Source organism: Pseudomonas sp. FP198 (genome assembly GCF_030687895.1).
GTDB lineage: Bacteria > Pseudomonadota > Gammaproteobacteria > Pseudomonadales > Pseudomonadaceae > Aquipseudomonas.
The window spans coordinates 2,065,239-2,122,909 of the sequence record NZ_CP117452.1 but is presented as its reverse complement, the minus strand read 5'-3'; the positions used below and the strand labels follow the sequence as shown (position 1 = coordinate 2,122,909).

The window sequence follows — 57,671 nt, the reverse complement described above, 5'->3', positions numbered from 1 at the left end:
GCGCACGCCGAACCAGCTCTATGGCTTCGAAGCGCACAAGGCCAGCGCCCTGCACCAGACCGTGGATGAATTGCGCGAGCAGATCGACTATCGCCCCGACACGCTGGTTTGGAACGCCGAGGGCGGGCTGCTGGATACCTTGCATGACGGCCGCGCCGCGCGCCTGGCGTATGCCAGCGTGATCGTCGCGACGGGCGCCACCGACCGGATCCTGCCGGTCCCCGGCTGGACGCTGCCCGGGGTGTACAGCCTGGGCGCGGCGCAGATCGCCTTGAAGTTCCAGGGCTGCGCCATCGGCGAGCGAGTGGTGTTCGCCGGCAGCGGGCCGCTGTTGTATCTGGTGGCGTATCAATACGCCAAGGCCGGCGCCTATGTCGTCGCGGTGCTCGACAGCTCCCCCTTGAGCGCCCAGGCCCGCGCCCTGCCCGGCCTGCTCGCACAACCGGCCACCCTCGCCAAAGGCCTATATTACCGCGCCTGGCTCACAGCCCACGGCATCGCCGTGCAGCAAGGCGCCAGCCTTTCGCGCATCGACGGCGAACGCCGGGTGCAGTCGTTGTCATGGCAAAACGGAAAAGGCCAGCACCGGCTCGATTGCGATGCGGTGGCCTTCGCCCACGGCTTGCGCAGCGAAACCCAACTGGCCGATCTGCTCGGTTGTGAATTTGCCTGGAACCCGCTCAACCGAGCCTGGTTGCCGCAGCGCGACCGCGCCGGGCGCAGCAGCTCGCCAGGGGTCTACCTGGCCGGCGATGGCGCCGGGATCATGGGCGCCGATGCCGCCGAAATGGCCGGCGAACGGGCAGCCCTGGCATTGCTCGAAGATCTCGGCTACCAGGTCGACCCGCAACGCTGCGCCCAGCTGGAACAATCCCTCGAGCGCATCGGCCGTTTCCGGCAAGGCCTGGAGCGCGCCTTTGCGTTTCCCGAGGACTGGGCCGGCCGCGCCCCTGATGAGCTGATGATTTGCCGCTGCGAAGAAGTCAGCGTCGGTGACATCCGCCAGGTGGTCGGTGAAGGTCATTGGGAGATCAACCGGGTCAAGGCCCATTGCCGGGTCGGCATGGGCCGCTGCCAGGGGCGGATGTGCGGCGCCGCGGCGGCGGAAATCATCGCTCGGGAAAGTGGACGCAACATTCAGGAAATCGGCCGTCTGCGGGCACAGGCGCCGCTCAAGCCGGTCCCGTTTGGCCTGGAGGTCGAGCCATGATCGAAGTGGATGCGCTGATCATTGGCGGCGGTATCGTCGGCGCCTCGGCGGCGTTGTTCCTGAGCCAGGCCGGGCGGCGCGTGGCACTGCTGGAACGGGACTTCTGCGGTTCGCATTCCAGTGGCGTGAATTACGGCGGCGTACGGCGCCAGGGGCGACCATTGTCACAGCTGCCGTTGTCGCAACGTGCCCATGAGATCTGGGCGCGATTGCCGCAACTGATCGGCATCGACGGTGAGTATCAGCGCAGCGGTCATCTGAAGCTGGCCCGCAGCCTCGATGACCTGCGTGCGTTGCATGATTATGCCGCGAGCAGTCATGGCTTCGGCCTGGATCTGCAATTGCTGGATCGCGATGAACTGCGCAGGCGGTTTCCCTGGGTCGGCGACGTCGCGGTCGGCGCCTCGCTGTGTCCGGACGACGGTCACGCCAATCCACGCCTGGTCTCGCCGGCATTTGCCCAGGCGGCCCGCAGGCATGGCGCAAAGGTTTACGAACAATGCCCGGTCAGCCAGGTGACACACGACGGCCAGCGCTTTGTCGTACGCACCGAGACAGGCCTTGAGCTGCGCGCGCCGTGGCTGCTGAACTGCGCCGGGGCCTGGGCGAGTCGGTTCGCCGCGCAGTTTGGCGAGGCGGTACCGATGCACGCCGGGCACCCGGCCATGCTGGTCACCGAGCCGCTGCCGGTCGTAATGGACGCCAGCACCGGCGTGGAAGGCGGCGGCATTTATGCGCGCCAGGTCGCCCGGGGCAATTGCGTGTTGGGTGGCGGCCAGGGTTTCGCCCTCGATGACGCACGTGCCCGCCCCGGCCAGAGCGCCGTCATCGAGATCCTGCGCCAGGCCGTCGAACTCTACCCGTTCCTGGAGGGCGCCCAGGCGATTCGCACCTGGAGCGGCACCGAAGGCTACCTGCCCGATCGCCAACCGGTGATCGGTCCGAGCAGTACCCAATCCGGTCTGTTGCATGCGTTCGGCTTTGCCGGCGCCGGTTTCCAGATCGGCCCGGCGGTGGGCCAGGCGCTCACTGAGATCATCTGCTGCGGCGCCTCAACCACGCCGCTGGATGCGTTTTCCATCACCCGGTTTCACTCCATCTCCGTTGCTTGATAGAGGAAGGTCGCGCCAATGAATAACGTCAAACGCAGTGCACTGTTCGGTTTCTGCTCGCTGGGCTCCGCTTGCCTGGGCGCCCTGCTCCCGGTCACCCAGGCGTTGGCCGAACCGACGCTTTACCTGGGCATGAACGGCGGCACCATGGAGCGGCTGTATGCCGACAAGGTCCTGCCGGCCTTCGAGAAAGCCAACAACGTCAAGGTAGTGATCGTGCCGGGCACCTCGGCCGACATCCTCGCCAAGGTCCAGGCCAGCAAGGGCAACCCGCAGATGCACGTGATGTTCCTCGACGACGGCATCATGTACCGCGCCATCGCCATGGGGCTCTGCGACAAGCTTGAAGACAGCCCACCCCTGGCGCAGATTCCGGCCAAGGGCCGGATCAAGGACCAGGCCGTAGCTGTCAGCCTCGGGGTCACCGGGCTCGCGTACAACACGCGGCTGTTCAAGGAAAAAGGCTGGAACACGCCCACCTCGTGGATGGACCTGGCCGACCCGCGGTTCAAGGACAAGGTGGTGTTCCAGTCCATGGCGTCGTCGACCTTCGGCCTGCATGGTTTCCTGATGTTCAACCGGATCCAGGGCGGCAGCGAAACCGACGTCGAACCGGGTTTCAAGGCCTGGCCGAACACGATCGGGCGCAACGTGCTGGAGTACATTCCCAGCTCGGCGAAAATCTCCGAAATGCTGCAAACCGACGAAGCCGCGCTGTTCCCGCTGACGCCGACCCAGGTGACTGCCTTGAAACTCAAGGGCATGCCGGTCGAGTACGCACAACCGAAGGAAGGCGCGGTGGTGCTCAACGTCGCGGAATGCGCAGTGGCCCACAACAGCGAGCCCGAACTCGCGCAGAAACTTGCCGCCTTCCTGCTGACGCCTGAAGCCCAGGCCATTGCCCTGGAGGAAGGCGACCAGATCCCGTCCAACCCCAACACCCCGACCACCGACAAGACTCGTGGCCAGGTGGAAGCGATGAAGCAATACCTGGATACCGCGATCGCGGTGGATTGGGACCAGGTCAACGAACAGCGTCCGGCCTGGAACGCGCGGTGGAATCGCAGCATTGAGCGCTAGGTTACGAAAACAGCCGAAACCAATTTGAATGAACCCCGCCGTAACGAGCCCCCAGTAACAGAGGACCGCTTGATGCTAAATGGCGTCCTGTGAGTGCTCTGTTCTGGCGCTCCCTGGCGCCACATGCCTCAGCGCCTGGGTTCAAGGCAAAGATTTCTCAACGTTTTCGTGACTTGCACAATCACGAATTTAAATCAACAGCGTAACATCATTGAACGGATGCTCGGCTGATTGGAGCGAAAACCGCCGCATGGTTACAGTTTCCGACAAGCTTGCGATAAGTATACGGCGATGGTCTCGCTGGGCTGCGCCATGCGGTGTTTACGACATTACCTTCTGTACAGCGCCTAAGCATCGTAGAGTCCAGAATTCTCTGGCTGAGACAGGAACGACTCGGCTAGAATTCCGCAGCTATAGGAAAGGACCTCGGAGCCTCAATGCAAAATATAAAAGGCGGCTATCGCTCGGATATCGATGGGCTACGAGCAGTAGCTGTAATCGCCGTGATACTGTATCACTTCAAGATCGGCTCAATCAGCGGAGGGTTCGTTGGTGTAGACATCTTCTTTGTAATCAGTGGCTACTTGATAACTCGAATCATAACCGAGCAATGGAAAGAACATCAGCGGGTTAATCTCGGAGACTTTTATCTACGTCGCGTCAGAAGACTATTACCAGCCCTTATCGTTACGATTGGCGCATCCTATATTACGGCTCTATTTTTATTCTCGCCATCAGACTTCAAGTCAATGTCGGGATCAGCCGTTTACGCACTTGCAGGCATACCTAACATATTTTTCTGGCTTGAAAGCGGATACTTTGATTCAAGCGCTTCTATAAAACCACTCCTCCACACATGGTCATTGGGCGTAGAAATACAGTTTTACCTAATATGGCCTATCGTATTATTAGGAATACTGAGGAAAACCACACACATCACGGTCACCCTGCTTGCACTCATAGCCCTAGGCGCGACTTCCGCCGTACTTTTTTTGAAATCAGATGCGTCCGGGGCTTTTTTCTTAACACCCTTCAGGGTTCACGAATTCCTGCTCGGTGGACTGGTGACTTTTATAGAACGACATAAGTTTAACAAGCTTGTCTCGAACGCAGTTTATGCGACAGGAATGATTTTAGTCGCCTATGCCATCTTTGTCTTTAGCAGCGAAACAACTCTATTTCCTGGTTTAGCTGCTCTCGTGCCCGCTGCTGGCGCTGCTTTGATGATCCTTGGAGGCCGAAACTCGACGTTGGCGTATCCGCTTTCATCCTGGCCGGCGGTGAAGATTGGAGAAATCAGCTATTCACTTTATCTGGTCCACTGGCCGGTCTTTGTCTTTACCAGTTACACACTCATGGGAAACGTCACCCCCCTTCATAAACTCTGGCTTATCTGCTGCACTCTCGTTTTAGCCACCGCGCTTTACTATCTGGTCGAGAAGTTTTTCCGACATCAACAAGCTGCTCTCTTGAGCGGCCCAGCGTTTTCGTTAGCGACAGCCTTGGCCTCCATAGTACTTATTATTCCCGCTGCTAGTAGCTGGACTCAAAATGGATGGACATGGCGTATACCGGCCGAGCTTCGAGAAATCGGCAATATTGACGAGCGCTCAGCCTCGATCTACGTTTTCGAACTGATCAAAAGTCTCAATAAAGCAGAGGGCTTCGATACTTCCTCAGAAAAAGAAAAGATCCTTGTCATTGGAGACTCTCAGGCAGGAGATCTAATGAACATCCTCAACGAAGATAACTACCTTTCGAAATTCAACGTTATCTCACGCCTCGTGGATAGCGCTTGCGGCACTCCATTACTAGAAAAAGACAAACAAGATAGCTTCTTTAAGAAAATCAACCCCATAACCATGAAACAACCCGAATATATAAAACGATGCGAAACGGGTATCGCTAGAGCAGACGACCAGAAACTTCTCCTCGAGGCCGACAAGATATTTATAGCTTTTTATTGGCGCGACTTCGCGGAGCCATACTATCTGGATGCAATCAATAAACTGGCATCTCGGACCAAGGCAGAAATTTATATCTTTGGCAGGAAGGACCTACTGAAAGACAGCGCTTTCATCGCGACTACCTTGGGAAGGAGCGCGGGGCTCAGCCATTATGCGGCGACATACAAAAGCCCAGAAACAGAAAAGATCAATGCGCCGCTGAGGCTGATAAGGAACGTCAAGTACATCGACATGATGCAAGCGACCTGCCCAAGTGCCGACCAATGCCTTGTCATCGATGGCAATAATAAACCCGTATTTTTCAACGCGACGCACCTTTCAAAAGAAGGGGCAAAAATGTACGGCCCCGTTACACGACGCTTGTTGGACGAGGCCATGGTGAGTCCATCAGCACGAATGGCCGGCGGCTGAGTTTGCCAGGTAACCGTACTGGCGGTCTCCCCTGGAAACGGAACCTCTGGATGTTTCAGTTCTCGGCCGCGGTGAGTACCCCCATGTTTGCATGAGGCGAAAACCCATACGTGGCGAGGCTTCGACCCATAGGTTATTGATGCCATTATACTGGCCTACAACACTTTGGTTTCTTATCACATGAGCTACAATTTCCATACAAAAACCATTGACGCGCTGCGAGGAATCGCCGCCGCCGCCGTTTTTTTTGATCACTCAGACACGTCCGGGCTTGCAACTAATGCATGGCTTTCTGCCCACAAGGGCCTCCTCGGTGACTTTGGAGTGTATGTTTTCTTTTGCTTAAGTGGATATCTGATTTGGCAATCGGGTACGCGAATTATCGGAACACCCGGCGGGATTAAGCTCTACGCAATCCATCGCTTTACTCGCTTAGTTCCGCTATACCTCATAAACTTACTTGTCGTTACGGTCGCAATCAGCTATATCGGCAGTCGCTGGACTCCTACTTACGATGCATGGAGTCTATTCAGACACCTCACTTTCTCTCAAGACTTATACCCTTCGGTTGCAAGAGACATCAACCCTGTTCTGTGGACACTCACCCACGAAGTAATGTTCTACATCCTGGTTCCCATAATATTAATGGCAGGTATCCGCAACAAACATATCATCCTCCTTTCATCATTCGCACTGTTCGGGGTTTTCTGGGCTTGCGGCTGGCTGGGATACTTCAAATTTGCACAAATTTTTTACGCCTTTGCCCTGGGAATCTTCATTGCTGAGGCCAGCAACAGAGCAAGACTGGTTATCTGCCTTTTGGTTAGTGCATTGGCGGTATACGCATGTCTGGGCGATATGCTGCATGCCCAAGCTGGGCGCATCATAGCTATCGCTTTTGCGTTGTCCTGCATTTCCCTTACCAAGGGCAAGGAGTGCAATCAGATATTCGCATGGTTAATCTCACCATTTGCATTCCTTGGCACAATTTCTTACAGCATATATATCTGGCATTATCAAATCATTTATGTCGTTGAATATTACTACCCATTCTTTAATCGACACATACCCGGATGGTCGCAATATGGCTTGGTCAGCGGAATAATCCTGTGCTCCATCTGTATAATCTTCTCTTACATTTCTTATAGGCTGATTGAAAAGCCTTCAATGAAAGAACTTCGAATCGCCATGGAGAAAATGATCGGCGGACGAACTGCTCTTGCTTAATGCACCCTCGTCATAGCCTTCGGTATCGAGCAGCCAATTGACCGTTTCCGGAGGCATCGCCAAGCGCAGGGCGATACGCCCGGATGTTTGCATAGGTACCTGTGCTGGATCTGAACGGTATCAGGGAAGGCTGATAAACTGATTAACTGTCGGACCCCAGCGCAGCGCCCCTTCTTGGTAACAGCGAACCCACCCATGCACACCCTCACCCAACTGCGCGCCGGCCAGCTTTCGGGCATTACCCGACTGAAGCTCTCGTGCGGCCTGACGGAGTTTCCCCGGGAAATTTTCAACCTGGCGGACTCCCTCGAAATTCTCGACCTGAGCGGCAACCAGCTCGATACGCTGCCCGACGATCTATACCGGCTGCCGCACCTGCGCGTGCTGTTCTGCTCCGACAACCGCTTCACTGAATTGCCCGAATGCCTGGGACACTGCAGCGCGTTGACGATGATCGGCTTCAAGGCCAACCGCATCGAGTACGTGGCCGCTCAGGCTTTGCCGCCACTGCTGCGCTGGCTGATCCTGACCGATAACCGCGTCAGCCAGTTGCCGGATGAACTGGGCCATCGCCCGCACCTGCAAAAGCTGATGCTGGCGGGCAATCGTCTTCAGCAACTGCCCGAGAGCCTCGCCCAATGTCATCGCCTCGAATTGCTGCGCATCGCCGCCAATCAACTGACCGAATTGCCGTCCTGGTTGTTGGAGCTGCCGAGCCTCAGTTGGCTGGCCTACGCCGGGAATCCCTTGGAAGCCCAGGCCGAGGCTGCCGCGCTGCATGCCGCCACGCCTGTCGACTGGCTGCAACTGAGCTTGCAACACACCCTCGGCGAAGGTGCTTCGGGGGTGATCCATCAAGCGCTGTGGCAAGCACCGGGCCGCCCCGCGCGAAACGTCGCGGTCAAGCTGTACAAAGGCCAGATGACCAGCGATGGCTCGCCACTGCATGAAATGCATGCCTGCATCACAGCCGGCAAGCATCCGAACCTGATTGAAGTATTGGGCCAAGTCAGCGGTCATCCCGAGCAACAGGTCGGGCTGGTGATGGCCCTGATCGGACCCGATTACCGCAACCTGGCCGGGCTGCCGAGCCTGGCGTCCTGCACCCGCGACGTCTACGACGACGAACTGCGGCTGAGCGCAGCGGCGGCCTTGCGCATCGCCCGAGGCGTTGCATCAGTGGCGGCGCACCTGCATCGCCAAGGCATCACCCATGGGGATCTGTACGGCCACAATATCCTCTGCAACGACCAGGGCGATTGCCTGCTCGGCGACTTCGGCGCGGCGTCTTTCCATGCCACGGCTGACACGCCGCAAACGCGCGCCCTGCAACGCATCGAGGTGCGGGCGTTCGGGATTCTGCTGGGGGAGTTGCTGGCGCGGATCGAGCCGGCGCTCGCGGATGAGACGCTTGAGCGGTTGCGGCAGCTGGAGGCGCGCTGCTGTCAGCCGGACGTACTGGCGCGGCCGGGGTTTGACGAGATAGCTGCCTTGTTCGGCGACCGTGGCGAGGGAGCTGCCTCCCTCACCACAAGCTAAAAGTCGCTTAACCGGCCAGGCCGACAAACATGTCCTGCACATCGTCATGGTTGTCGAGGCCTTCCAGGAACGCCTCGACTTCGGCCATCTGCTCGTCGCTCAGGCCGCTGACCGGGTTTTTCGGCTGATAGCCCAATTTGGCCGACAGCACGGTGAACCCCTGCTCCGGCAACGCTTTCTGGACGGCGTCAAGGTCGGCAGGTTCGGTGATGAACAGCGTCGCCCCGTCTTCGCCCGGCTCGAAATCCTGGGCACCGGCCTCGATGGCGGCCATTTCCGGATCGGCGTCAGGGCTGTCCGGCGCAGCTTCGATCATGCCGACATGATTGAAATCCCAGGCGACCGAACCGGAAGCACCCAGCTGGCCCTTGCGGAACGCGACGCGGATTTCGGCAACGGTACGGTTGATGTTGTCGGTCACACACTCAACAATCAGCGGCACCTGATGGGGCGCGAACCCTTCGTAGGTCACGCGATGATACTGGACGGTTTCACCGAGCTGGCCGGAGCCTTTCTTGATCGCGCGCTCCAGGGTCTCGCGGGGCATCGAGGCCTTTTTCGCCTGTTCAACCACCAGGCGCAGGTGCGCATTGGTAGCGACATCGGCGCCGTTACGCGCCGCGATGGTGATCTCCTTCACCAGCTTGCCGAAAATCTTGCCTTTGGCGTTGGCAGCCGCTTCTTTGTGTTTAACCTTCCACTGTGCGCCCATTACTCACTCTCTTGTCTGACGCGCCGAGACATCTGCCGGCCGGCGCTGTGGCGCCAAGTTTATACGGCCTAAACCGGCTGATCGACCAAAAAATCGCGCTGGCCGGATCGACATTTTCACAATCTGATGTAGGGGATTTCTGAAAGTGCCGTTCGGGTACACCTTAGTGCACAGCGGTTTCGTACCCTCAGCGCCCTCTCCCAGTAAATAAGAGCTGCGATGCGCAACGACACGGATTATTCCTTCAGCCTCACACTCACCGAAAGCAACCTGCAGCTTCACGTCCAGAGATTCGACGGCCGAGAAGCCCTCAACCAACCTTTTCGGTTCGACCTCGACTTGATTGGCCTGGCGCCCCCGATAAACCTCGACACCATTCTCGGCCAACAGGCGTTTCTGCACCTGGGTACCGAGTCGGGTGTGCATGGGATCGTGGACAGCGTCAGCCTGACCTCCCATGCCCGGCAATGCATAGGCTATCGCCTGACGCTGGTGCCTTACCTGCAGAGGCTGGAGCAGAGTCCGCGACGCCGGGTCTTTGGCCGACTCAGCGCAGTCCAGGTGCTGCAACACTTGCTGAAAGAACACGAACTGCCCGCCCACAGTTACCGGTTTGAATTGCCACACGGGCACTACCCATGCCGGCCGTTCTGTGTCCAATACGACGAAAGCGATCTGGAACTGTTGCAACGGCTGTGTGAGGAAGAAGGCATCCACTATCACTTCGAGCACGCCCCTACCGGCCATGTGCTGGTATTTGCCGAAGATGCGACAAGTTTCCCTGATCAGCCGGTCGGGTTGAACCTGCATCAGGAGGAAGGCCGGCGGCCAGCAATAGCGCGACTGTACCAGCGCCATCACCTCACGCCACCGATGTTGCCGGCCAACGCCAGGGATCGGGCGTCGGCGGCGATTTTTGCAACCTCGGCAGCCAACCACCCTTTCATCGGCCCCGCGCTGGAAGCCGCCTGGCACAACGTCGCACATACCCAGCAAGCGGGTCGCCGTACCCTTGAGCGGCTGCGCTGCACATACAGCGACATCCACGGCCAGAGCAGCCAGCCAACCCTGCGCAGCGCCGTCATCGTGCAGATCGAAGGCCATCCGATATCAACGTTCAACGATCAATGGCTGGTTACCGAGATCACGCATCGCGGGCGGCAGCCTTCGATCCTCGACGCCCCGTCTTCCTTGCTTCCTGCGTCCCGACACTATCGCAATCGGTTCCTGGCGATCCCATGGTCGACGGTGTTCAGGCCAGCCCTCAAGCACCCGAAGCCGCGCATCGCCGGCAGTCATCTTGCCTATGTGCACGGTCAGCATGGGCATGGCCAGGTTAACGTCAGCCTTTGGACCCGGGAGGGCGAAGTCGTCACATTGCCTCTGTCGCGGTTGACCCTGCATGACACCCAGGCGCCGCCGGCTGGCAGCCAGGTGCTGGTGACTTTTCTCGACGGCGATCCCGACAGGCCAGTGTTATGCCCTGGAATATTCGGCCCCCCGGGACTCGGCGCTAGCGACGTCGGCGGGCCAATCGTCGGCCCTTCAACGCCGCCCCGTCGTAATACGGGATTATTGCTGGACTGGCTGCTGAACCGTCCTGACCCCACCGCTTGAACGCGCGGATTGTCTAGCGGCCGCTCCCCTTCGAAGATGCCCACTTGAAATGTCGGTACCGTCCGGCACGGTTGCGAAAAGATATAAAGGCATCAATTGATTTTATGACCGTCTTTATCCAGCCAATCTCCATCGGGATACAACACGCTGCCATCCGGATACTCAGTCTGGCCGTTGGCAAAAACAATACGCCCGTCAGGATGTTTCACTGTTCCGTCATCGTACTGAATAATTCCATCCGGTCGCGTCACGGAATTTTTTTCTGCATCAACCACACTTTTATCGGCTAAAGAAGTTGTTCCATCTTTGTTCTGGACACTTCCGGGCGCGTTGATAAGGTTATAAATGGCGAGAGGATCAACAGCGACGTTTAAAACAGGCCAAGAGATTGGCAAAGGCGCTGGCCGGGACGTGGGATTAGGCCTGGGCTGGGAAGGCGCTGGCGGGGCGTCGTTTGGTTTTGGCTTGGGTATTGGCCGCGAGGCCGGATTGGGCTTGGGTTTTGGCACTGGCTTCGGGGTCGGCTTGGGCGTAGGTTGTGGTACTGGCTTCGGGGTCGGCTTGGGCCTGGGTTTAGGTACTGGCTTCGGGGTCGGTTTTGGCCCTGGTTTAGGCGTCGACGGAACGACAGGCTTCTGCGCTGGTCTCGGTTTTGGTTTCGATTTCGAGGGCGGCCCTATTGCCATCAACCTTGTAGCGAGGTCTTTATAGCCGTGGCTACCACATAATTTATTCATCTTTAAATTCCCTTTTAAAAACAAGTACGACGCGGCCAAGCCGAATCGTTAGTTCGCCAATCCAGCGAACTTGCGGACAACAATAAATAGATACCGCGCATTCTTCAAATTATAAAAAGCGTACAAATATTATTCAGCCAAAACCAGCACTACTCAGCCGCATTGCTCCAGATGATGCCCAATGGGGGTGACGCTCGATCACTCGAACCCGCGGCGGCCTTGCAAACCACCGGTATGAACGAAAATCAAGCGAGTGCCTGCGCCAAACACCCCGGCCTCGACCCGGGCCTTAAGCAGCATCAGCGCCTTGCCGGTGTACAGCGGTTCCAGCTCGATAGCGACAGCGGTCTCGATGAACTCGCTGAGCTCGGCATCCACCCGGGCAAAACCGCCACGGCTGCCGTCAAGCAACTCATAACCTGGATTGCCCAGCCCCGCCTCCACCAGAATGCTTTCAACATGTTGCAGCACCCCATGGTCTTCAGGCACCGCCAGGACACCATGAACCGGATGCTCGCCCGCTTCAGCCAGAACCAGCCCCGCCAGCGACGTCCCGGTGCCGCACGCCAGCCACCAACCGTCATAATCCTCCCAACCCAACGTGGCCAATTGGCTGCGGGCGGCCGTTACCCAGGACATGCAGCCTTGCGCGCCGGGCAACCCCGAGCCCCCTTCAGCTATCGGCCATAAATGCGGGTACTTTGCCTGCCAGGGAGCCCAGAACCCCGGCTCATGCCGCTCTCGATACCCGCCGTAACCCAACCAGTGCAAGGTCATGCCGAACGTCTGTAGATCAAGCGTCGTAGGCGTCTCCCGGGGATGGCCGCGCAATAACCCCACCGTCTGGAAACCGAATCGCTGCCCCGCCGCCGCCAACGCATGCAGATGATTGGAATAAGCGCCGCCGAGGCTGATCACGCCCTCTGCACCGTTGGCTTGGGCAGCACGCAGATGATGAAGCAGCTTGAACCATTTATTGCCGCTGATGAGCGGATCGATCCGGTCCAGGCGCAAGACCGCCACCTCGATACCGGCCCGCGCCAGCCAGTCGAGGTGAAGGGGTTCGAGGCGCGGTTGAGGATGCCAGTCGAGGGCAGACAAAAGCATTGCAGCAGACCGGATGGGAAGGTGCCGGGATCTTATCAGCTTGGTGGCGGCCGGTATGAAGGATCCGGATACACCCCATTCCTTGTGGGAGCAAGCTCGCTCCCACAAGGGCAAACCTTTCCCGGAAGGTTGAGCGCTACAACTGCGCCGCCAACCGCGAGCCCTGGTTGATCGCGCGCTTGGCATCCAGCTCGGCCGCCACGTCGGCACCGCCGATAAGGTGGACAGTCTGCCCCGCCGCTTCCAGGCCTTCCTGCAACTCGCGCAACGGATCCTGGCCGGCGCAAATCACCACGTTGTCGACGGCCAGCACTTGCGGCTCGCCCGCTTCGCCGATGCGAATGTGCAGGCCTTCGTCATCGATCTTCAGGTATTCGACGCTGTTGAGCATCTGCACCTGTTTGTTCTTCAGGCCGGTGCGATGAATCCAGCCGGTGGTCTTGCCCAGCCCGTCGCCGACCTTGGACTTCTTGCGCTGCAACAGGAACACCTGCCGCGCCGGTACATGAGGTTCGGGCTTGACTCCAGCCACGCCGCCGCGAGCCTGCAGCTGGGTGTCGATGCCCCATTCCTTCCAGAACGCTTCACGGTCCAGGCTGGTGGCAACCCCCTGATGGACGAGAAACTCCGACACATCGAAACCGATCCCGCCGGCCCCGATCACGGCGACACTGCGGCCCACCGGCTGGCGGCCCAGGATCACGTCCAGGTAGCTCAGCACCTTGGGATGCTCGACTCCCGGGATCGCCGGTACGCGCGGGGCGATGCCGGTGGCCAGGATGATCTCGTCAAAACCGCCGGCCACCAGTTGCGCCACATCGACCCGGGTATCGAGGCACAACTCGACGTGGGTAGTCTGCAGCTTGCGTTTGAAATAACGCAGGGTTTCGAAGAACTCCTCCTTGCCCGGAACGCGCTTGGCGACGTTGAACTGGCCGCCAATTTCGCTGGCCGAATCGAACAGCGTCACTTGATGACCGCGTTCGGCCGCCACGGTGGCCGCGGACAATCCGGCAGGACCGGCGCCCACCACGGCGATTTTCTTCACCTGGGTCACGGGCAGGTAATTGAGTTCGGTTTCATGGCAGGCCCGCGGGTTCACCAGGCAACTGGTGAGCTTGCCCCCGAACGTATGATCGAGGCAGGCCTGGTTGCAGCCGATGCAGGTATTGATTTCGTCCGCGCGGCCAGCGGCGGCCTTGTTGACGAACTCCGGGTCCGCAAGGAACGGCCGCGCCATGGACACCATGTCGGCGTCGCCCTCGGCGAGGATCTGCTCGGCCACCTCAGGGGTGTTGATGCGGTTGGTGGTGATCAACGGAATACTCACCGAGCCGCGCAGCTTGGCGGTGACTTTACTGAACGCCGCCCGCGGGACCTTGGTGGCGATAGTGGGAATACGCGCCTCATGCCAACCGATACCGGTGTTGATAATCGTTGCGCCAGCCTGTTCGATGGCCTTGGCCAACTGGACGATTTCATCCCAGGTGCTGCCACCCTCAACCAGGTCGAGCATGGACAGACGAAAGATAATGATAAAATTCGGCCCCACCGCTTCGCGTACGCGGCGCACGATTTCCACCGGCAGACGCATGCGGTTTTCGTAGCTCCCACCCCAGCGGTCGGTACGGTGGTTGGTATGCGCCGCCAGGAACTGGTTGATGAAATAGCCTTCCGAGCCCATGATTTCGACACCGTCGTACTCGGCCTTCTGAGCCAATACCGAACAGGTGACAAAATCGCCGATCTGTTTCTCGATGCCCTCTTCGTCCAGCTCCTTGGGCTTGAACGGGTTGATCGGCGCCTGGATCGCGCTTGGCGCCACCTGCTTGGGGCTGTAGGCATAACGTCCCGCGTGGAGGATCTGCATGCAGATCTTGCCCCCCGCTTCGTGCACGGCCCGCGTGACGACCTGATGCTTGAGGGCCTCTTCCTCGGTGGTCAGCTTGGCCGCGCCGGAGTACACGCCACCTTCATCGTTCGGCCCGATTCCACCGGTGACCATCAGGCCGACCCCACCCCGGGCCCGCTCGGCGAAGTACGCCGCCATGCGCTCGAAGCCGCCGGGCTTTTCTTCAAGGCCGGTGTGCATCGATCCCATCAGGGTACGGTTGCGCAACGTGGTGAAACCCAGGTCCAACGGGGCCAGCAAATGCGGGTAATGAGGGGCGGTCATCGATAACTCCACGGGCGATCACGGAAAAATGCGGAAGCTCTGCGGCTCCCATCAGTCATGACCGACAGCGTAAGAGTCGGGATGCGAGCGCTCAATGGCCGTAACTGACAACTTGATGATCGAAATGCGCAGAGCCCGCGCCGGTAGACGGTTCCTGAAGTGCGCGCACGCGCCCTTTCGCTAAACCATTGTTTTACCGTACCCTGCCGCGTGACTTCTGATGAAAATCACGAACCTGTACGCGGCCATCGACTGTCCCCATGCGCAAATTTCTGTACCTGCTGTTCTCATTGGCCCTGGCGGCTGTCCTGATCACTTATGCACTGTGGACAGCAGACCGTCCGGCGGGCCATTACCTGTCAGACCTGCGGATCGACCTGGCGGTCGACCGGGGCACGCCGGCTGATCGAGGCAACCTGCTGGGCATTCAGCCAGAATTGTTCCCTACCGACTACCAGAGCCCCGAACGCCTGCATCGCAAGCTGGCGGCGTACCTGCAGACTGCCCGCGACCAGGGGTTCGTCAACGAAAAAACCGTCGTGGTCCTGCCCGAGCATATCGGCACCTGGCTGATGGTCAGCGGTGAAAAGGACGAGGTGTACCAGGCCACTACCTTCAAACAGGCTATGAACTGGCTTGCCATCAGCAATCCGTTGGCCTTTATCCGCGCATTGGCGGGCGCCCAGGGCGATAGCCGGCTGGATGATGCGTACTTGCGCATGAAGGCGGACAGCATGGCCCATGACTACCAGGCGCTGTTTGGTGGACTGGCCAAGGAGTTCGGCGTAACGCTCGTGGCCGGCTCCATCGTACTGCCCGAGCCCAGCGTCAGCGAAGGCGAGCTGAAAATCGGTGGTGGCGCGTTGTACAACAGCAGCCTGGTGTTCGGCCGCGATGGCCGGCCGCTCGGCCAACCCCAACGTCAGCGACACCCGGTGTTTGACCAGCAGGACGTGCTTGGCGCCGAACGGCCGGACGTCACCCAGGTCATTGACACGCCGGCCGGACGCCTGGGCGGTGCTGATCGGCAGCGACAGTTGGTATCCGCTTCACTATCGACAACTCGACGAACAAGGAGCCCAACTGATCGCCGTGCCGGCCTTTGTCATCGGCCGCGACGCCTGGAATAAGCCTTGGGCCGGCTACAAAGGCCTGTCCACGCCAGGCGAAGTGAGCCTCAAGCCCGGTGAGGTGAGTGAGGGGCAGGCCTGGCGTCGGCTGACGTTGACCAGCCGGCTGCCCATCAGCCAGGCCCGCGGCGGCGTCAGCGTATTCTTGCGTGGGCAGTTCTGGGACAACGGCAGCGCTGGCCAGAGCTTCATCAGCCACAACGGCGAGCAATTCACCGATGGTGAAGCCCGTGGCGCACGTCTGCTGAACTTGTGGCTCTAGATATGCAAAAGCCTATGCGCCTGGGTGACCTGTCCGTAGGTTTCGTCCATAGCCTGGCGGACGCAGTAGCCAGTCACGGCCATGACCCACAGCCATTGCTCGAACAATACGGCCTCGATGCCGCGCGCCTGGCTGAGCCCGGGGCGCGCCTGTCGATCCCGCGCTACATGCGCCTGGGCCATGCCGCCATCCAACTGACACAGGATCCGGCCTTGGGCCTGCGCATGGGCCAGCTCAGTCGCCTGAGCCAGGCCGGACTGGCCGGCGTCACCGCGGCCCAGGCGCCCACCGTACGCGAAGCCGCACGCTGCATGATCCGCTTCGAGCCGCTTTACGGTTCCAACTACCGTGGTCAATCGAGTCTTCACGAGGATGCCCGGGGCGCGTGGCTGCGGTTCTATTCCATCAGCCCGTATAACGCCTACAACCGCTTCGTCGTGGACTCGATCATTGCTGGCTGGCTCCAGCAGCTGTCCAGCGTCTGCGACGTGGTGTTGCGGGCCGAACGTATCGAAATCGAATTCGCGGAGCCAACTTACCTCGAAGCCTACCGCAGCCTCGGCGAAGGCCCGATCCAGTTCGCAGCCGAGCAGAACCAATTGCGCCTGGGGCTGGACAGCCTCGCGCTGCGCAACCCACAGCATTGCCCGAGCACCTGGCACCATCTGGTTCAGTTATGTGAGCGGGAACTGGAACAACTGACTCGCACCCGCACCCTGCGCGAGCGAATCATTCAGTTGCTGGGGCCGCTGCTCAACGGCGGACGGGAGCCGGATCTGGAAGAAGTGGCGATGCGCCTGAAGCTGCCGACCTGGACGCTGCGCCGCAAGCTGGCGGAAGAAGGTACGCAGTTCCGGGCGATCCTCAACGACACGCGCCGAGACCTCGCCATGACGTACATCCGCGACACGGAACTGGCCTTCGGCGAAATCGCTTACCTGCTGGGGTTCGCCTCGGCCGAGGCATTCCAACGGGCTTTCAAGCGCTGGAACAACCAGACGCCGGGAGAGTTCCGGCGTAGCCGTAGAGCGACTTGAACACCAGGCTCCCGGCCTGCAATGTAACGTCTGCTACCTACAGTTCCGTGGCGTCTTCGGCAGGTTCCAGGGGGTCCAGCTCATAAGCCTGATATTCGAGCAGCTCTTCCTGATAATCGTCCATTGCCTGTCCTTCCCAATAATCGTTGAAACCGATGCCTGATGGCCCTGGAATCAGCATAAAGCTGCTTGATGAACAAAACATGAAGCCAAGGCTTCATGAATTAAACGTAGCACAGCATTGGGAATTTAATCAGCGCAGGTGTGGCAAGGCGTTACCGCCCCACCACAGGCTCAGGATGCAGGGAGCGGCTGGATCGGCTCGGTTGGCGCCGGCAAGGAACTGGGCGGTGGCGGAGTAACGGTCTCTGTCGACGGGGGTGCGTAGGACTCCGGCTCGCTGGGAGCGATCGGCGCAGGCTCGGCAGGCGGCGCGACCGGCTCGGAAGCGGCAGGCGCGGTTTCGCCAGGTGCTGGAGCAGCCTCTTCGACCGGCGCAACGGGAGCAGGAGTCGGCTCGGGTGCCGGGATTGTCGCGGGCGCTGGAGTTGCGGCGGGAGCCAGGGGAGCCGGCTCCACCTTCGGCTCTGGAATGCCCAGTTCGGCTTTCGGTTTGTCGACGTTTCCAGCGGCTTTTTTCGCTTCGGGAGGCAGGAACACCTCCACCAGCGCAAAGAAACGCTCATAGAATTTGGCTGCGGACACCGTTTCGCTGGCGACCTTGACCATCGAATCGTCCGACGAGCCAATCGGCATCGACACCGACCCCAATACACCCACGCCCAGGCTGGCGGAGTTATTGGTCTTCTTCAGGGCATACCGGTCCTGTAGCGCGTTGGCAAAGATGGTTGCACGATGGCCCGGACCGCCATCTTCGGCACAGACCAGGTTGAAACTGATCTCCATGTGGGTGTCGCCAGTCTGCTGGAAACTCTTGTGGCCGCTGACCAGCTTCGGATCGCTGCTGGTGATGATGTACCCCTGGCTCAGCAACGCACGACGCCCTGCTTCACAAGTCGCCACGTCAGTCACCGGATAGGTACGCGAGAACGTGCCCGAATCATCGAAGTTCTCGTGCTCGTAGATGGCCGCTTTCTTGGAAGAGCAACCGGTCGCGACGACCAGCAGCAATGCCAGCCCAACGGTGCGCATGTGAAATGATCTGAACATTGAACATCCTGAGGAAAACAGTCCGGGGCGTATTGTGCAACAGAACGCGGCCGGACAGCTTGGCTAATCTTGTCTCAAAGGGCTTACAAGTCTACGGGGGGATGCCAGCGGGAAAAAGAAGCAATCCTGATGAATCGACGAACATCGCCGTCGTGGCAATACACGGATACAAAAAGACCCCGGCCTTTCGGCCGGGGTCTTCAGGATCACGCATCAAGTCAGAAGTGCTTGATGTCCGCCTCGCTCTCCAATTGCTTGCGATAAGCCGCGAAGTCCTGCTGGCCGACACGGGACGCCAGGTACCGACGGTATTCGGCCTTTTCTTCCTCGGTCGGTGCAGCGCCTTCGTTGACGCCGTTCAAGCGCAGGACCGTCACGCCGCCGTCAGGCAGGGTCACGCTGACGAACGTCGGCTTGTCCTTCGACTCAGGCTTGGACATGCGGAACAGCGCCTGCAGTACCGCAGGGTCGATACCTTCCTGGTTGCGGGTCGCCGCTTCGACGACTTTCCAGCCTTGACCGTTGACAGGCTTGTCCAGCGCCGTCTTGCCATCGCGCAGGCTGGCAATCAACTCATCGGCCTGGGTCTTGGCGGCAGCGCTGGCGTGTTCCTTGGCCAACTGGGCTCGGATCGGCCCGGCCACGGTTTCCAGCGGAAGCTGCTGGGGCTTGCGATGCTCCTTGGCACGCAGCACCACGACGGTTTCCGGGTCCAGCTCGATGGCGGTACTGTTGGCCCCCTCCTCCAGCACTTCCGGGCTGAACGCAGCGGTGATCACGGCACGGTTGGCCGCGATCCCTTCGCCGCCTTCACGACCGAACGGTGCCGACGTATGGACGGTCAGCTTAAGGTCCTGGGCTGGCTGGGCCAGGTCGGAAGCTTCGAACGAAGCGTCCTCCAGTTGTTTGGTCGCCTCGACGAACCGCTGCTCCACTTGCTGGGTCTTCAAATCGCGGGTCAGCTTGTCCTTGAGGCTCGCGAAACTCGGAACCTCAGGCGCTTCGACACCCAGCAGCTTGATCAAATGCAGGCCGAAATCGGTTCGCACCGGTGCCGAGACCTGATCCTTGCTCAACGCATACAGCGCCTTTTCGAACTCCGGATCGTAGACGCCTGGACCGGCATAACCGAGATCGCCGCCGTTGTTGGCAGAGCCCGGATCCTGGGAGAACTCCTTCGCCAGCGCCTCAAACGACTCGCCTTTGGCCAATCGAGCCTGGATTTCCTCGATCTTGGCCTTGGCCTGGGCTTCGGTGACCTTGTCGTTCACTTCGATCAGGATGTGCGCAGCACGACGCTGTTCGGAAAGATTGGCGATTTCTTTCTGATAAGCCGCCTGCAGGTCTTCATCCTTGACGCTGACCTGATCGAAGAACGAAGCTTTCTTCAGCTCGAGATAGTCGATGACTACCTGATCAGGCGTCATGAATTCCTTGGCGTGCTGGTCGTAGTAAGCCTTGACCTCATCGTCGGTCAGCTTCACGGCTGCCGGATCCGCCTTGACGGTGAGCGTAGCGAAATCGCGGGTCTGTTTTTCCAGGCGGGCGAATGCCAACACCTGGGCATCGGTGACAAAGCCGCTGCCCGCGAGACCGGCACGCAATTGGCCAATGAGCATTTCCTGCGCCAGCATTTCGCGGAACTGCAGTCGGCCGTAGCCCAACTGGCGAATCACCTGGTCGAAACGCTCCGGGCTGAATTTACCGTCGACCTGGAACTCCGGCGTTTGCAGGATCACCTGGTCCAGCGCGGCTTCGGAGAAAGCGAATTTCGCATCGTGTGCGCCTTGCAGCAGCAGCTTGCGATCGATCAGCCCTTTGAGCGCCGAGTCACGCAACATCTTCTCGTCCAGCAGGGAGGCATCGAAATCCTTGCCCAACTGTTGCATGAGCTGACGGCGTTGCATGTCGACCGCCTGGCTCAGCTCGTTCTGGCTGATTTTTTCGCCGTTGACCTTGGCCGCGTCATTGCTGTTGGTGGTGGCTTGAAAAATAGCTTCGAAACCGGTCAACGCCATCAATGCGACGATGATCCCGATGATGGTCTTGGCAATCCAGCCTTGTGAATTGTCCCTGATATTCTGCAGCATGCGTCCCCCAGAAACGGTTGAACTTCAAAAATTAGGCAACCGTGGAGCGTGGGTAGAATCCGGATAGAAGAAAGGCGCATCCGAGGATGCGCCTTCTCGTAACTGGCGGAGCGGACCGGGCTCGAACCCGCGAGCCCTGGCGTGACAGCCCGTTTGTTACCGGCCGCATTACCGCTCCGCTGCCAAGCCAGGCATGACCCCGACCCGGATAAACTCAATGAAACCTTAGTTGACGGCTTCTTTCAGCGCTTTACCAGCCTTGAAGCCTGGCTTCTTGGCAGCGGCGATTTGCAGCGTCTTGCCAGTCTGCGGGTTGCGACCAACACGAGCTGGACGATCGGTAACGGAGAAAGTACCGAAACCCACCAGGACAACAGAGTCGCCGGCCTTGAGAGCGCCAGTGACGGATTCGATTACAGCGTCCAGCGCACGGCCAGCAGCAGCTTTCGGGATATCAGCGGATGCAGCGATAGCATCAATCAGTTCCGACTTGTTCACTCTAAGTCCCCTTATATCTATTTGAGATGATTCTAAGTTTTTTTGGTGAAAGCAAAAACGAGTGCTGAATGGCCTGCAGACACTTAAGAGCCGCTTTATAACAAGGGCTCTAAAAAACTGTCAAGGAAGCCCCCCAGGCAAATGCGTATTAATGCGTGCTAATTCTTTCCTTAGAGTCAGACTCTCGCTTTTCTTCCTTTGCGACAATCTCCGGAGCCACATCCGGCAAGGGCTCCGGCGCGTATTGCAGCGCAATTTGCAGGACTTCGTCAATCCATTTAACCGGTTTGATCTGAAGATCCTGCTTGATGTTGTCGGGAATTTCCTTGAGATCACGGACATTCTCTTCCGGAATGATCACGATCTTGATCCCGCCACGGTGAGCGGCCAGAAGTTTTTCTTTCAGGCCGCCAATCGCCAGGACCTGGCCACGCAGAGTGATTTCACCGGTCATGGCGACATCCGCACGTACCGGAATGCCCGTCAACGCTGAAACCAAGGCTGTGCACATGCCCACGCCGGCGCTCGGTCCATCCTTGGGCGTAGCGCCCTCCGGCATGTGGATATGCGTGTCACGCTTCTCATGGAAATCCAGGGGAATGCCCAGGCTTCGGGCACGGCTACGCACAACTGTCAGCGCCGCGGTGATCGACTCCACCATGACATCGCCGAGGGAACCGGTCTTGATCAATTGGCCCTTGCCCGGAACCACGGCGGCTTCGATGGTCAGCAACTCGCCGCCGACTTGCGTCCACGCGAGGCCGGTCACCTGGCCGATCTGGTCCTGCTGCTCGGCGAGCCCGTAGCGGAACTTGCGCACGCCGAGGAAGTGCTCCAGCAGGTCGGATGTCACCTTGACCGCGAAGCGTTTTTCCAGCGCGTGCTCTTTGACCGCCTTGCGGCAGACCTTGGCAATCTGCCGCTCGAGACCACGCACACCGGCTTCACGGGTGTAGTAACGAATGATGTCGCGAATCGCCTCCTCGTCAAATTCCAGCTCGCCCTTTTTCAGGCCGTTGGCCTGGATCTGCTTGGGCGAAAGGTACTTGACGGCGATGTTGATCTTCTCGTCTTCGGTGTAGCCCGGCAGACGAATCACCTCCATCCGGTCCAGCAACGCTGGCGGGATATTCATCGAGTTGGAGGTGCACAGGAACATCACGTCGGAGAGGTCGTAGTCGACTTCCAGGTAGTGATCGTTGAAATTGTGATTCTGCTCGGGATCGAGCACCTCAAGCAACGCAGACGCAGGATCACCGCGCATATCGCTGCCCATCTTGTCGATTTCATCCAAAAGGAACAGCGGGTTGCGTACCCCCACCTTCGTCATCTTTTGAATCAATCTTCCTGGCATGGAACCGATGTACGTGCGGCGATGCCCACGAATTTCCGCCTCGTCACGCACGCCGCCAAGTGCCATGCGCACAAATTTGCGGTTGGTGGCATGGGCGATCGATTCCGCCAGGGAAGTTTTACCGACACCCGGAGGTCCGACCAGGCACAGGACCGGGCCACGAATCTTCTTCACGCGTTTCTGCACGGCGAGGTATTCAAGGATGCGCTCCTTGACCTCTTCCAGGCCGTAATGGTCCGCATCGAGGATGTCCTCGGCACGCGCCAGGTCCAGGCGGACTTTGCTCTGGGCTTTCCACGGCACCTGGACCAGCCAGTCGATGTAGGACCGCACCACGGTGGCTTCGGCAGACATCGGCGACATCTGCTTGAGCTTGTTCAGCTCGGCCTGGGCCTTGGCAAGCGCATCCTTTGGCAGGCCAGCGGCATCGATGCGCTTTTTCAGCTCTTCGATTTCGTTGTGACCTTCGTCGCCATCGCCGAGCTCTTTCTGAATGGCCTTCATCTGCTCATTCAGATAATACTCACGCTGACTGCGCTCCATCTGTTTCTTGACACGACCACGAATGCGTTTTTCGACCTGCAGCAGGTCGATTTCGCCGTCGAGCAATGCCAGTACGTGCTCGACACGCGCCGACAACTCGATAATCTCGAGGATTTCCTGCTTCTGCTCGATCTTGAGGGCCATGTGGGCCGCCATCGTATCGACCAGGCGTCCTGGCTCATCGATGCTGTTGAGCGACGACAGGACCTCGGCAGGCACCTTCTTGCCCAACTGCACATACTGTTCGAACTGCGACAGCAGGCTGCGGACAAAAACCTCCGACTCACGCTCCGGCGCCTCGACTTCGTCGATCAGCGACACCTCGGCACGGCAATGCCCGTCCACTTCGCTGAAACGCTCGACCGCCCCGCGCTGTTCGCCCTCGACCAGAACCTTGACGGTGCCGTCAGGAAGCTTGAGCAGTTGCAGGACCGTTGCAATCGTACCTACGCGATAAAGTGCGTCTTCACCGGGATCATCGTCGGCAGGGTTTCTCTGAGCGATCAGAAGAATCTGCTTATCACCCGTCATCGCGGCCTCGAGGGCTTCGATGGACTTCTCGCGCCCCACGAACAGCGGGATAACCATGTGCGGATATACCACGACATCGCGCAATGGCAGGAGAGGCAATTCGATGGTTGTCTTCATGATTTCGCCTCTACGGCGGCCGTAAGGCCGTGAACAGATGGAAGTAAGCTTGAAACCAAGATGGGGGCAGCCTTCAAAAAAAACAAGCGCTAAGACACGTCTAAAACGCGCTAATAGCAAAGGGGCCCGAAGGCCCCTCCTTTATTCCGACAGCGGGACACTTATGCGTCCGGCGCAGCCTTGGCAGCCGGCTCACTGTTTTCGTAGATATACAGTGGCTTGGACTTGCCTTCTATGACGCTTTCGTCGATGACGACTTTACTCACCTCGGACTGCGAGGGGATTTCGTACATCGTATCGAGCAATACGCCTTCGAGAATCGAACGCAACCCACGGGCACCGGTTTTACGCTCCAAGGCACGCTTGGCGACGGATTTCAGCGCGTCGGAACGGAACTCGAGGTCTACGCCTTCCATTTCGAACAGCTTGGCATATTGCTTGGTCAGGGCGTTTTTCGGCTCGGTCAGAATCTGCATCAACGCAGCTTCATCCAGCTCGTCCAGTGTCGCCAGGACCGGCAGACGACCGACGAATTCCGGAATCAAGCCAAACTTGACCAGATCGTCAGGCTCGACTTCACGCAGGGATTCACCGACCTTCTTGCCCTCTTCCTTGCTGCGAACCTCGGCGTTGAAACCGATGCCGCCACGGGTGGAACGGTTCTGGATGACCTTTTCCAGGCCGGAGAACGCACCACCGCAGATGAACAGGATGTTACGCGTGTCGACCTGCAGGAATTCCTGCTGCGGGTGCTTGCGACCGCCTTGCGGCGGAACGGAAGCGACCGTGCCTTCGATCAACTTGAGCAAGGCCTGCTGCACACCCTCCCCGGAAACATCCCGGGTGATGGACGGGTTGTCGGACTTGCGGGAAATCTTGTCGATTTCGTCGATGTAGACAATGCCCATCTGGGCCTTTTCCACGTCGTAGTCGCACTTCTGCAGCAGTTTCTGAATGATGTTCTCGACGTCCTCACCCACATAACCCGCCTCGGTGAGGGTGGTTGCGTCGGCGATGGTGAACGGAACGTTCAGCAAACGGGCCAGGGTTTCGGCAAGCAGGGTCTTACCCGAGCCTGTCGGGCCGATCAGCAGGATGTTGCTCTTGCCGAGTTCGACTTCGTCATTCTTCTTGTCACGCTGGTTCAGGCGCTTGTAGTGGTTGTACACCGCTACGGCCAGTACCTTTTTCGCACGCTCCTGACCGATTACATACTGGTCAAGGATGCCGCTGATTTCTTTGGGCGAAGGCAACTTATGCGCGCTGCTTTCGGCCTGGGCTTCCTGCACCTCCTCGCGGATGATGTCATTGCACAGGTCGACGCACTCGTCGCAAATGAAGACCGAGGGGCCGGCAATCAATTTGCGTACTTCATGCTGGCTTTTGCCACAGAAGGAGCAATAGAGCAGTTTGCCGTTGTCCTCGCCGTTGCGGGTGTCAGTCATTCGATCGATCCAAATCCGATAGGCTTGCAACACAAGATGAAGGCAATTGCGGGCTTTTTCAAGCCCGCAGATGATCGGAGCTACCGATCAACCTCATTTTGAGCTGCTTATTTTAAGCGGGGCGCTGGCTGATCACTTCATCGATCAGACCATATTCACGTGCGGCTTCAGCGCTCATGAAATTGTCGCGATTGGTATCGCGCTCGATTTCTTCAAGCGTGCGTCCGCTGTGCTTGGCCATCAAGGTGTTGAGGCGCTCGCGGATGAAGAGGATTTCCTTGGCATGGATTTCGATATCGGATGCCTGGCCCTGGAAACCGCCCAGCGGCTGGTGAATCATCACGCGGGAATTCGGCAGGCAGTAACGCTTGCCGTGAGCACCGGCGGTCAGCAAAAACGCACCCATGCTGCAGGCCTGGCCGATGCAGGTCGTCGAAACGTTAGGCTTGATGAACTGCATGGTGTCGTAGATCGACATGCCCGCCGTCACCGAACCGCCCGGGGAGTTGATATAGAGATGGATATCCTTGTCCGGGTTTTCGGCTTCAAGGAACAGTAGTTGTGCACAGATCAGGTTGGCCATGTAGTCCTCTACCGGACCTACCAAAAAGATCACTCGTTCCTTGAGCAGACGCGAATAGATGTCATAGGCACGTTCGCCACGGGCGGACTGCTCGATAACCATAGGGACCAGGCCGCCTGCGGCCTGGATGTCAGAGCTCTGCTGATAAAAAGAATTGCGGGACATGTCTCGCAGTCACTCCCAAATAGTTATGTCTTGAATACGCATAAGCCAGCGCGAAGGCTGGCTTATGGTGTGTATTTCTTACCGCAGAACCATCAATCGGCTTGTGGAGCTTCCACCGGCTTGACCGCTTCTTCGTAAGAGACCGCTTTGTCGGTCACGCTAGCTTTCTGCAGAACAGTATCCACAACTTGCTCTTCCAGCACAACCGAACGGACTTCGTTCAGCTGCTGCTCGTTCTTGTAGTACCAGGACACGACCTGCTCAGGCTCTTGGTAAGCCGAGGCCATTTCCTGGATCAGCTCGCGAACGCGGGCTTCGTCAGGCTTGAGTTCGAACTGCTTGACCACTTCGGCGACGATCAGGCCCAGCACGACGCGGCGCTTGGCTTGCTCTTCGAAGAGTTCAGCCGGCAGTTGGTCAGGCTTGATGTTGCCACCGAACTGCTGAACGGCCTGCACGCGCAGACGGTTCACTTCGTTGTCCAGCAGAGCCTTCGGCACTTCGATCGGGTTGGAGGCCAGCAGACCGTCCATGACCTGGTTCTTGACCTTGGACTTGATGGCCTGACGCAGCTCGCGCTCCATGTTCTTGCGAACTTCGGCGCGGAAACCTTCCAGACCGGTTTCCTTGATACCGAACTGGGCGAAGAACTCTTCGTTCAGCTCAGGCAGCTTAGGCTCGGAAACGCTGTTGACGGTCACGGTGAACTCGGCGGCTTTGCCGGCCAGGTCCAGGCTCTGATAATCCTCTGGGAAGGTCACGTTCAGAACGCGCTCTTCGCCGGCCTTGGCGCCAACCAGGCCGTCTTCGAAGCCCGGGATCATGCGACCGGAGCCCAGCACCAGCTGGGTAGCCTTGGCGGAACCGCCAGCGAACACTTCGCCGTCGACCTTGCCGACGAAATCGATGTTCAGCTGGTCTTCGTTCTGGGCGGCACGATCAGTGGCTTCGAAACGGGTGTTCTGCTTGCGCAGGATGTCGAGCATCTTGTCCAGGTCGGCATCCGAAACGTCAGCGCTCAGGCGCTCGACGGCAATGGACTCGAAACCGGCGACGGTGAACTCGGGGAACACTTCAAACGTGGCAACGAACTCGAGATCCTTGCCTTTTTCCAGCACTTTAGGCTCGACGGAGGGAGCGCCAGCCGGGTTCAGCTTCTGCTCGACCACCGCTTCGTAGAACGAAGACTGGATCACGTCGCCCACGGCTTCCTGGCGCGCATCAGCTTCGTAACGCTGACGGATCACGCTCATTGGCACTTTGCCTGGGCGGAAACCTGGGATTTTGGCCTTTTGGGCAGTCTGCTGCAGACGCTTGTTGACCTGAGTCTCGATACGCTCAGCTGGCACGGTGATGCTCATGCGGCGCTCAAGAGCAGAAGTATTTTCAACAGAAACTTGCATGGATATTCCTCGTTGCACAGACGTTGGCCGGGCGTTTCCGACCCCAGAATCAAGGGCATGCATTCTAGTAGGTCAAACTCAAGAAGTCACCCTACTGAAAACACGCAGGAAACAGACGCCGAATTTATAAGCAGGGCCATGGTTCATGCCCCGCCCGGTTTGCTAATACAGTCGATCACCGCCAAGGCTCTGCGCAGCACCTTCCTATATAGAAGCACCGCAACCGCGCGCCTGGCATGCGGCCCTTTATAAAAAGACCGACGGGCATGCCGAGTATCATCGCGAAACACAATCGCGAACACAGCCGCCGCGCGCCCGCCCCAGGACCGACGCCGACAGGTAACCAGTGAAAACAAAAACGGCGCAGCCCCTTCTCAGGTTCTGCGCCGTTCTCTGCTAATTAAATAGCGACTTGTATGGTGCGGACGGAGAGACTCGAACTCTCACACCTTGCGGCGCTGGAACCTAAATCCAGTGTGTCTACCAATTCCACCACATCCGCGTATCAAGCTTTTAAAGCAAAGGCGCCAGATTGTTAGATCTGGCGCCTTTCTAGAATATGGGGTGGACGATGGGGATCGAACCCACGACAACGGGAGTCACAATCCCGTGCTCTACCAACTGAGCTACGCCCACCATATTGCCTTGTAGCGTTACTTGTGCCAAAGCTGCCTAATTGGCGCACCCGGCAGGACTCGAACCTGCGACCATCCGCTTAGAAGGCGGATGCTCTATCCAGCTGAGCTACGGGCGCCTTTTTAATCTGTATTCTTGGACGATTACAAACTAAGTGCTTTCAGTTTTGCCGAGTTTAAACTACCAACTCCGCTCAACCTTCTTAACCAGTGCTAGGCTGTGCCCGACAAGTGCGACGAATGTTATAGACGGCCCGATAGGTCGTCAACTCTTTTTTAAAAAAAATTCATTTAATTAAAGGGCTTAGGGGAATTTGCAGACCAAGCGCCTTTGCCCTCACGCCTCGGCATGCGAGAATGCGTTCTCTTTTTTTCCCCTCTCGATGGTTAACCACGCGCAATGACTGCACAACTTATCGACGGCAAATCGATCGCCGCCAGCCTGCGCCAGCAGATCGCCCAACGAGTCACCGAGCGCCGCCAGCAAGGCCTGCGCACGCCCGGCCTTGCGGTGATCCTGGTCGGCAGCGATCCTGCCTCTCAGGTTTATGTCTCGCACAAGCGTAAAGACTGTGAAGAGGTCGGCTTCCTTTCCCAGGCCTACGACCTGCCTTCCGAAACCACTCAGCAAGCGCTGGCCGATCTGATCGACCGCCTCAATGACGATCCGAACATCGATGGCGTGCTGCTCCAGCTACCGCTGCCCGAACACCTTGACGCCTCTAAACTGCTGGAGCGTATCCGCCCGGACAAGGACGTCGACGGTTTCCATCCTTATAACGTCGGTCGCCTCGCTCAACGCATCCCATTGCTGCGCCCGTGCACGCCCAAGGGCATCATGACCTTGCTGGAAAGCACTGGCGTGGATCTTTACGGGCTCGACGCCGTGGTCGTGGGCGCCTCCAACATCGTTGGCCGGCCGATGGCCATGGAATTGCTGCTCGCGGGCTGTACCGTCACCGTGACCCATCGCTTCACCAAGGACCTGGCGGGCCACGTCGGTCGGGCTGACCTGGTGGTGGTGGCCGCCGGCAAGCCGGGCCTGGTCAAAGGCGAATGGATCAAGGAAGGCGCCATCGTCATCGACGTCGGCATCAACCGCCAGGACGACGGCAAGCTGGTGGGCGACGTGGTCTATGAGACCGCCCTGCCCCGCGCCGGCTGGATCACGCCGGTACCCGGCGGCGTAGGACCGATGACCCGGGCCTGCCTGCTGGAAAACACCCTTTATGCGGCCGAGACGCTGCATAGCTGAATTAGCCGCTTCAACTCAGTTACACACCCTGTGGGAGCGAGCCTGCTCGCGATAGCTTGGGATCAGCCAACATCAATGCTGGCATAGACACCGCTATCGCGAGCAGGCTCGCTCCCACAGTATTTTGTCATCTGATCCCTGATCGGCGGACGTTGGTCCGTGCAGCGCGCGCCCGAATCTGACGATTTACAAATTTTTCAGATCCGATTCGCCAGAATCGCCTTCATTAAACTTTATTTATTGATGCGCCCCGACGGCACAGGCATATAGCGCTGGCGTCGCCCATACTCCTAAAATGCGGCGCTTTTTCAACAAGCCGCTGCTCGACAGCACCTTCAACTCCATCGAGTCTACTCGCGTGAAAATCCGTCTTTCGATCCTCAGCCTGTTTTTCCTTTTCACAGGCACCTTCATCACGCAGAACGTCAGCGCGCAGGAAACCATTGCCCCGCCACGAGACACTTCAAAACTGCAGGTCGCCTCCGGCAGTGCGATCCTGCTGGACCTGCAGACGGACAAGGTGGTCTATTCGAGCAATCCGGACGTCGTGGTGCCGATCGCATCGGTGACCAAGTTGATGACCGGCCTGATCGTGCTGGACGCCAGGCAGAACCTGGACGAATACATTTCCATGACCATCGCCAACACGCCGGAAATGAAAGGTGTGTTTTCCCGGGTCAAGCTCAACAGCGAGCTGTCACGCCGGGACACGCTGCTGATCGCCCTGATGTCGTCGGAGAACCGCGCCGCCGCCAGCCTCGCCCATCATTATCCGGGCGGCTACGCGGCGTTCATTGCGGCGATGAACGCCAAGGCCAAGGCGCTGGGCATGTCCAGCACCCACTACGTCGAGCCCACCGGCCTGTCCATTCACAACGTCTCGACCGCCCGGGACCTGACCAAGCTGTTGATCGCCGCGCGCAAGTATCCATTGCTGAGCGAATTGAGTACCACCAAGGAAAAGACCGTGACGTTCCGCAAGCCGGCCTACAGCCTGGGCTTTCGCAACACCGATCATCTGGTCCACAAGGCGAACTGGGACATTCAACTGACCAAGACCGGCTTCACCAACCAGGCCGGTCATTGCCTGGTGCTGGTGACCAAAATGGGTAATCGTCCGATGGCGCTGGTGATTCTCGACGCGTTTGGCAAATACACTCATTTTGCCGATGCCAGCCGTATTCGCAGCTGGGTCGAGACAGGCAAAAGCGCCAGTGTCCCGGCCGTGGCCTTGCAATACAAGGCCGCGAAGAACCTCAAGAGCCGCCAGAGTGGCGTGGTAGAAGCGTCAAAATAATTCGGCTGGCGCAAACAGATAGCCCCGACTCGTCGGGGCTATTTTTGTCAGGGCTTAAGGTTACCCAGTGGGTCATAGGCTCTCGAAGAAGGTGGTTCCTCATCCTCCTCATCCCGGGGCGCCTTGGCCGGCCCTACCGGGTCCACTTGCGGATCGTCGAGATCCGGCGAGTCCGGATCGAATCCCAAGTCATCATCACCGGATGAATGCTCGGAAGAGTGCGGCCCTGATGGTGTTTTCGACTGTGCCATGGTTGCCTCCTTGAATCATGGCCCGGAAATTCCAGGCCCTGACGTTAAGAACCCAAGGCATGCGAGGTCGTGCCCGAGAGCTGACGAACGGGGACCCGACTCAGCGTGCGGAGCCCAACGCCTTGGTGGCCCGCGCGGCGGCCTGCTCCTGCCCTGCCCCGGCCAAATCGTCGGCGGCCTTCAGCCAGCGCTGGGAGTCAATGCTGGCCGGAAGTTGTGTGGGTTGCTGAATCAACACCGCCCAACCGCCCGCGTCCTTGAACGCCGATTCGAATGCATCGAAACTCATCAACGACCGCCGGTTCATCCCCGACCGCAGCAGCACGGTGCGTTTTTGTCGGTTGTAGCCAGCCAGGATCGCGTAGCGCGGCCCGGACCAGAACGCCGAACCCTCGGTGTAGCGCAACAGCACGGGATAACCCGCCGCCACCTGTTCAAGCAACGCCGCAAGTTCATCGTCGAGGGGATAGACCACCAGTCCGTATTCACGTGCCAGGGTTTGCAGACTCTGCTGCAAACGCGCCTCGCCACCGGGCAGGTGTAACGGTTTTTCCAGCAACCCGGGCGTGATGACCGTCCCTTGCAAGGTCAGCAGGGCCGCCAATGATTGCGGCGCGCCCTGATACATCTCGCCGCGGAAGAACGGCACGCTGTTGAGTTCGACCCGCTCGGGCAGACGTTTTATCTGCGGCGATACGCCCCCCGCGCACCCCGCCAGGACGGCGGCGCAGGTCAGCGCCACTACCAGTGATCGAAAAGATGAAATTACCGGCACCATTAATGACTCTCTTGTTCAGGCAGACCCGGCATCCGGGCCGGGCTTGGGCCGACGATCATAAAGTGCGCGCCCGCCTGGGTATAGCCACAAGCAAGAGTTTCACCACCGCGATAGAACGAACCGATCCGTCGCCACCGCCGGCGATCGACTGCTCGTAACACTCGAGCGGCTAGACTGTCCATTGTAATGAGTGCATTGCCCGAGTCCGGGCTGAAGGAGGCACAGATGAGCCTGACGACGACTATTCTGATGCTGATATTTGGCTGGCTGAGCGTAGCGACGGCCATGTTGTGGGGCGTCCTGCGGATCGCCCGGCGCCATCACCACGCACCTCCCCCTCAAGCGAAACAGCCTTCCAAACCCGCCAGGCGCCACGCCACCGCACACTGACATTATCGCCGCGCATGAAAAAGCCGCCCGGGCCTTGGACCCGGGCGGCTTTTGTCTGCCTGGTATCAGGCTTTGTCGACGAGCGCTTTCTCCCTGGCGCGTCGGGACAACATGTTCAACACCTCGATGGCCGCCGAGAAGGCCATGGCCGCGTAGATGTAACCCTTGGGCACATGGGCACCGAAACCTTCGGCGATCAGGGTCATGCCGATCATGATCAGGAAGCCCAGGGCCAGCATGACCACGGTGGGGTTGTCATTGATGAACTTCGCCAACGGCTCGGCGGCCAGCAGCATCACCAGCACCGAAACCACCACGGCGATGATCATGATCGGCAAGTGTTCGGTCATGCCCACCGCGGTAATGATGCTATCGATCGAAAACACCAGGTCGAGCATCAGGATCTGACTGATCGCAGCAGCGAACCCGAGGGTCACGCCAGACGTGGCCGACTTGGGATCGTTCGGCGCCGGGTCCATGCTGTGATGGATCTCAGTGGTCGCCTTCCACAACAGGAACAGGCCACCGGCGATGAGGATCATGTCCTTCCAGGAGAAGGCCTGGCCAAGGATTTCGATGACCGGTTCCGTCAACTGCACAATGAACGCGATGGTGCTCAGCAGGCCCAGGCGCAGGATCAGCGCCATGCCGATACCGATCCGCCGCGCCTTGGCGCGATGCTGTTCGGGCAGTTTGTTGGTCAAGATCGAAATGAAGATCAGGTTGTCGATGCCAAGCACGATTTCCATGACGACCAGGGTGGCCAAGGCAATCCAGGCGGTGGGGCTGGCGGCAAGCTGTAACAGATAATCCATGGGTCAGTCCTGACTCGATATGACGGGGTTAGATGGTCTTGGTGGAGGATTCGGATTCTTCAGCGTCTTTCTCCGGCTCTTTCTTGGGGCTTATCAGCCCACCGGTAGCCTCGCTGATGGCCTGCTCGGCAGCCTTGTGAGTATCGTCGATTGCCTGCTTGGCCGTCTCGACAGCTTGTTCCTTAAGTTGCTGGGCCAACTGCTGGGCGCTCTTTTCCGCTTGTTCACAGCCCACGAGCGCTATCGAAGACAGCGACAGGAAGGCTGCAAGACCCAAGGATTTATACGTCATGGACAGTGCCTCTTCAGAAATGGACGGAGCACAAAGATGGCTCACCGATGGCCCGGCATTCTAGAGAGGGTAATACTTCAGGAAAATTCGTATTTTCAGCGGCTATACTTCGGCTTTTACGAATCGGCGAAAACCATGCTCAATTATCGACAGCTGCATTATTTCTGGGTGGTGGCAAAAACCGGCAGCATCGTGCGCGCCTGTGAGCAATTGAACCTGACCCCGCAAACCATCAGCGGGCAGATCTCCCTGTTCGAACAGACCTACAACATCAAACTGTTCCAGCGCGTCGGGCGCCAGTTGGAGCTGACAGAAGCCGGCCGCCAGACGTTGCCTTACGCCGAACACATGTTCCAACTCGGTGGTGAACTGGAATTGATATTGCGCGCCCAGCCCAACGAACAGCAGACGCTGTTTCGGGTCGGGGTGGCGGATGTCGTGCCCAAGTCCATCGTCTATCGGTTGCTGGCCCCGACCATGGAATTGAGCGAGCCGCTACGTATCACCTGTCGCGAGGACAAGCTCGAACGGCTGCTGGCGGACCTGGCGATCCAACGCCTGGACCTGGTGATTTCCGACAGTCCGATGCCGACTCATCTGGATATCAAGGGCTACAGCCAGAAGCTTGGAGAATGCGGGATCAGCTTTTTTGCCACCGCCGCGCTGGCCGATCGTCATGGGCAGGATTTTCCCCATGGCCTGCATGACGCCCCGCTGCTGATCCCGGGACCGGAAACCGTCGTACGCAGCCGCCTGCAACGCTGGTTCGCCGAACAACAGATCCAACCGCGGATCGTTGGCGAGTTCGACGACAGTGCGTTGATGCAGGCATTCGGCCAGTCAGGCAGCGGGATTTTTATCGGTCCCAGCGTGATTGCCGAAGAGGTCAAGCGACAATATGGCGTGCAGGTTATCGGCCAGACCGAGGCGGTGAGCGAGTCGTTCTACGCCATTTCCGTGGAACGCAAGGTCAGCCACCCAGGCATCGTCGCGATTGCCGAAGGAGCACGCCGCGAGCTGTTCAGCGCCTAGCAATCAGCGCAGGCATTGCGCGGCTTGAACGTCATCAGCAGCAGCGCCAGCAGGATCGATACCAGGATGAATCCGGCCGCGGCGAAACCGACGCTCCCCAGGCCCAGGGTATCGATGACCCGACCGCCCACCAACGCTCCAAGGCCAATACCCAGGTTGGCCCCGGCGATGTTCAGCGAAGCAGCAAACGCCGGCGCTTCGGGGGCTGCTTTCATCAGCCGCACATGGCTGACCAGGAACAGCGCCGCCTGGGTCACGCCCCAGATACCCATCGCGGCGGCCAACCCCAGCGTCGAATGAATGCTCGGCACCAGGGCTACCATGCCGCCGATCATGAACAGGCAGAACACCATCGAGGCAATCAGCGGATGCCGGTCTACCGCGCGACCACCCAGGGAGTTGCCGAGCAGGCCCACGGCCCCGAAGCCCATCAGGCACCAACCCACGAGCGTACCGTCGAACCCGGCCAGGCGCTCGAGGATATCCGCCAGATAGGTATAGGCGGTAAACATGCCGCTGAATACCAGGATCGACAGCAGCACATGCCCCTGCATCAGGGGGCTGCGCAGGATCTTGAATTGCGAGCGGAAGCTCACTTGATGCTGGTGCAGATTGGTTTTCGGCAGGTAGATAAACAACAGCAGCGCCTTGGCAAACGCGATGACCGCCAGGATCGCAAAAGCGCTGCGCCAGCCGAATGCGTCGGAGATCAGCGTGCCGACCGGAATGCCGAATACCGTGGCACAGACGATACCGAAGCCGATCCGCGCGATGGCTCGCCCGGCAAACTGCGGCCCGACGATGTCCACCGCGGTTTCGCTGGCCAACGCCCAGAATACCGGCAGACCCAAAGCCGGGACCAACCGGGCGATGGCCATGACCCAGATGTTCGGCGCCAGCGCCGCCAAAGTGTTGGCCAAGCCGAACATCACCAGCACGCTGATAAACAGCCGACGCCGCTCGACACGGGCAAACCACGCGGTCAGGAACGGCCCGAACGCCGCGACAGTAAATGCGAACAACGTCACCAGCAGTCCAGCCTGAGGGATGGTGACTTGCAGATCCCGGGCGATGGCTGGCAACAGGCCGACAATGATGAATTCCGTGGTCAGCACCGTGAAGCCGGCGGCGGACAACAGGAAAATGGGCAACAGCATGCAGAACTCCAACAAAACGACGACACCAGCGTTAGCCCAAGGGCCCGCTGGAAAACAAATGAGGTGAGAGTGGCAAAGCCTAACAGATTGGGGCCGTCAGAAAAACGCAGATAAACAGGCAGGTGACGGATCGTCACAGGTCCGTCAGATTTTTCGCCGGGCTGTGATAAAGTCCGCGGCCTGCAAATGCTCCACCCTCTTTTCGGTCCCGATCATGCGGCCTGCCCGCTTGTTGCCCTGATTGACGGACCGTTGCACATAAAAAATCAGAGATACCGTCATGACTGCTGTGTCCTCTTCCCTTATGCACCGCTTCAAACGCACCAGCCTGGTGACGCAAATTGTCATCGGCCTGATCGCTGGCATTGTCCTGGCGTGGCTGGCCCCTGACGTGGCGAAATCCACGGCGTTCATCGGCAAGGTCTTTGTGTCGGCGCTCAAGGCCGTGGCGCCGATCCTGGTGTTCGTGCTGGTCATGGCGTCGATCGCCAACCATAAGCACGGCCAGGAAACCCATATCCGCCCGATCCTCTTCCTTTATCTGCTGGGCACTTTCGCTGCGGCCGTGGTCGCGGTCATCGCCAGCACGCTGTTTCCCTCGAGCCTGGTGCTGAGCGCGCAGGACGTTGCCGTTACCGCGCCCGGCGGGATCAGTGAAGTGCTGCAGAGCCTGTTGCTCAGCGTAGTGGACAACCCCGTTCGAGCGCTGATGGACGGTAACTTCATCGGCATCCTGGCCTGGGCCATCGGCATGGGCATTGCCATTCGCCATGCTGGCGAAACCACGCGCACCGTACTCGAAGACTTGTCCAATGGCGTGACCGTGATTGTGCGGCTGGTCATCCGCTTCGCCCCGCTGGGTATCTTCGGCCTGGTGGCCTCGACCCTGGCCACCTCCGGCTTCGGTGCGCTGCTCGGTTACCTGCACCTGTTAACCGTGCTGATCGGCTGCATGCTGTTCGTGGCATTGGTGGTCAACCCGCTCATCGTGTTCTGGAAACTGCGTCGCAACCCCTTCCCGCTGGTGCTCACCTGCCTGCGTGAAAGCGGCATCACCGCGTTCTTCACGCGCAGCTCGGCGGCGAACATTCCCGTGAACCTGGAACTGAGCAAGCGCCTCGGCCTGCACGAAGACACCTACTCGGTCTCGATCCCGCTGGGCGCCACCATCAACATGGCCGGCGCAGCCATCACTATCACTGTATTGACGCTGGCGGCCGTGCATACCCTGGGCATCGTCGTGGATGTGCCCACGGCCGTGCTGCTCAGTGTCGTCGCCGCCATCTGCGCCTGCGGCGCGTCCGGGGTCGCCGGCGGCTCGCTGCTGTTGATTCCCCTGGCGTGCAGCCTGTTTGGCATCCCTAGCGAAATCGCCATGCAAGTGGTCGCGGTCGGGTTCATCATCGGCGTGCTGCAGGATTCCGCTGAAACCGCGCTGAATTCCTCCACGGATGTGCTGTTCACGGCGGCGGCTTGCCTGGGTGAAGAAGAGCGGGCGCGGCGCACCGCGTAATTGTGTGGTGGATGTACGGTCCTCATCGCGAGCAAGCTCGCTCCCACACTGGATTGATGTTTGTAGCAAGGACCATGTGGGAGCGAGCTTGCTCGCGATAGCGATGGACCAGACGCTGCGGAACTGACAGCCACAAAAAAGCCCGGAACGGCTCACACCGTCCCGGGCTTTTTCATGCTCGCGGGTTTAGAACGCGCCCATGTAATCGCGCTTGCCTACTTCCACGCCGTTGTGACGCAGCAGTGCGTAAGTGGTGGTGACATGGAAGAAGAACTGCGGCAGGCCGTAGGTCAGCAGGTAGGTTTGACCGCTGAAGCGTTTTTCCTTCGGGGTGCCCGGACGGGTGACGATTTCAATGCCTTCCTTGCCATCGATCTGCTCGGGGCTGATGCCGTCGATGAAGGCCAGCACCTTGGCGATCAGCGCTTGCAGCTCAGCGAAGGTGGTCTCGCTGTCGTCGTATTTCGGCACTTCGATCTCGGCCAGGCGCGCGGACACGCCCTTGGCGAAGTCGACGGCGATCTGCACCTGACGCACCAGCGGGAACATGTCCGGGAACAGGCGTGCTTGCAGCAAAGCGTTCGGATCGATGTTTTTCGCGGTGGCGTGGGCTTCGGCCTTGTTCAGCACATCACTCAGGGCGTTGAGCATCTGTTTGAAAACCGGGACGGAGGCGGCGTACAGGGAAATGGTCATGGCGATCTCATGCGGGTGGTAGGAGGAAACAAATCAAACGTCGGCGATTATAGCCACGGCTTGTTGCGCTCCTTGTCTTTTATTACGCAAGGATTAGGCTAGGCGGCTTCCACGGCATAGGGAAACGCGCAATGAGCATCGAAGAACAAAGCCAGGCCGAAGAACCACGGCTCAACAGCACGGAAATCCGCATCCTTGGCGCCCTGATCGAAAAACAGGCCACCAACCCTGAGACCTACCCTCTCACCCTCAACGCGCTAGTGCTGGCCTGCAACCAGAAAACCAGTCGCGAACCGGTGACGAACCTCAATCCGGGCCAGGTCGGCCAGAGCTTGCGGGCCCTGGAAGGCCGCGGTTTTACCCGGCTGGTCATGGGCAGCCGCGCCGACCGCTGGGAGCACCGGGTCGACAAGGCGCTGGAGCTGGTGCCGGCCCAGGTGATCCTGATGGGGTTGCTGTTCCTGCGCGGCCCACAGACCGTCAATGAACTGCTGACCCGCAGCGGCCGCATGCATGATTTCGAAGACACCGAGCAGGTCGTGCACCAGCTCGAGCGCCTGATCGCCCGAGGCCTGGCGCTGCTGATGCCGCGCCAGGCCGGCCAGCGTGAAGACCGCTATATGCATGCCATGGGCGACCCCGCGGACATCGAGACCCTCCTCGCCGCCCGCCAGCACCCGGTAGAACGCGGTGGCGCCGGCAGCGGTGTGTCAATGGAACGCCTTGAAGAACTCGAAGCGCGGATCGCCGCGCTGGAGGAGCGTCTGGCGCGCCTGGAGTAATCAGGACCGGGCGAAAGCCACGGCCTTGTCGAATTGCTCCAGGTTGGGCCGCACGCCCGTGTACAGCACAAACTGCTCCAAGGCCTGGATCGCGATCACCTCCAGCCCGGTGATGACCCGCTTGCCTTCTGCCCGGGCCCGGACGATCAACGGCGTTTCCGAAGGAATCGCCACCACGTCGAATACCGTCTCGGCTGCCACGAGAGCATTGGCCTCGAACGCCAGGTGGTCCGCTTCAGGACCGCCCGTCATGCCGATCGGCGTCACGTTGATCAGCATTTGTGGCCGGCGATCGCCCAGCTCGGCTTGCCATTCGTATCCCAGGGAGTCGGCCAGGGCTCGGCCGGTGGTTTCGTTGCGGGCGACGATCAGGCCATTTTTATAGCCGCCATCGCGCAAGGCACTGGCGACCGCCTTGGCCATGCCGCCGCTGCCACGCAGGGCGAAAGTCGAATCCTTGGGTACGGCATGGGTCTGCAGCAATTGAGCGACGGCAATATAGTCGGTGTTATAGGCCTTCAAATGGCCGTCGGTGTTGACGATGGTGTTGATCGACTGGATCGCGGCGGCGGAAGGATCCAACTCATCGACCAAGGCGATGCAGGCCTCCTTGAACGGCATCGACACGCCGCATCCGCGGATGCCCAGGGCGCGAATGCCACGCACCGCACCCGGCAGGTCGCGGCTGCTGAACGCCTTGTAGTAGAAGTTCAAGCCCAGTTGTTCATAGAGGTGATTATGAAAGCGCAGGCCGAAATTGCCCGGGCGCCCCGATAGTGACATGCACAGCTGGGTGTCTTTGTTGGGGTTCATCTGCATGCTCGTCTCCTTGAAACACTTTCGGATAAACGCGATCGCCGTACCGACCGGTCCTGTTCGATGCTCAGACCTCGGGCGCAGCGCAGCGACTCGTCATCCGCTGTAAAAAAATCAGCCACAGACCTTACACAATATTTACCCAGCGGCGGTGCAAATCCTGGGAAAATCGCTGTCAGAGCAAGTATCCCCGCGCCCCTAATCGGGTCTGTCGCAGGCCACAGGCGCCGGGGCCGGAACGAGGAATCGCCATGAAACGCAAACTTCCCATCATCGCCCTGCTCGTGGGGGCACTCGCGGTCACCGGCCAGGCATCCGCCCATGGTCGCGGTGGTTGGGAGGGTCCCGCGGTGTTTGGTGCAATCGTCGGCTCGGCCATTGTCGGCTCCGCGCTCATCAGCCGCGACCGACCGGTTTATGTCGAGCAACCGGTGTATGTCCAGCCACAACCGGTCTACGTGCAACAACCTGTCTATGTGCAACAACCGCCACCGGTCTATTACGCGCCGCAACCGGTATACATCGAGCACCCGGTCTACTATCGCCCGGCGCCGGTGTATTACGGGCCACCACGGGGCTATTACTATGGCCCGCCGCGCGGCCATTACGGTCGCTGGTAGTCCGTTCAGAGGCAATAAAAAAAGCAGCCGGTGATCGATGATCACCGGCTGCTTTTGTTTTTTACTCCTTTGCGATCGCCAGATCAGACGTGCTCGCTGCTCTTTAGCCGCACCGGGCCGTGCTCTTCCGGCGAGTGAGCGGGTTCCGCCACCACTGGAATCTCGTTGCCGTCGCAGTCATGCAATTTTCCGTCGCTGAAATAATCACCTTCACGCAGTGCGGCCAGGTCCTGGTAGCGCAGCACCCGCTCGGTACCGGCGGCAAAAACCGACTGCTGGTCGGAGTTGCCGGTGGTGAAATGGTTGAACGCCAGGTTCAGGATAATCGCCATGATTGCCGAAGAACTGATCCCCGAATGGAAGATCGTCGCGAACCAGCTGGGGAAATGGTCGTAGAAGTTCGGTGCGGCGATCGGGATCATGCCGAAGCCAATGGAAGTGGCGACGATGATCAGGTTGACGTTGTTGCGGTAGTCAACCTTCGACAGGGTTCGGATACCACTGGCGGCAACCGTACCGAACAGCACGATACCAGCACCACCGAGCACCGAGGTCGGCACGGCGGCGATCACCCGCCCCATGAACGGCAGCAGCCCGAGCACCACCAGGAATATCCCGCCAGTCGCCACGACAAAACGGCTCTTGATACCGGTCACCGCCACCAGCCCGACGTTCTGGGCAAAGGCACTCTGGGTGAAGGAGCCAAAGATCGGGGCGATCATGCTCGACAGCATATCGGCTCGCAGACCATTGCCCAGACGGCGGGAATTGACCTTGGTGTCGATGATTTCCCCCACCGCCAGGATGTCAGCGGAGGTTTCCACCAGCGTCACCATGATCACGATGCACATCGACAGGATCGCGGCGATATGAAAAGTCGGCATGCCGAAGTGGAACGGCGTTGGGAACCCGAACATCGGGCCTTCGCTGACGGACGAAAAGTCCGCCATGCCGAGGAATACCGCGATGACGGTGCCGATGACCATCGCCAGCAGGATCGACAGGCGGGAAATCGTCGCACTGCCCATTTTGCTCAGTACCAGCACCAGTACCAGGGTCAGCGCAGCCAGGCCGATGTTCGCCATGCTGCCGAAATCCGCGGCGTGGCTGTTGCCGCCCATGGCCCAGCGCGCCGCCACCGGCATCAGCGTCAGGCCTATGGTGGTGATGACGATGCCGGTGACCAGTGGCGGGAAGAACCGGGTGATGCGCGAGAATACCGGAGTGATCAGCAAACCGATCAGGGACGCCGCGATTACTGCGCCAAGGATGGCCTGGAAGCCCCCTTCCCCGCCGGTTCCGACGATCGCCACCATGGTCGCGACGCCGGAGAACGAAACGCCCTGCACCAGCGGCAGCTGGCAGCCAAAGAACGGCAGGCCAAGCGTTTGCAGCAACGTCGCCAGCCCTCCCGCGAACAATGACGCAGCGATCAGCAGGCCGATGTCCGCCGGCGACAAGCCGGCCGCCTGGCCGATGATCAAGGGCACCGCGACGATGCCGCCGTACATGGTCAACACATGTTGCAGGCCGTAAGCCATATTCGCGCCGACGCCAAGGTTTTCGTCCTCGGGCCGTGGGAGTGAAACATGGGACGTTTTCATGGTTCGGGGGTTCCCTGGTTTTTGTTATGCGCACACTGTATTCAAAAGTCAGGACAAATGTCCATAGAGTTGTATACAACTTGTTGCGCACGGATCACAGACCAGGTTGCAAATCCCGAACCAGATTGCATTCAACTTCGCGCTATCAGTCCTTCCAGCACCGGCCGCAGCAGTTCCCGTGGCGGCACCCGCAGCCCGAACTCCGTCTCCAGCAGGTCGATCAACTCGTCGGCGTCCATGATTGTGCGTCGCCCACTTTCCTGCCCGATCTGGTGCACGGCATAGCTGTTGCCGTTGAGGGTCTTGCGCCAACCGTCACCCGTGCGGGCGACCATCAACCGGTCCTTGAACGGGGAATCCGCATGACTGCAGACGTACCAATTGCCGACGATGTAATCGATCTCTTCCTGGCGCTGCAGGTCGAACAGGTACATCGGCCGCCATTCGCCCCCTACGTTGGCGCGCAGCATGTAGCCGTCTTCAGTGGTCTCGATGCGGTACGGCTCGTGAGGAGTGGCCTGGACCTCGCGACTGTCCAGCAACAGTGGCGCGGTCGGCACCATGCCACCGAAGCCGACGTCGGTTACATAGCGCACGCCGTCAAGCGTCACCAGGCTCAAGCGATGGGTGCGTGCGGTCCAGGCGCCTTCAGGCGCGTTCATCACTACTCGTCCGGTGATGCCGCGAGCCTCGAAGCCCAGGTCCTGCAAAAGGGCCAGGAATAGCTGATTGAGCTCGTAGCAATAACCGCCGCGCCCTTGCTCGAAGATTTTTCGTTCCACCGACTCGAGGTCGATCGGCACCGGCTGCCCCAGCAGCGTCGCGAGGGTTTCGAAGGGGAACTCGGCCGTATGACGCCACTGCAACTGGCGCAACGAATCGAGCGTCGGGAGTGGTGCCGTGTCGAAGCCCAGGCGCCGCAGATAACGAGCGCAATCACTCAGTCGAGATGGGTTCATGGGATGTCCTTTCCTGTTCAGGTGCAGGGCTTGTGCAGGCACCCCGCCGTTGGCACAGGTATAAGGCATTTCCCCTGGGTGGACAATGATCCGGCGGCCTCAACGGCGCTTGCGCGAAGACAGACGAATCCAGGTCGGGGCATGGTCGCTGGGGTGTGGCTGGTTCCTGACCCAGGCATCCACCCCCGCCTCGCTCAGGTAGGCACTGGCGACGGGGTTGAGCAACAGGTGGTCGATACGTAGCCCGGAGTTTTTTTGCCAGTGCTGGCGGAAATAGTCCCAGAACGTATAGATCCGCTCCTCCGGGTAGAGATGACGCAACGCATCCGTCCAGCCCTGGTCCAGCAGGCGCTGGTACCGCTCGCGGCTTTCCGGCTGCAACAGGGCATCCTTGAGCCACGAGCGTGGGTTGTAGATGTCGAAGTCAGTGGGTACCACGTTGTAGTCACCCGCCAACACCACCGGGTGATCGCTGGCTTGTAGCCCCTGGGCATAATCGATCAGCCGCTCGAACCAGGCCAGCTTGTAGTCGAACTTCGGACCCGGCTGCGGATTGCCGTTGGGCAGATAAAGGCAACCTACCAGGACGCCATGCACAGCCGCCTCGATATACCGACTGTGACTGTCTTCCTCTCCGCCCGGCAGGCCGCGCCGACTCTCAAGCGGTTGCGCATCGCGGGCCAGGATCGCAACGCCATTCCAGGAAGCCTGGCCGTGCCAGATCGACCCGTACCCGGCCGACTCAAGCTCCGCCGCCGGGAAATCCTTGTCGGCGGCCTTCAACTCCTGCAAGCAGGCGATGTCGGGTTTCTCCCGCTCCAGCCACTCCAGCAGGTTGGGCAGCCGAGCCCGGATGCCGTTGATATTGAAGGTCGCGATTCGCAGCTTTTTCATGGACAGACAACTCGAAAAACCAAAGTACTAGCTGTGACCGATGACAAGCCGTGGAGGTTGCAACAACCGCTCAGGAGCCGGTTTTCGACAGGGGCGGAGCGCTCTCCAGCAGATGCGCGAACGCCTGCTTGTCGATGGGGCGGCTGAGAAAATACCCTTGCACTTCGTGGCATTCATCCGAGCCCAGCGTGCCCAGTTGGGCCAGGGTTTCGACACCTTCGGCGGTGACCGTCAGGCCCATGGCCTTGCCCAGGTTGATGATCGCCTGGACCACGGCGCGGTCGTTGCTGCTGTTGCTCATGGAGGCGATGAAGCGCTTGTCGATCTTGATGCCATCGAATGGATAGGTGCGCAAATAACCGAGCGACGAATAGCCGGTACCAAAATCGTCCATGTTCAGGCGCACCCCCAGTTCCTTGAGCGCATTCATGACCTGGAGCGCACCGTCCACATCGTTCAGCATGACGTTCTCGGTGATTTCCAGCTCCAGGCGACTCGCCGGGAAGTGGGTTTCGATCAATACCTGGCGCACGTCCTCGACCACATCGCTGCGTTCGAATTGCGCAGGCGAGAGGTTGACCGAGACCATCAGCTCGCCCGGCCAGGTCAACGCGGTTTCGCAGGCCTCGCGTAACACCCAACGCCCAAGCGGGACAATCAGGTCGGTTTGCTCGGCCAGCGGGATAAACGCGTCGGGGCCCAGCAAGCCTTGGGTCGGATGTTGCCAACGGACCAGCGCCTCGACCGCGACGATGGTCTTGCCATCCACGGTATAGCGAGGCTGAAAATGCAGGACGAACTCATTTTTCTTCAATGCCTGGCGAAGGTCGCTTTCCAGCTGGCGACGATGCTGGATCTGATCGTTCATGTGCGAGGCGAAGTAGCACCAGGTCTTCTTGCCCTCGGATTTGGCCTGGTACAGGGCGATGTCGGCGCAACGGATCAACTCGCCCGGCACATAACCTTGGCGCCGGCTTACGGCAATGCCGATGCTGGCGCCAATGTGCAACGAATGGGTCTCGTAATGGATCGGTTGCTGCAGGCTGTCGATCAGCCGTGCACAAAACCGGTCGATTTCGGCGGAGTGCTCCACTCCGCTGAGCACCACCACGAACTCATCCCCACCCAGGCGCGCCACCAGATCGTGTTCTCGGGTGCAGTCGCGCAGGCGCTGGGCCACTTCCAGCAGCACTGCATCGCCGGCCGGGTGGCCCAGTGAATCGTTGATCGGCTTGAAGTTATCCAGATCCACCATCAGCAAGGCCAGCGGTACGGAATGCTCCTTGGCAAGCAATGCATCGTCCAGGTGCCGGGCCAACTTGTTGCGATTCGGCAGGCCGGTCAGCGCATCGTGCATCGACAGGTGCTGGACCTGGGCATGGGCGGCCACTTCATCGGTGATGTCGCTGGCGGTGCCGCGATAGCCCGTTACCAAGGCCTTGTCGTAGATCGGCCGCGCCGATACCCGACAAAATCGCAACTGTCCGGAATGGTCGCGGTAGGAACATCGAAGGTTGCTGGCATTCTGCTCTTCGACCAGTTTGCCCAGCCACAAGGCAATCGGCGTGGTGTCGCAATACAGCAACTGTTCGATGTCCTGTCCCAGCCATTGCTGATCGGAAAAACCGGTAACGGTGTTGAAGCGCCCCGACAGATAGGTGATGCGCTGCTGGCTGTCGATTTCCCATATCCAGTCCGACGCCGCCTCCGCCACGGCACGGAAGCGCTCCTCGCTCGCCTGGAGCGCCTGCTTTGAGGTTTCCAGGCTGTCGTAGCTGGCATCCACCTGTCGAGCGGTACGCATGGCATAGCGGAAAAAATAAGCGGTGAGCAACGCCAGGATCAGCAACGCCCCGCCCAATGGCGGAACCAGGGACCACAGCAATTGCTGGCCTGGCCGCTCCAGCCGGGATACCAGGCTGTAACCGGTGCTATCCAGCGGTACGGCTGGCTGACCGGGCGCCAGCGCCATATCTTTCACCAGATTCAACTCGTTCAGGCCGTAGCTCTTGCCTACCTTGCGAAGCTTGACCGGCGTCAGTTGGTCGACAAAAAGCAGCACCGACGTCCCCTTGGCCTCGACCTGAGGACGTTCGTCGTTGGGCAGGATCACCGAAGCCGTGACGATGGCTGGCCAGCCTTCGAACAAGGTGTAGCGGATCATGGGCCTGGTCAGGTCCGGTTGCGCCTGGAGCTGATCGACAAGCTCCTTCAGCGGTGTATCGATGTAGGCCGTCGCGTCTGCCTGGACATTTTGTCCCCGCACCACCGCATATTTGGTGCGTTCACGGTCGACGACGAACACCCCTTCGTATTCATCGTTGGTAAACAGGGTCTTGCCGATGTTCTGTTCGGCATAGGCCCATTGCACATCGACCTCGCCGTTCAGACGCTCATAGCCGGTGGTCCAGTAGGCGTAACTGGCCATGTAGTTTTTCGACGCGGTGATGCGATTTTCGAGCGCGCGCTCGATGTAGAAGTGAGTCTTGCCCACGTCGTCCGCGTCCAGCTTTTGCGCAATGTTGAACAGCGCGGCGACAGCCATCAGGACACCCATTACGAACAGCACGCCGACCGCCACCACCAGGCGACGGGTAATCGGCGTATGACGCGTGACGTCAGGGGGGATATCGGCAGCGGTGTCCATTGACCTGCTCCTGTCCTTCGGCGTTGGCTTCGCCGTGCAAACTTCACTGCATGAACTGCGTTCGACCCTTGGGTTTTCTTAACCTTAGCAGCCGCTGCCGCGTCAGTTGGCGAGCCTACAGAGTTTGACGAAAAGGGCTACGCGTCGCCTGTGCGTTGAACAATGGACCTCGATCCGCCGCCGATGATTCCGACGAATCTCAGCGATCGGAACGCTCCAGCGCATCGAACGAGTCTTCCCTGGACAACGCCGCGACACAGTTGCGACCGCTGTGTTTGGCCTGATACAGCGCCGCATCGGCTCGCTGAATGAAGACTTCCGTACTGTCCAGGCTGCTGGGCACGAAGGCATGGCAACCCAGGCTCACCGTCAGGTAGCCGGAGGGGGCAGCCGAATGGGTAATCTGCTTGTCGATGACGCGACGGCGGATCTGTTCGGCCAATGCCATGGCGCCGTGCAGGTTGGTATCGGGCAGCAGGACAGCAAACTCTTCGCCACCATAACGCACCGCCAGGTCGGCCTTGCGATGACAGCAGTCCTTGAGCACCTTCGCGACCTCCGCCAGGCAATGATCACCCGCGACATGCCCGTAGGTATCGTTGTAGCGCTTGAAAAAATCGATGTCGAGCATGATCAGGCTCAGGGGGCTGCGCTGGCGGGCGCCTCGGCCGAACTCGATGCCCAGGGCCCGCTCGAACAGCCGGCGGTTCGCCAGTCCGGTCAGGCTGTCATGAGTGGCGATCAGCTCCAGCGCTTGCTGGGCCTTGCGCAGGTCCGCTTCAATCCGCTCGCTGTTACGCACCTGATGCACGAATACCCAGCCAAACAGACAGATACCCAGCACCACCAAGGCCACGATCAGGCTCGATTGCACTGCCCGGTCATACCAGCCCGCCAGGATCGCCGACTCGGACATCGCGGCAATGACCACCAGTGGGTAGGCTTGCAGATGCCGATGGCCATAGAGCCTGACGATATCATCGGTGTCGGAGCGGATCATCTCATCGCCGGAGGCCCCCACCGCCGGATCGTGCTGGAAAATATGATGCCGCGCCATGGACGCACCAATCAGCGCCTCGTCGAAGGGCCGGCGCGCCAGCAAAGTCCCATCGGACAACGCCAGGGCCATCTCGCCTTGGTCATCGAGATTGAAACTCTTCAGGAACTGGTCGAAATACGACATCTTGATCCCGGCCAGCAGCACGCCCTGGAAATTGCCTTTGCGGTCATTCAGCCGACGGGAAACGGGGATGATCCATTCGCCATTCTGCCGGCTGCGGATCGCCGGGCCGATATGGGCGACGAGCGAGGCGTTCTCCTGGTGAAACTGGAAATACTCGCGATCCGCGATACCGGATCCCCGGTGCAGCTTTTCAAACGAGGTGATGATCCACTGGCCGCTCTTGTCGAACAGAAACAGGCCGTGCAGTTGCTCCAGGGATAACACGCGCCGGGCGAATGTCTGTTGCAGGCGCGTGCGCACGGCCGGGCCGTAGCCATCGATCTGGATCCAGTCTGCCAGGCTGCCGAGCACGAGATCGGCCTGCAGGAAAGTATCCTGGGCCTGCTGGGCCATGGCACGGGTAAGGTTGGCCGAAGCAATCCGCGCCGACTCCAGGTCGTGACGACGAGATTGCTCCAGTTGCAGATAGAGCAAACCGCAGAGGCACAGGCACACCGTCGCGATAAACGCCACCGCAGCCTTGAGCAATGGCAGGCGCTTGAGGGTGCCGCCGGGCGCATGGAGCGGATCGTTGATGGGGATAGGCAAGCGAATTCCTGAAGAGGGCAAAGCATGAGCAAAACGCTCAAAGCCCCTAATATTCGTGAGCTTAGCGTACCGCTTGGAGGGCGGCAATTTGCCGGTGGGGCGAAGTCGATGGATGGCGCAGTGGATCCAAAATCCCCCTTATCATTTGGCAAGGATGCCGCCCCTTGGCGCGTTTTTTTTACACGCGAGCCTTACCGGGGACTATCTAAAACGTGTCTCGCCCCATAACGTAGGTGGCCTTTATATCAAGGCCCCGCGGACCATGAGCACTCCGAACCCGAGCACTGTAGAACAGGTACAGGCCAGACCGTCGACCGTCAGCCTGCGAGAGGCCTTCTGGTTCTGGCTGAAACTGGGTTTCATCAGCTTCGGCGGACCGGCGGGCCAGATCTCGATCATGCACCAGGAATTGGTCGAGCGTCGGCGCTGGATCTCCGAGCGTCGCTTCCTCCACGCCTTGAACTACTGCATGCTGCTGCCCGGCCCCGAGGCCCAGCAACTGGCGACGTACCTCGGCTGGCTGATGCATCGAACCTGGGGCGGAGTAATCGCCGGGGCGTTGTTTGTCCTGCCCTCGCTGTTCATCCTCATCACCTTATCCTGGCTATACGTCGCCTTTGGCGAAGTGCCGGTGGTGGCCGGCATTTTTTATGGCATCAAGCCCGCCGTGACGGCGATCGTCGTGCATGCCGCGCACCGGATAGGCTCGCGCGCGCTCAAGAACAACTGGCTGTGGGCAATCGCCGCCGCGTCGTTTACGGCGATCTTCGCCTTCAACGTACCCTTCCCGCTAATCGTACTGGGGGCTGCAGTCATCGGTTACTTCGGCGGTCGCTGGGCACCGGGAAAATTCAGCCTGGGCGGCCACGATGCCAGGCACAAGTCGTTCGGCCCGGCCCTGATCGATGACGATACACCGACCCCGGAACACGCTCGTTTCAGTGCCACCCGCCTGGCCCGACTGCTGATCGTCGGGGCGCTGCTGTGGATTCTGCCGATAGGCCTGTTGACCGGGATGTTTGGTTGGGAAGGAACCTTGACGCAGATGGCCTGGTTCTTTACCAAGGCGGCACTGCTGACTTTCGGCGGCGCCTATGCGGTTCTGCCCTACGTGTATCAAGGCGCCGTCGGACATTTCGGCTGGCTGACACCGACCCAGATGATTGACGGCCTGGCCCTGGGCGAAACCACTCCGGGACCGTTGATCATGGTGGTCGCGTTCGTTGGTTTCGTCGGGGGTTACGTGACGCAGGTGTTCGGCCCCGAACAGGCGTTCCTGGCGGGCGCGGTTGCGGCCACGCTGGTGACCTGGTTCACCTTCCTGCCCTCGTTCCTGTTCATCCTGGCCGGCGGTCCGCTGGTGGAATCGACCCATGACGAATTGAAATTCACCGCGCCGCTCACAGCGATCACCGCGGCGGTGGTGGGGGTGATTCTCAACCTCGCCTGCTTCTTCGGTTACCACGTGCTCTGGCCCAAGGGCTTCTATGCAGCACTGGACTGGCCATCGGCAATTCTTGCAGTCGCGGCGTTCATTGCACTGTTCCGCTATAAACGCGGCGTCATCCAGGTGTTGCTGGCCTGCGGCCTGGCCGGGCTGGCGGTGCATCTGTTGCGCTAGGAGAGGCGCTTGAGTCGGATCAGCGGCCCATGCCCGGTGCCGCTGACGGCAAGAAAATTGAACGGGCCTCTGCCATCTGCGAACTAACCAGGTTCATGGCCCGGCCGGTGCGGCCAGGGCACAACCTGAACAGAAATGGCACAGGTGATCCATCCATGGACTCAAGCTCCCTCGATATTTTTACCGACACCCAGGTACTGGGCATCTCCATTGCCAATTGGCTGCTGGCACTGAGCGTGATGACGGTGAGTTTCATCATCGCCAGGGCTGGCGTCGGCTTCCTGTTGAAAAACGTGCGTGCCCGGGCACAAAAACCCGACGCTTATGTCAGCCACATCGCCGTCGAAGTACTGTCCAGTACCAGCAATACCTTGTTATTGCTGGCCTCGATCCTGATCGGCGTTGGCGTACTGGACTTGCCGGAACGCTGGCTGAGTCGAGTCAGCAGCCTCTGGTTCGTGGTGGCGGCCCTGCAAGTGGGATTATGGGCAAACCGAGCGATCGCCCTGGCGCTGATGCATTATTTCGCCCGCCACAGCCACTCCGACATTCATCAGAAAAGCGCCTTGGCCACCCTGAGCCTGTGGGGTGCGAAAGTATTCCTCTGGGCGGTGGTGCTCCTGGCGATGCTTTCCAACCTGGGCGTGAACATCACGGCGTTCGTTGCCAGCCTCGGCGTGGGCGGCATCGCCGTGGCGCTCGCGGTGCAGAATATCCTCGGGGACCTGTTCGCTTCGCTGTCGATTGCCGTGGACAAACCTTTCGAAGTCGGCGATTTCATCGTCGTCGGCTCCCTCGCCGGGACGGTGGAACATGTCGGCCTGAAGACCACGCGAATCCGCAGCCTGGGTGGCGAGCAGATCGTCATGGCGAACGCCGGCATGATCAGCACCACCATCCAGAACTACAAACGCCTTCAGGAGCGCCGCATCGTCTTCGAATTCGCCCTGCCCCAGGAATGCTCGACAGAACAACTGCGGCAAGTGCCGGTCATCGTCGAAAAAATCATCAAGGCCCAGGAAAAGACCCGCTTCGACCGCGCGCATTTTCGCGGTTTCGGCGAAAGCGCACTGGAGTTCGAAACGGTCTATATCGTGCTGGACCCCAGCTACAACGTCTACATGGACATCCAGCAGGCGATCAACCTGGGCATGATGGAAGAGTTCGCCAGAATCGGCGTGCGCTTCGCCATGCCGTCGCGCGCGGTGCATGTGGCTTCGTTGCCGGATGCGGTCGAGCGGATGGCCAGCAGAGGTAATGAGAGGTCCGCCACGCAAAGCGCTCCCTCGTTTCGGGCGCAACACTGAGTCCACGCATACGTTGGAGATTGTCGTTACAACTTTCCAGATGAATAGGGGAACTGCGTCCTATAGCATTGCCCGGGTGATTTACTATCACTTCAACTCGGCCTCAAAGATTGCCTTACTGATGATCTATCCGAAAAACGAACAGCAAGACTTGACGGGTGATCAACGCAAGGCGTTGAAAATGATCGTCGAGCAATGGAGATAACCATGAGCAGATTTTTCGATGAGCTGATGGAAAGCGTGCAACAGATGGATGAGATTGTCCGAGGAGAGCGCCAGCCGTTCCGGGAATTCATCGTCGATGCGCTGCAGGTGAAGGAGATACGAAAAGCCACCGGCCTGACCCAAGCCAAGTTTGCAGCATTGATCGACGTTCAGTTGGGCACGCTACGCAACTGGGAGCAAGGGCGGCGCGAGCCAACCGGTCCCGCGAAAGCTCTGTTGCGCGCTATTCATAACGACCCTGAACACGTCATCAATGCCCTCGCCATATAGGTCACCAGATTCGAAAGGCTACTCGCATATGGCTGCGAAACGCCCGAAATCAGCTCGCTGCGCAAAACGAAACCTCGCCATGACCCAGCGCAATTGAGCCCCCCACTCCATCAGCTACGCTCAACCTATCACCACGACAGGGAATCGACATGAGCAAGGCAGACGAACTCGCGGCGAAGCTGAGGCAGGCCCAACGAACCCCAGCCGGCGTCGACAACTGCGCCGACCTGGCCATCGAACACTGGCCCGGCCAGGTCTACGACTTGTACCGTCAGATCGAAACATGGCTGGCGCCGGTGTGTGAGGCGGGCCTAGTTATCCGGCGCAATCCGACCCACGTCTTCGAGCGCCACTCCAGCGGTTCGACGTACAACTACGCCATTGACCAATTGGTGATCGAGGGCAACCACCGGCGCATCTCGCTCGATCCGATCGCCCGCTTCTCCACCAGCGCAGAGGGCTGCATCGAAATCCATATGCAAGGCGGGAAGCGCTGCATCCTGCGCACCGTGGGCGAGCATGGCGAATCGCTTTGGCAGCTCCGGCCGGCCGGGCAACAGACCGAACCCGTAGCGCTGAATGAAGAGGCTCTTCTCTTGATCATCGAGGAAGGGTTGGGGCTTTAAAGCAAATGGACGACCTGTTGAGTCGCCCATTTCTGAAGACAGGAGGTTCAGCCGGCAGCCGATTCAAATGCTGCATCGGGTCCGCTTTGCACGGGATTGCCAGGCGTAGCCGTTTGCCGGCCGACCAGGACCGCCAAGGCGTTATCGATCTCGTCAGCCGCGCCTTGAGCGTGCTGGGCATCCGCCCAGCCCCAGTAGCGCTCGGACACCAGCCCGCCCACAGCCTGCGCGCAAAGTTCATCACAACTGACGCCCATCTTGCCCGCGGCCGCAATGACGGCCAGGAGCGCCTGCTCCAATTGGGAAATTCTTTCAGTAGACACAACTAACCAACTCGGTAGGTAACGAGCTTAAAGCTTACCAAGATATCAATATGCCACCAAACTGCAGGCGCCCAACGGTCTCGTCCAGCTTCGGTTCGCCTTCGCCCGATAGCATCAGGGATTTTTCCCCCCGCTTATAGATCAACGAAGCCTGCATTGGTTTCGATCAGGTTGGCTCCCGCACAGCGCCATATGTCGCGTCGCTCGACACTTGCGAAGACTTGCGAGCCGCGGCACGGGCCGCCAGCATGGTCAGCACCGCCGCAACGACCAACACGGCCGCGCTGGTTTCAAACGTCGCCCGATAACCGCTCAGGTCGAACAGGACGCCACCCACCGTGGCACCAGACGCAATGGCGAGCTGGACGATCGCCACCATCAATCCGCCGCCGGCCTCGGCATTTTCCGGCAACGTCCTGGCCAGCCAGGTCCACCAGCCAACCGGCGCCGCCGTTGCCACCAGCCCCCAGACGCCCAGCAGCACCGCGGTCATTACCGCTGACCCGCCGAACGCAACCAGCGCAAGAGCGATTGCAGCCATCAACAACGGGATGACGATGAGGGTCCGATACAGGCCGTTCCTCAAGAACGAACCGATCAGGAAGGTGCCGAGCAAACCGGCCAGGCCAATCACCAGCAACATGAACGACAACAGCGACACGCTCACCTGCGTCACCGTTTCGAGGAAGGGACGCAGATAGGTGAACAACATGAACTGGCCCATGAAGAAGGTGCTGACGGCCAGCATGCCCAACGCAACCGGTGCCTGGGTCATCAGTTTGAAAGGATTGCCGCTGTCCTGCTTCACCCGCGAGGGCAGCGAGGGCAGGCTCAACAGTAACCAGGCCAGGGCGAGCGCGGCGACGGGGACGATGCAGAAGAACGCCCCACGCCAACCGATGATTGCCCCCAGGAAGCTGCCCAATGGCGCAGCGACTACCGTCGCCAAGGCATTGCCGCCGTTGACGATGGCCAATGCGCGGGGGACCTTATCCTCCGGCACCAGGCGCATGGCCGTGGCGGCCGACAGCGACCAGAAGCCGCCAATCGCAACGCCGATCAAGGCGCGGCCGACCATGAACGTCACGTAGTCGGGGGCCAGCGCAGCCACTGTGCCGGAAACGATCATCAGCAGCGTCAACGCCGAGAGCAGCCATTTGCGGTCGACCCGGGCGGCAATCGAGGCGATGAACAGGCTAGTGACCAGGGCGAAGGCGCCGGAGACGGCGATGCCTTGGCCGGCCTGCCCTTCGCTGACATGAAGGTCCGCCGCTACCGGTGTCAGCAGGCTGACCGGCATGAATTCCGAGGCGACCAGCGCGAAGGCAGCCAACGACATGGCCAGCACCGCGCCCCACGCAGGCTTACCCTGCGGGCTGGGCGATAAAGTATGGATCATGGATAACAACCTGAAATTTATGGAAGGGCTCGAACCCCTTGGGCGAGCGAGCGAGCTCGCTCGCGATGACGACGGCACAATCCACGCACAGGCGACTGGAACACCGCGATCGTGAGCAGGCCCGCTCCCGCATCAATCGGGCCTGAACGCTTTGAGGCTTACATTCAACCGGCCAACGTAGCGTTGTCGATCACGAAGCGATACTTGACGTCGCCCTTGAGCATCCGCTCGTAGGACGCGTTGATCTGATCGGCACGAACCAGCTCGATGTCGGCAACGATGCCGTGCTCAGCGCAGAAATCCAGCATTTCCTGGGTTTCGGCAATCCCACCGATCATCGAGCCGGCAATGGTTCGACGCTTCAGGATCAAGTTGAAGACATTGGGCGACGAATGAGGCGTCGCTGGAGCGCCCACCAGGGTCATCGCGCCGTCGCGCTTGAGCAATACCAGGAAAGCGTCGAGGTCATGGGGCGCCGCCACGGTGTTGAGGATGAAGTCGAAGCTCTTGGCGTGGGCGGCCATTTCATCAGCATTACGCGACACGATGACTTCATCGGCGCCCAACTGCCGGGCGGCCTCGCGCTTGGATTCTGATGTGGTGAACGCCACGACGTGCGCCCCCATCGCATGAGCGAGCTTGATGCCCATGTGCCCCAGGCCACCGATACCGACCACGCCGACTTTCTTGCCCGGCCCGGCGTTCCAGTGACGCAATGGCGAATAGGTGGTGATGCCGGCACAAAGCAGTGGCGCGACGGCGGCCAATTGCTCTTCGGGGTGACGGATGCGCAGCACATAACGCTCATGCACCACGATGTTCTGCGAGTAGCCACCCAGGGTCCAGCCCGGTTCATCCGGCGTCGGGAAGTTGTAGGTACCGATCATGTCGTCGCAGTAGTTTTCCAGGCCGCTTTCGCAGTCCTCGCAGTGCTTGCAGCTGTCGACAATGCAGCCGACGCCGACCAGATCACCGCTCTTGAACGCGGAAACATGGGCGCCCACCGCCGACACGCGGCCGACAATTTCGTGGCCAGGGACGCAAGGGAACTGAGTGCCTGCCCACTCGGCGCGCACCTGGTGCAGGTCCGAGTGGCAGATCCCACAAAAGGCGATGTCGATTTGCACGTCGTGCGCGCCGGGTGCGCGGCGATTGATTTGCATCGGTTCAAGGGGTTTGTCGCCCGCGTGGGCGCCGTAGGCTTGTACACGCATGAGATGACTCCTTGTTGAGTTGAATTCGACTGGCAGTTTCAGGGACCGGCGTCATTGGCCGGTAGAACATTTCGCTGGAGTTCTTGCCCGATCCTGTGAGCCTGCTTATTTGCCGTAGGCAGCGCTTCGCTTGGCGAGTTAAGGTTCTGCCTATAACTATCACTCCGACAGACAATCGACATGACCACCCACGGCAAATCGCCGCAAAAGATGCTCGCAGACTTCATCGCTCCCCGGACCACAGAATCGGGTGACGTCGAAACGTCGATGCCCGGCCTCTGCCTTTTCCGGCGCGACGCCCCTGCCCCGCCCGCGACCTGCATGATCGAACCGAGCATCGTCCTCGTCGCCCAGGGGATGAAGCAGGTCTGGATTGGTGGCCAGGCGTATGGGTACGACACCGGGCGATTCCTGATGACTTCACTGGATATGCCGGCAAATTCCGAAGTGATGGTCGCGAGCCCGGAACAGCCATGCCTGGGCTTGGTGCTGCGGCTGGATTTGCGCATGGTTGCCGATCTGGTCGCCCAGGGCGGGCTGGCGCCGCGTCTTGAGCGCCCAGTCGGGATTGGTGCGGGCATCGGCACCAGTACAGCGGACTTCCTGGCGCCGTTCGTACGCCTGCTGGCATTGCTGGATGAACCCGAGGCGATCCCCATCCTGGCGCCGCTGATCCAGCGCGAGATCCATTACCGATTACTGATGAGCGACCAGGCGGCGCGGCTGCGCCAGATCGCGTCCGTCGACAGCCAGGGCTACCGGATCGCCAAGGCCATCGACTGGCTGAAGTTGAACTACGCCGCGCCAATCCGCGTGGATGACCTGGCCGCGCGGGTGAAGATGAGCGCCCCGACCTTTCACCATCACTTCCGCCAACTCACGGCGATGAGCCCCCTGCAATACCAGAAGTGGCTGCGGCTGAACGAAGCAAAACGGCTGATGCTCAACGAACACCTGGACGTGGCCAGCGCCGCCTACCGAGTGGGTTACGAAAGCCCCTCGCAGTTCAGCCGCGAATACGCCCGCCTGTTTGGTGCATCGCCCAAGCGGGACATTGCGGCGTTGCGCAGGCCGGCGAGTGCGAGCAAGGGTGTTTGACTACTGTGCCGGAGTCATCGTGGGCACTGTCTTATCCCTGTGCCCCTACCGCAGCGCCTACGACAATCCGCTTCCCCATTTTCTCCCCCACCTCCAACGCCTGCCCATCCCTCTGCTTCCCCTGCCGCGCCTGCCCCACCAGTTGAGGAATCAATTCCCCTTCAGGCAAATGCTTCCAGAACCGCCCGGGCATGTGCTGGCGCAACGCGGTCGGGTTGAGCCTCGCCGGGTTGAAGATGTGCCTGTAATAGGTGCGCCACAACTCGGCGCCGGGGTCTTCGGCGTGGCGGGCCCATTGTTGCCATTGCTCGGGGCAGTGGCGCTGGTAATCCAGCGATTGGCCGTCGAAACGAATACCGTCGCGAGGCGTAGCTATCAGCCAGCGTTGCCGACCAAGCCGCTCGGCAAAATGGCCACTCGCGCTTTCAAGGATGTCGTGTGCCGGCTGGTGGAACGCCACCAGGTCCAACTGCAATTGTTCGGCAGCGGCTGGCGGCAAGGGAATGAAGCGCACGAAGGCGTGCAAGTGATGAGCCTCGCGACTGACCTGCTTGATGCGCCGTTGCAATTCGCTGCCCAGGCGGTCGCCCGCGAGCATGGCGGTGCGGTCGCCGTGGGCTACGCGCCAGAGCACTTCGTACAACAGGTTCCAACGCTGTTCGCCGTGATAACGACTGGCCTGTTGCAACTGGCTCAACAACGCTGCCGGGACGCGAGTGCGGAACGGACCCGGGCCTTGCGGCAAGGGCGTCGGCATTGCCAACAGATCGGCCATGGGGCCCTGGGCCCAGGTCACGTCACAGGGGTCTATTCCATGACCAAGCAACGTCCGGGCTTGGTCGCGCCAGATGGCGAAATCGTCATCGCAATCCAGCGCGATCATCCCCACAGCCCCATTTGCACAGGTCTTTGCGGATCGCGCAAACGTGCCCGTAGCAAGCCGCTGCGCGTTTGCGCGTCAGCGGGCCGGTAATCGCTGGTCACAATGAAGGGGCGGGCCTTTTCCAGCACGCAGCGCAACTGCACCAGATCGTCATAACGAATCCGCCGCTCCCTGCGCAGCGTCACCAGGCGCTGCACGCTACGCAGGCCGATCCCGGGTATGCGCGCCAGCAGGGCCGGCTCGGCACGGTTGAGGTCGAGTGGAAACACATCGCGATTGGCCAGCGCCCAGGCCAGCTTCGGGTCAATGTCCAGGTCCAGGTTGCTGGACGTGTTCAACAGTTCGCCCGCCTTGTAGCCGTAGCCACGCATCAGGAAGTCGGCTTGATACAGCCGATGCTCGCGCAGTAACGGCGGCGCGGCGAGCGGCACACTGGCGGGGCTGTCGGGAATCGGACTGAAAGCGGAATAGTAGACCCGCCGCAAACCATAGCCCTGGTAGAGCGACTCGGCGTTGCTGAGGATGGCATGGTCGTCGGTGGCATCCGCTCCCACGATCACCTGGGTGCTCTGCCCGGCCGGCGCAAAGCGCGGCGCCCGCGGCTCGCCGGCCACCGCCTGCTGACCGTCATGGATGGTGCCCATGGCCTGACGGATCGTGGTCAATTGCTTTTCCGGCGCGAGGCGCTTGAGGCTCACCTCGGAGGACAATTCGATGTTCACGCTCAGGCGATCCGCTAGCCGACCCGCCTCTTCGATCAATAGCGGATCAGCATCGGGAATGGTCTTGAGGTGGATGTAGCCTCGGAATTGATGCTCCTCGCGCAGCAAGCGCGCCACGCGAACCAATTGCTCCATGGTGTAATCGGCCGAGCGAATGATACCGGAACTCAAAAACAGCCCGCTGATACAATTGCGACGATAGAAATCCAGCGTCAGCCGCACCACTTCCTCCGGCGTAAAGCGCGCCCTCGGCACGTTGCTGGAACGACGATTGACGCAATACTGGCAGTCGTACAGACAGAAATTGGTCAGCAGCACCTTGAGCAGCGACACACAGCGCCCATCCGGCGTGTAGCTGTGGCAGATCCCCATGCCATCCGTGGCCCCAAGCCCATCGCGACCGCGCGAACTGCGCTTGGGCGCCCCACTGCTGGCACACGACGCGTCATATTTGGCGGCGTCTGCAAGAATGCCGAGCTTGGCGATGAGCTGCATGGAGAATTCTCGAATACTGGATGCATGAACAGTATTTGGAGATGCGCCGATATGCAAGCCC

Annotated in this window: 49 protein-coding genes, 3 tRNA genes and 3 pseudogenes (1 of these 55 only partly in view); 22 read left to right on the top strand and 33 right to left on the bottom strand. The window is 59.9% G+C overall.

Translation table 11 applies throughout. From position 1 onward, the window contains the following. The 7 genes and pseudogenes from PSH78_RS09870 to PSH78_RS09845 all read left to right on the top strand — a co-directional run. On the top strand, nt 1-1,210 hold the 3' portion of the coding sequence (locus PSH78_RS09870) for an NAD(P)/FAD-dependent oxidoreductase (RefSeq protein ID WP_305500106.1). It extends 146 nt beyond the left edge of the window; the window shows 1,210 of its 1,356 coding nt (coding positions 147-1,356); the start codon falls outside the window, past its left edge; it ends in the stop codon at nt 1,208-1,210. Beyond that, on the top strand, nt 1,207-2,322 hold the full coding sequence (locus PSH78_RS09865) for an FAD-binding oxidoreductase (RefSeq protein ID WP_305500104.1): 1,116 nt from the start codon (nt 1,207-1,209) through the stop codon (nt 2,320-2,322). Before PSH78_RS09870 ends, PSH78_RS09865 begins: the two co-directional genes overlap by 4 nt. 18 nt (nt 2,323-2,340) lie before the next feature. Next, nucleotides 2,341-3,402 carry an ABC transporter substrate-binding protein gene (locus PSH78_RS09860; RefSeq protein WP_305500102.1) on the top strand — a complete coding sequence of 354 codons (1,062 nt, stop codon included), beginning with the start codon at nt 2,341-2,343 and terminating at the stop codon, nt 3,400-3,402. Nucleotides 3,403-3,438: 36 nt separating this feature from the next. After that, nucleotides 3,439-3,584 (top strand): annotated as a pseudogene (locus PSH78_RS26605) (transposase); the annotation flags it as partial. Between the two features lie 255 nt (nt 3,585-3,839). Then, nucleotides 3,840-5,780 (top strand): acyltransferase family protein, encoded by a 1,941-nt coding sequence (locus tag PSH78_RS09855; RefSeq protein WP_305500100.1) that lies wholly within the window; start codon nt 3,840-3,842, stop codon nt 5,778-5,780. Nucleotides 5,781-5,960: 180 nt separating this feature from the next. Then, complete coding sequence (locus PSH78_RS09850) at nt 5,961-7,007, top strand: acyltransferase (protein WP_305500098.1); 1,047 nt, start codon at nt 5,961-5,963, stop codon at nt 7,005-7,007. A gap of 195 nt (nt 7,008-7,202) precedes the next feature. Continuing rightward, nucleotides 7,203-8,546, top strand: a complete 1,344-nt coding sequence (locus PSH78_RS09845; protein ID WP_305500097.1) for a leucine-rich repeat-containing protein kinase family protein — start codon at nt 7,203-7,205, stop codon at nt 8,544-8,546. 7 nt (nt 8,547-8,553) lie between these two features. Here PSH78_RS09845 and PSH78_RS09840 read toward each other — a convergent pair whose 3' ends face one another. Further along, nucleotides 8,554-9,258 (bottom strand): YebC/PmpR family DNA-binding transcriptional regulator, encoded by a 705-nt coding sequence (locus tag PSH78_RS09840; RefSeq protein WP_305500095.1) that lies wholly within the window; start codon nt 9,256-9,258, stop codon nt 8,554-8,556. 219 nt (nt 9,259-9,477) lie between these two features. Here PSH78_RS09840 and PSH78_RS09835 point away from each other — a divergent pair, with 219 nt between their 5' ends. Then, entirely contained in the window at nt 9,478-10,875 is a 1,398-nt protein-coding gene (locus PSH78_RS09835) for a type VI secretion system Vgr family protein (RefSeq protein ID WP_305500094.1), read from the top strand. A 92-nt stretch (nt 10,876-10,967) separates the two neighbouring features. On the opposite strand, the gene PSH78_RS09830 is transcribed toward PSH78_RS09835, so the two are convergent. From PSH78_RS09830 to PSH78_RS09820, 3 genes are all read right to left on the bottom strand, one after another. Beyond that, nucleotides 10,968-11,270, bottom strand: coding sequence for a T-complex 10 C-terminal domain-containing protein (locus tag PSH78_RS09830; protein ID WP_305500093.1), 303 nt, complete (start codon nt 11,268-11,270; stop codon nt 10,968-10,970). A gap of 540 nt (nt 11,271-11,810) precedes the next feature. Then, nucleotides 11,811-12,719: a 1-aminocyclopropane-1-carboxylate deaminase/D-cysteine desulfhydrase gene (locus PSH78_RS09825; RefSeq protein ID WP_305500092.1), complete on the bottom strand. Its 909-nt coding sequence runs from the start codon at nt 12,717-12,719 to the stop codon at nt 11,811-11,813. A gap of 136 nt (nt 12,720-12,855) precedes the next feature. After that, the gene (locus PSH78_RS09820) at nt 12,856-14,895 is read right to left on the bottom strand and encodes an NADPH-dependent 2,4-dienoyl-CoA reductase (RefSeq protein WP_305500091.1); all 2,040 of its coding nucleotides are present in this window, start codon (nt 14,893-14,895) and stop codon (nt 12,856-12,858) included. A 260-nt stretch (nt 14,896-15,155) separates the two neighbouring features. Here PSH78_RS09820 and PSH78_RS09815 point away from each other — a divergent pair. Next, nucleotides 15,156-16,287 (top strand): annotated as a pseudogene (locus PSH78_RS09815) (carbon-nitrogen hydrolase family protein). Nucleotides 16,288-16,289: 2 nt separating this feature from the next. Then, complete coding sequence (locus tag PSH78_RS09810; RefSeq protein WP_305500090.1) at nt 16,290-17,324, top strand: AraC family transcriptional regulator; 1,035 nt, start codon at nt 16,290-16,292, stop codon at nt 17,322-17,324. Nucleotides 17,325-17,361: 37 nt separating this feature from the next. On the opposite strand, the gene PSH78_RS09805 is transcribed toward PSH78_RS09810, so the two are convergent. The 11 genes from PSH78_RS09805 to PSH78_RS09755 form a co-directional block, all read right to left on the bottom strand. Next, nucleotides 17,362-17,505 carry a hypothetical protein gene (locus PSH78_RS09805; protein ID WP_305500088.1) on the bottom strand — a complete coding sequence of 48 codons (144 nt, stop codon included), beginning with the start codon at nt 17,503-17,505 and terminating at the stop codon, nt 17,362-17,364. A gap of 113 nt (nt 17,506-17,618) precedes the next feature. Beyond that, complete coding sequence (locus PSH78_RS09800; RefSeq protein ID WP_305500086.1) at nt 17,619-18,494, bottom strand: DUF2242 domain-containing protein; 876 nt, start codon at nt 18,492-18,494, stop codon at nt 17,619-17,621. Nucleotides 18,495-18,712: 218 nt separating this feature from the next. Further along, the gene (locus tag PSH78_RS09795; protein WP_305500083.1) at nt 18,713-20,584 is read right to left on the bottom strand and encodes a SurA N-terminal domain-containing protein; all 1,872 of its coding nucleotides are present in this window, start codon (nt 20,582-20,584) and stop codon (nt 18,713-18,715) included. 225 nt (nt 20,585-20,809) lie between these two features. Further along, entirely contained in the window at nt 20,810-21,082 is a 273-nt protein-coding gene (locus PSH78_RS09790) for an HU family DNA-binding protein (protein ID WP_008077714.1), read from the bottom strand. A gap of 148 nt (nt 21,083-21,230) precedes the next feature. Next, on the bottom strand, nt 21,231-23,627 hold the full coding sequence (gene lon / locus PSH78_RS09785; protein WP_305500081.1) for an endopeptidase La: 2,397 nt from the start codon (nt 23,625-23,627) through the stop codon (nt 21,231-21,233). Nucleotides 23,628-23,788: 161 nt separating this feature from the next. Then, entirely contained in the window at nt 23,789-25,072 is a 1,284-nt protein-coding gene (clpX, locus tag PSH78_RS09780; protein WP_024778305.1) for an ATP-dependent Clp protease ATP-binding subunit ClpX, read from the bottom strand. Nucleotides 25,073-25,184: 112 nt separating this feature from the next. After that, entirely contained in the window at nt 25,185-25,820 is a 636-nt protein-coding gene (clpP, locus tag PSH78_RS09775; RefSeq protein WP_186609760.1) for an ATP-dependent Clp endopeptidase proteolytic subunit ClpP, read from the bottom strand. Nucleotides 25,821-25,912: 92 nt separating this feature from the next. Then, the gene (gene tig, locus PSH78_RS09770) at nt 25,913-27,223 is read right to left on the bottom strand and encodes a trigger factor (protein WP_305500079.1); all 1,311 of its coding nucleotides are present in this window, start codon (nt 27,221-27,223) and stop codon (nt 25,913-25,915) included. A 417-nt stretch (nt 27,224-27,640) separates the two neighbouring features. Continuing rightward, nucleotides 27,641-27,725 (bottom strand) — tRNA-Leu (locus PSH78_RS09765). A gap of 58 nt (nt 27,726-27,783) precedes the next feature. Then, nucleotides 27,784-27,859: transfer RNA gene (locus PSH78_RS09760), tRNA-His, on the bottom strand. A 41-nt stretch (nt 27,860-27,900) separates the two neighbouring features. Beyond that, a tRNA-Arg gene (locus PSH78_RS09755) sits at nt 27,901-27,977 on the bottom strand. A gap of 281 nt (nt 27,978-28,258) precedes the next feature. On the opposite strand from PSH78_RS09755, the gene folD reads away from it, so the two are divergent. Together folD and pbpG are read left to right on the top strand one after the other, a co-directional pair. Then, nucleotides 28,259-29,113 (top strand): bifunctional methylenetetrahydrofolate dehydrogenase/methenyltetrahydrofolate cyclohydrolase FolD, encoded by an 855-nt coding sequence (gene folD / locus PSH78_RS09750; RefSeq protein WP_039589132.1) that lies wholly within the window; start codon nt 28,259-28,261, stop codon nt 29,111-29,113. Nucleotides 29,114-29,471: 358 nt separating this feature from the next. Beyond that, a complete protein-coding gene (pbpG, locus tag PSH78_RS09745; RefSeq protein WP_305500077.1) occupies nt 29,472-30,410 on the top strand; it encodes a D-alanyl-D-alanine endopeptidase in 939 nt (312 codons plus the stop codon). Between the two features lie 47 nt (nt 30,411-30,457). On the opposite strand, the gene PSH78_RS09740 is transcribed toward pbpG, so the two are convergent. The 4 genes from PSH78_RS09740 to PSH78_RS09725 form a co-directional block, all read right to left on the bottom strand. Beyond that, nucleotides 30,458-30,661: a DUF6021 family protein gene (locus tag PSH78_RS09740; RefSeq protein WP_305500075.1), complete on the bottom strand. Its 204-nt coding sequence runs from the start codon at nt 30,659-30,661 to the stop codon at nt 30,458-30,460. 100 nt (nt 30,662-30,761) lie between these two features. Then, complete coding sequence (locus PSH78_RS09735) at nt 30,762-31,439, bottom strand: peptidase C39 family protein (RefSeq protein WP_305500074.1); 678 nt, start codon at nt 31,437-31,439, stop codon at nt 30,762-30,764. 455 nt (nt 31,440-31,894) lie between these two features. Then, the gene (locus PSH78_RS09730; RefSeq protein WP_305500073.1) at nt 31,895-32,644 is read right to left on the bottom strand and encodes a TerC family protein; all 750 of its coding nucleotides are present in this window, start codon (nt 32,642-32,644) and stop codon (nt 31,895-31,897) included. A gap of 28 nt (nt 32,645-32,672) precedes the next feature. After that, nucleotides 32,673-32,936: a hypothetical protein gene (locus PSH78_RS09725; RefSeq protein ID WP_305500071.1), complete on the bottom strand. Its 264-nt coding sequence runs from the start codon at nt 32,934-32,936 to the stop codon at nt 32,673-32,675. Nucleotides 32,937-33,071: 135 nt separating this feature from the next. Here PSH78_RS09725 and nhaR point away from each other — a divergent pair, with 135 nt between their 5' ends. Continuing rightward, on the top strand, nt 33,072-33,968 hold the full coding sequence (gene nhaR / locus PSH78_RS09720; RefSeq protein ID WP_305500070.1) for a transcriptional activator NhaR: 897 nt from the start codon (nt 33,072-33,074) through the stop codon (nt 33,966-33,968). Here nhaR and PSH78_RS09715 read toward each other — a convergent pair. Continuing rightward, complete coding sequence (locus PSH78_RS09715; protein ID WP_305500068.1) at nt 33,965-35,125, bottom strand: MFS transporter; 1,161 nt, start codon at nt 35,123-35,125, stop codon at nt 33,965-33,967. The genes nhaR and PSH78_RS09715 overlap by 4 nt on opposite strands. A gap of 144 nt (nt 35,126-35,269) precedes the next feature. Then, nucleotides 35,270-35,407, bottom strand: coding sequence for a hypothetical protein (locus tag PSH78_RS09710; RefSeq protein ID WP_305500067.1), 138 nt, complete (start codon nt 35,405-35,407; stop codon nt 35,270-35,272). Here PSH78_RS09710 and sstT point away from each other — a divergent pair. After that, on the top strand, nt 35,406-36,638 hold the full coding sequence (gene sstT / locus PSH78_RS09705) for a serine/threonine transporter SstT (RefSeq protein ID WP_305500066.1): 1,233 nt from the start codon (nt 35,406-35,408) through the stop codon (nt 36,636-36,638). The genes PSH78_RS09710 and sstT overlap by 2 nt on opposite strands. A gap of 186 nt (nt 36,639-36,824) precedes the next feature. Here sstT and PSH78_RS09700 read toward each other — a convergent pair whose 3' ends face one another. Next, nucleotides 36,825-37,334: a DUF1993 family protein gene (locus tag PSH78_RS09700; RefSeq protein WP_305500064.1), complete on the bottom strand. Its 510-nt coding sequence runs from the start codon at nt 37,332-37,334 to the stop codon at nt 36,825-36,827. A gap of 131 nt (nt 37,335-37,465) precedes the next feature. On the opposite strand from PSH78_RS09700, the gene PSH78_RS09695 reads away from it, so the two are divergent. Further along, the gene (locus tag PSH78_RS09695; protein WP_305500062.1) at nt 37,466-38,116 is read left to right on the top strand and encodes a YceH family protein; all 651 of its coding nucleotides are present in this window, start codon (nt 37,466-37,468) and stop codon (nt 38,114-38,116) included. Here the strand turns inward: PSH78_RS09695 and PSH78_RS09690 are convergent, their stop codons facing one another. Beyond that, the gene (locus tag PSH78_RS09690) at nt 38,117-38,935 is read right to left on the bottom strand and encodes a shikimate 5-dehydrogenase (protein WP_305500061.1); all 819 of its coding nucleotides are present in this window, start codon (nt 38,933-38,935) and stop codon (nt 38,117-38,119) included. It lies immediately after the preceding gene. A gap of 248 nt (nt 38,936-39,183) precedes the next feature. Here PSH78_RS09690 and PSH78_RS09685 point away from each other — a divergent pair, with 248 nt between their 5' ends. Further along, nucleotides 39,184-39,552, top strand: coding sequence for a hypothetical protein (locus tag PSH78_RS09685; RefSeq protein WP_305500059.1), 369 nt, complete (start codon nt 39,184-39,186; stop codon nt 39,550-39,552). An 83-nt stretch (nt 39,553-39,635) separates the two neighbouring features. On the opposite strand, the gene PSH78_RS09680 is transcribed toward PSH78_RS09685, so the two are convergent. The 5 genes from PSH78_RS09680 to PSH78_RS09660 all read right to left on the bottom strand — a co-directional run bounded on the left by PSH78_RS09680 (nt 39,636) and on the right by PSH78_RS09660 (nt 47,427). Next, nucleotides 39,636-41,156: a nucleobase:cation symporter-2 family protein gene (locus tag PSH78_RS09680; RefSeq protein WP_305500058.1), complete on the bottom strand. Its 1,521-nt coding sequence runs from the start codon at nt 41,154-41,156 to the stop codon at nt 39,636-39,638. A 131-nt stretch (nt 41,157-41,287) separates the two neighbouring features. Further along, the gene (locus PSH78_RS09675; protein ID WP_305500057.1) at nt 41,288-42,115 is read right to left on the bottom strand and encodes an arylamine N-acetyltransferase; all 828 of its coding nucleotides are present in this window, start codon (nt 42,113-42,115) and stop codon (nt 41,288-41,290) included. A 99-nt stretch (nt 42,116-42,214) separates the two neighbouring features. Next, nucleotides 42,215-43,009: an exodeoxyribonuclease III gene (gene xth, locus PSH78_RS09670; protein ID WP_305500056.1), complete on the bottom strand. Its 795-nt coding sequence runs from the start codon at nt 43,007-43,009 to the stop codon at nt 42,215-42,217. Between the two features lie 70 nt (nt 43,010-43,079). Beyond that, entirely contained in the window at nt 43,080-45,656 is a 2,577-nt protein-coding gene (locus PSH78_RS09665; protein ID WP_305500055.1) for an EAL domain-containing protein, read from the bottom strand. Between the two features lie 199 nt (nt 45,657-45,855). After that, nucleotides 45,856-47,427, bottom strand: coding sequence for a diguanylate cyclase (locus PSH78_RS09660; protein WP_305500054.1), 1,572 nt, complete (start codon nt 47,425-47,427; stop codon nt 45,856-45,858). Between the two features lie 262 nt (nt 47,428-47,689). Between PSH78_RS09660 and chrA the strand changes: the two genes are divergently transcribed. The 5 genes and pseudogenes from chrA (at nt 47,690) to PSH78_RS09635 (ending at nt 51,476) form a co-directional block, all read left to right on the top strand. Further along, nucleotides 47,690-49,048 (top strand): chromate efflux transporter, encoded by a 1,359-nt coding sequence (gene chrA / locus PSH78_RS09655; protein ID WP_305500053.1) that lies wholly within the window; start codon nt 47,690-47,692, stop codon nt 49,046-49,048. 155 nt (nt 49,049-49,203) lie between these two features. Further along, nucleotides 49,204-50,355, top strand: coding sequence for a mechanosensitive ion channel family protein (locus PSH78_RS09650; RefSeq protein WP_305500052.1), 1,152 nt, complete (start codon nt 49,204-49,206; stop codon nt 50,353-50,355). A gap of 70 nt (nt 50,356-50,425) precedes the next feature. Continuing rightward, nucleotides 50,426-50,560, top strand: a pseudogene (locus PSH78_RS09645) (type II toxin-antitoxin system RelE/ParE family toxin); the annotation flags it as partial. A gap of 2 nt (nt 50,561-50,562) precedes the next feature. Then, a complete protein-coding gene (locus PSH78_RS09640) occupies nt 50,563-50,850 on the top strand; it encodes a DNA-binding transcriptional regulator (protein ID WP_305500051.1) in 288 nt (95 codons plus the stop codon). A gap of 149 nt (nt 50,851-50,999) precedes the next feature. After that, nucleotides 51,000-51,476 carry a hypothetical protein gene (locus tag PSH78_RS09635; protein WP_305500050.1) on the top strand — a complete coding sequence of 159 codons (477 nt, stop codon included), beginning with the start codon at nt 51,000-51,002 and terminating at the stop codon, nt 51,474-51,476. Nucleotides 51,477-51,523: 47 nt separating this feature from the next. Here PSH78_RS09635 and PSH78_RS09630 read toward each other — a convergent pair whose 3' ends face one another. The 3 genes from PSH78_RS09630 to PSH78_RS09620 form a co-directional block, all read right to left on the bottom strand. Further along, nucleotides 51,524-51,799 (bottom strand): hypothetical protein, encoded by a 276-nt coding sequence (locus tag PSH78_RS09630; RefSeq protein WP_305500048.1) that lies wholly within the window; start codon nt 51,797-51,799, stop codon nt 51,524-51,526. A gap of 166 nt (nt 51,800-51,965) precedes the next feature. Then, complete coding sequence (locus tag PSH78_RS09625; RefSeq protein WP_305500046.1) at nt 51,966-53,198, bottom strand: MFS transporter; 1,233 nt, start codon at nt 53,196-53,198, stop codon at nt 51,966-51,968. Nucleotides 53,199-53,362: 164 nt separating this feature from the next. Further along, the gene (locus tag PSH78_RS09620; protein ID WP_305500045.1) at nt 53,363-54,412 is read right to left on the bottom strand and encodes an NAD(P)-dependent alcohol dehydrogenase; all 1,050 of its coding nucleotides are present in this window, start codon (nt 54,410-54,412) and stop codon (nt 53,363-53,365) included. Nucleotides 54,413-54,592: 180 nt separating this feature from the next. Between PSH78_RS09620 and PSH78_RS09615 the strand changes: the two genes are divergently transcribed. Next, on the top strand, nt 54,593-55,510 hold the full coding sequence (locus PSH78_RS09615) for an AraC family transcriptional regulator (RefSeq protein ID WP_305500044.1): 918 nt from the start codon (nt 54,593-54,595) through the stop codon (nt 55,508-55,510). 31 nt (nt 55,511-55,541) lie between these two features. Here PSH78_RS09615 and PSH78_RS09610 read toward each other — a convergent pair whose 3' ends face one another. Together PSH78_RS09610 and PSH78_RS09605 are read right to left on the bottom strand one after the other, a co-directional pair. Beyond that, nucleotides 55,542-56,393 (bottom strand): TIGR03915 family putative DNA repair protein, encoded by an 852-nt coding sequence (locus tag PSH78_RS09610; protein ID WP_305500043.1) that lies wholly within the window; start codon nt 56,391-56,393, stop codon nt 55,542-55,544. Continuing rightward, complete coding sequence (locus PSH78_RS09605) at nt 56,390-57,610, bottom strand: putative DNA modification/repair radical SAM protein (protein WP_305500041.1); 1,221 nt, start codon at nt 57,608-57,610, stop codon at nt 56,390-56,392. Before PSH78_RS09605 ends, PSH78_RS09610 begins: the two co-directional genes overlap by 4 nt. Nucleotides 57,611-57,671: the final 61 nt, after the last annotated feature.

Coding starts and splice junctions, on each gene's coding strand:
- PSH78_RS09675 (WP_305500057.1), bottom strand. CDS start 42,115: ATGAACCCATCTCGACTGAGTGATTGCGCTCGTTATCTGCGGCGCCTG.
- PSH78_RS09740 (WP_305500075.1), bottom strand. CDS start 30,661: ATGGCACAGTCGAAAACACCATCAGGGCCGCACTCTTCCGAGCATTCA.
- PSH78_RS09680 (WP_305500058.1), bottom strand. CDS start 41,156: ATGAAAACGTCCCATGTTTCACTCCCACGGCCCGAGGACGAAAACCTT.
- PSH78_RS09850 (WP_305500098.1), top strand. CDS start 5,961: ATGAGCTACAATTTCCATACAAAAACCATTGACGCGCTGCGAGGAATC.
- PSH78_RS09835 (WP_305500094.1), top strand. CDS start 9,478: ATGCGCAACGACACGGATTATTCCTTCAGCCTCACACTCACCGAAAGC.
- PSH78_RS09820 (WP_305500091.1), bottom strand. CDS start 14,895: ATGACCGCCCCTCATTACCCGCATTTGCTGGCCCCGTTGGACCTGGGT.
- PSH78_RS09800 (WP_305500086.1), bottom strand. CDS start 18,494: ATGTTCAGATCATTTCACATGCGCACCGTTGGGCTGGCATTGCTGCTG.
- PSH78_RS09710 (WP_305500067.1), bottom strand. CDS start 35,407: ATGACGGTATCTCTGATTTTTTATGTGCAACGGTCCGTCAATCAGGGC.
- PSH78_RS09700 (WP_305500064.1), bottom strand. CDS start 37,334: ATGACCATTTCCCTGTACGCCGCCTCCGTCCCGGTTTTCAAACAGATG.
- clpX (WP_024778305.1), bottom strand. CDS start 25,072: ATGACTGACACCCGCAACGGCGAGGACAACGGCAAACTGCTCTATTGC.
- PSH78_RS09610 (WP_305500043.1), bottom strand. CDS start 56,393: ATGATCGCGCTGGATTGCGATGACGATTTCGCCATCTGGCGCGACCAA.
- PSH78_RS09665 (WP_305500055.1), bottom strand. CDS start 45,656: ATGGACACCGCTGCCGATATCCCCCCTGACGTCACGCGTCATACGCCG.
- PSH78_RS09825 (WP_305500092.1), bottom strand. CDS start 12,719: ATGCTTTTGTCTGCCCTCGACTGGCATCCTCAACCGCGCCTCGAACCC.
- PSH78_RS09845 (WP_305500097.1), top strand. CDS start 7,203: ATGCACACCCTCACCCAACTGCGCGCCGGCCAGCTTTCGGGCATTACC.
- nhaR (WP_305500070.1), top strand. CDS start 33,072: ATGCTCAATTATCGACAGCTGCATTATTTCTGGGTGGTGGCAAAAACC.
- chrA (WP_305500053.1), top strand. CDS start 47,690: ATGAGCACTCCGAACCCGAGCACTGTAGAACAGGTACAGGCCAGACCG.
- PSH78_RS09795 (WP_305500083.1), bottom strand. CDS start 20,584: ATGCTGCAGAATATCAGGGACAATTCACAAGGCTGGATTGCCAAGACC.
- PSH78_RS09625 (WP_305500046.1), bottom strand. CDS start 53,198: ATGATCCATACTTTATCGCCCAGCCCGCAGGGTAAGCCTGCGTGGGGC.
- PSH78_RS09640 (WP_305500051.1), top strand. CDS start 50,563: ATGAGCAGATTTTTCGATGAGCTGATGGAAAGCGTGCAACAGATGGAT.
- PSH78_RS09735 (WP_305500074.1), bottom strand. CDS start 31,439: ATGGTGCCGGTAATTTCATCTTTTCGATCACTGGTAGTGGCGCTGACC.
- PSH78_RS09715 (WP_305500068.1), bottom strand. CDS start 35,125: ATGCTGTTGCCCATTTTCCTGTTGTCCGCCGCCGGCTTCACGGTGCTG.
- PSH78_RS09695 (WP_305500062.1), top strand. CDS start 37,466: ATGAGCATCGAAGAACAAAGCCAGGCCGAAGAACCACGGCTCAACAGC.
- PSH78_RS09810 (WP_305500090.1), top strand. CDS start 16,290: ATGCAAAAGCCTATGCGCCTGGGTGACCTGTCCGTAGGTTTCGTCCAT.
- PSH78_RS09650 (WP_305500052.1), top strand. CDS start 49,204: ATGGACTCAAGCTCCCTCGATATTTTTACCGACACCCAGGTACTGGGC.
- clpP (WP_186609760.1), bottom strand. CDS start 25,820: ATGTCCCGCAATTCTTTTTATCAGCAGAGCTCTGACATCCAGGCCGCA.
- xth (WP_305500056.1), bottom strand. CDS start 43,009: ATGAAAAAGCTGCGAATCGCGACCTTCAATATCAACGGCATCCGGGCT.
- PSH78_RS09690 (WP_305500061.1), bottom strand. CDS start 38,935: ATGCAGATGAACCCCAACAAAGACACCCAGCTGTGCATGTCACTATCG.
- PSH78_RS09855 (WP_305500100.1), top strand. CDS start 3,840: ATGCAAAATATAAAAGGCGGCTATCGCTCGGATATCGATGGGCTACGA.
- PSH78_RS09615 (WP_305500044.1), top strand. CDS start 54,593: ATGACCACCCACGGCAAATCGCCGCAAAAGATGCTCGCAGACTTCATC.
- PSH78_RS09730 (WP_305500073.1), bottom strand. CDS start 32,644: ATGGATTATCTGTTACAGCTTGCCGCCAGCCCCACCGCCTGGATTGCC.
- PSH78_RS09725 (WP_305500071.1), bottom strand. CDS start 32,936: ATGACGTATAAATCCTTGGGTCTTGCAGCCTTCCTGTCGCTGTCTTCG.
- tig (WP_305500079.1), bottom strand. CDS start 27,223: ATGCAAGTTTCTGTTGAAAATACTTCTGCTCTTGAGCGCCGCATGAGC.
- sstT (WP_305500066.1), top strand. CDS start 35,406: ATGACTGCTGTGTCCTCTTCCCTTATGCACCGCTTCAAACGCACCAGC.
- PSH78_RS09805 (WP_305500088.1), bottom strand. CDS start 17,505: ATGCTGATTCCAGGGCCATCAGGCATCGGTTTCAACGATTATTGGGAA.
- PSH78_RS09605 (WP_305500041.1), bottom strand. CDS start 57,610: ATGCAGCTCATCGCCAAGCTCGGCATTCTTGCAGACGCCGCCAAATAT.
- PSH78_RS09840 (WP_305500095.1), bottom strand. CDS start 9,258: ATGGGCGCACAGTGGAAGGTTAAACACAAAGAAGCGGCTGCCAACGCC.
- PSH78_RS09635 (WP_305500050.1), top strand. CDS start 51,000: ATGAGCAAGGCAGACGAACTCGCGGCGAAGCTGAGGCAGGCCCAACGA.
- PSH78_RS09860 (WP_305500102.1), top strand. CDS start 2,341: ATGAATAACGTCAAACGCAGTGCACTGTTCGGTTTCTGCTCGCTGGGC.
- PSH78_RS09865 (WP_305500104.1), top strand. CDS start 1,207: ATGATCGAAGTGGATGCGCTGATCATTGGCGGCGGTATCGTCGGCGCC.
- PSH78_RS09620 (WP_305500045.1), bottom strand. CDS start 54,412: ATGCGTGTACAAGCCTACGGCGCCCACGCGGGCGACAAACCCCTTGAA.
- PSH78_RS09685 (WP_305500059.1), top strand. CDS start 39,184: ATGAAACGCAAACTTCCCATCATCGCCCTGCTCGTGGGGGCACTCGCG.
- folD (WP_039589132.1), top strand. CDS start 28,259: ATGACTGCACAACTTATCGACGGCAAATCGATCGCCGCCAGCCTGCGC.
- lon (WP_305500081.1), bottom strand. CDS start 23,627: ATGAAGACAACCATCGAATTGCCTCTCCTGCCATTGCGCGATGTCGTG.